The sequence below is a fragment of the Paenibacillus sp. J22R160 genome (assembly GCF_059692135.1).
Map to the genome: position 1 here is coordinate 57,672 of NZ_JCAUAU010000023.1, position 52,153 is coordinate 109,824.

At 47.3% G+C, this 52,153-nt stretch carries 35 protein-coding genes (1 of these 35 running past the window's edge); 8 read left to right on the plus strand and 27 right to left on the minus strand.

The genetic code is table 11. The features are described from left to right. Window positions 1-610, minus strand: the 5' portion of a protein-coding gene (locus tag AC58UW_RS28655; RefSeq protein ID WP_497423967.1) for a glycerophosphodiester phosphodiesterase. The gene continues 218 nt to the left of window position 1, outside the view; only the first 610 of its 828 coding nucleotides appear in the window; its start codon is at window positions 608-610; its stop codon lies beyond the left edge, outside the window. Window positions 611-913: 303 nt separating this feature from the next. On the opposite strand from AC58UW_RS28655, the gene AC58UW_RS28660 reads away from it, so the two are divergent. Then, the gene (locus AC58UW_RS28660; protein WP_497423968.1) at window positions 914-2,398 is read left to right on the plus strand and encodes an oligosaccharide flippase family protein; all 1,485 of its coding nucleotides are present in this window, start codon (window positions 914-916) and stop codon (window positions 2,396-2,398) included. Between the two features lie 40 nt (window positions 2,399-2,438). Here the strand turns inward: AC58UW_RS28660 and AC58UW_RS28665 are convergent, their stop codons facing one another. Next, window positions 2,439-4,982, minus strand: coding sequence for an asparaginase domain-containing protein (locus tag AC58UW_RS28665; protein WP_497423969.1), 2,544 nt, complete (start codon window positions 4,980-4,982; stop codon window positions 2,439-2,441). 21 nt (window positions 4,983-5,003) lie between these two features. Continuing rightward, on the minus strand, window positions 5,004-6,173 hold the full coding sequence (locus AC58UW_RS28670) for an asparaginase (RefSeq protein ID WP_497423970.1): 1,170 nt from the start codon (window positions 6,171-6,173) through the stop codon (window positions 5,004-5,006). 373 nt (window positions 6,174-6,546) lie between these two features. Between AC58UW_RS28670 and AC58UW_RS28675 the strand changes: the two genes are divergently transcribed. Next, window positions 6,547-7,239 carry an MBL fold metallo-hydrolase gene (locus AC58UW_RS28675; RefSeq protein WP_497423971.1) on the plus strand — a complete coding sequence of 231 codons (693 nt, stop codon included), beginning with the start codon at window positions 6,547-6,549 and terminating at the stop codon, window positions 7,237-7,239. A gap of 84 nt (window positions 7,240-7,323) precedes the next feature. Here the strand turns inward: AC58UW_RS28675 and AC58UW_RS28680 are convergent, their stop codons facing one another. The 11 genes from AC58UW_RS28680 to AC58UW_RS28730 all read right to left on the minus strand — a co-directional run bounded on the left by AC58UW_RS28680 (window position 7,324) and on the right by AC58UW_RS28730 (window position 20,096). Then, window positions 7,324-8,148 carry a carbohydrate ABC transporter permease gene (locus AC58UW_RS28680; protein ID WP_497423972.1) on the minus strand — a complete coding sequence of 275 codons (825 nt, stop codon included), beginning with the start codon at window positions 8,146-8,148 and terminating at the stop codon, window positions 7,324-7,326. 15 nt (window positions 8,149-8,163) lie between these two features. Next, window positions 8,164-9,093, minus strand: coding sequence for a carbohydrate ABC transporter permease (locus AC58UW_RS28685; protein ID WP_497423973.1), 930 nt, complete (start codon window positions 9,091-9,093; stop codon window positions 8,164-8,166). A gap of 22 nt (window positions 9,094-9,115) precedes the next feature. Beyond that, window positions 9,116-10,438, minus strand: a complete 1,323-nt coding sequence (locus AC58UW_RS28690; protein WP_497423974.1) for an ABC transporter substrate-binding protein — start codon at window positions 10,436-10,438, stop codon at window positions 9,116-9,118. Between the two features lie 34 nt (window positions 10,439-10,472). After that, on the minus strand, window positions 10,473-11,516 hold the full coding sequence (locus AC58UW_RS28695; RefSeq protein ID WP_497423975.1) for a serine hydrolase domain-containing protein: 1,044 nt from the start codon (window positions 11,514-11,516) through the stop codon (window positions 10,473-10,475). After that, window positions 11,494-12,351, minus strand: a complete 858-nt coding sequence (locus AC58UW_RS28700) for a MurR/RpiR family transcriptional regulator (protein ID WP_497423976.1) — start codon at window positions 12,349-12,351, stop codon at window positions 11,494-11,496. The genes AC58UW_RS28695 and AC58UW_RS28700 overlap by 23 nt, the downstream gene beginning before the upstream one ends. A 251-nt stretch (window positions 12,352-12,602) precedes the next feature. Further along, window positions 12,603-13,757 (minus strand): glycoside hydrolase family 88 protein, encoded by a 1,155-nt coding sequence (locus AC58UW_RS28705; protein ID WP_497423977.1) that lies wholly within the window; start codon window positions 13,755-13,757, stop codon window positions 12,603-12,605. After that, entirely contained in the window at window positions 13,751-14,878 is a 1,128-nt protein-coding gene (locus tag AC58UW_RS28710) for a glycoside hydrolase family 88 protein (RefSeq protein WP_497424002.1), read from the minus strand. Before AC58UW_RS28710 ends, AC58UW_RS28705 begins: the two co-directional genes overlap by 7 nt. Window positions 14,879-14,922: 44 nt before the next feature. Then, entirely contained in the window at window positions 14,923-16,695 is a 1,773-nt protein-coding gene (locus tag AC58UW_RS28715) for a hypothetical protein (RefSeq protein ID WP_497423978.1), read from the minus strand. A gap of 26 nt (window positions 16,696-16,721) precedes the next feature. Then, a complete protein-coding gene (locus AC58UW_RS28720) occupies window positions 16,722-18,242 on the minus strand; it encodes a type 2 periplasmic-binding domain-containing protein (protein WP_497423979.1) in 1,521 nt (506 codons plus the stop codon). 41 nt (window positions 18,243-18,283) lie between these two features. Then, window positions 18,284-19,162, minus strand: coding sequence for a carbohydrate ABC transporter permease (locus AC58UW_RS28725; protein WP_497423980.1), 879 nt, complete (start codon window positions 19,160-19,162; stop codon window positions 18,284-18,286). A 28-nt stretch (window positions 19,163-19,190) separates the two neighbouring features. Further along, window positions 19,191-20,096, minus strand: a complete 906-nt coding sequence (locus AC58UW_RS28730) for an ABC transporter permease (RefSeq protein ID WP_497424003.1) — start codon at window positions 20,094-20,096, stop codon at window positions 19,191-19,193. A gap of 309 nt (window positions 20,097-20,405) precedes the next feature. On the opposite strand from AC58UW_RS28730, the gene AC58UW_RS28735 reads away from it, so the two are divergent. Further along, complete coding sequence (locus tag AC58UW_RS28735; protein ID WP_497423981.1) at window positions 20,406-22,733, plus strand: AraC family transcriptional regulator; 2,328 nt, start codon at window positions 20,406-20,408, stop codon at window positions 22,731-22,733. Between the two features lie 102 nt (window positions 22,734-22,835). Here AC58UW_RS28735 and AC58UW_RS28740 read toward each other — a convergent pair whose 3' ends face one another. Then, window positions 22,836-23,411: a TetR/AcrR family transcriptional regulator gene (locus AC58UW_RS28740; protein ID WP_497423982.1), complete on the minus strand. Its 576-nt coding sequence runs from the start codon at window positions 23,409-23,411 to the stop codon at window positions 22,836-22,838. Between the two features lie 150 nt (window positions 23,412-23,561). On the opposite strand from AC58UW_RS28740, the gene AC58UW_RS28745 reads away from it, so the two are divergent. After that, entirely contained in the window at window positions 23,562-24,755 is a 1,194-nt protein-coding gene (locus AC58UW_RS28745; protein WP_497423983.1) for an MFS transporter, read from the plus strand. Window positions 24,756-25,227: 472 nt separating this feature from the next. Here AC58UW_RS28745 and AC58UW_RS28750 read toward each other — a convergent pair whose 3' ends face one another. Further along, on the minus strand, window positions 25,228-26,808 hold the full coding sequence (locus tag AC58UW_RS28750; RefSeq protein WP_497423984.1) for a phytoene desaturase family protein: 1,581 nt from the start codon (window positions 26,806-26,808) through the stop codon (window positions 25,228-25,230). 541 nt (window positions 26,809-27,349) lie between these two features. Here AC58UW_RS28750 and AC58UW_RS28755 point away from each other — a divergent pair. Next, entirely contained in the window at window positions 27,350-33,298 is a 5,949-nt protein-coding gene (locus AC58UW_RS28755; RefSeq protein ID WP_497423985.1) for a discoidin domain-containing protein, read from the plus strand. Between the two features lie 76 nt (window positions 33,299-33,374). Here the strand turns inward: AC58UW_RS28755 and AC58UW_RS28760 are convergent, their stop codons facing one another. The 8 genes from AC58UW_RS28760 to AC58UW_RS28795 form a co-directional block, all read right to left on the minus strand. After that, window positions 33,375-33,644, minus strand: coding sequence for a hypothetical protein (locus tag AC58UW_RS28760; protein WP_497423986.1), 270 nt, complete (start codon window positions 33,642-33,644; stop codon window positions 33,375-33,377). A 6-nt stretch (window positions 33,645-33,650) separates the two neighbouring features. Continuing rightward, window positions 33,651-34,433 (minus strand): DeoR/GlpR family DNA-binding transcription regulator, encoded by a 783-nt coding sequence (locus AC58UW_RS28765; RefSeq protein ID WP_497423987.1) that lies wholly within the window; start codon window positions 34,431-34,433, stop codon window positions 33,651-33,653. Between the two features lie 94 nt (window positions 34,434-34,527). Next, entirely contained in the window at window positions 34,528-35,895 is a 1,368-nt protein-coding gene (locus tag AC58UW_RS28770) for an ABC transporter substrate-binding protein (RefSeq protein WP_497423988.1), read from the minus strand. Between the two features lie 86 nt (window positions 35,896-35,981). Beyond that, entirely contained in the window at window positions 35,982-37,397 is a 1,416-nt protein-coding gene (locus AC58UW_RS28775; protein WP_497423989.1) for an MBL fold metallo-hydrolase, read from the minus strand. Window positions 37,398-37,411: 14 nt separating this feature from the next. Continuing rightward, entirely contained in the window at window positions 37,412-38,257 is an 846-nt protein-coding gene (locus AC58UW_RS28780; RefSeq protein WP_497423990.1) for an HAD family hydrolase, read from the minus strand. Window positions 38,258-38,295: 38 nt separating this feature from the next. Continuing rightward, complete coding sequence (locus tag AC58UW_RS28785) at window positions 38,296-39,189, minus strand: carbohydrate ABC transporter permease (protein ID WP_497423991.1); 894 nt, start codon at window positions 39,187-39,189, stop codon at window positions 38,296-38,298. A 21-nt stretch (window positions 39,190-39,210) separates the two neighbouring features. After that, a complete protein-coding gene (locus tag AC58UW_RS28790) occupies window positions 39,211-40,287 on the minus strand; it encodes a carbohydrate ABC transporter permease (RefSeq protein ID WP_497423992.1) in 1,077 nt (358 codons plus the stop codon). Between the two features lie 296 nt (window positions 40,288-40,583). Then, entirely contained in the window at window positions 40,584-41,114 is a 531-nt protein-coding gene (locus tag AC58UW_RS28795) for a hypothetical protein (protein ID WP_497423993.1), read from the minus strand. A 232-nt stretch (window positions 41,115-41,346) separates the two neighbouring features. Here AC58UW_RS28795 and AC58UW_RS28800 point away from each other — a divergent pair, with 232 nt between their 5' ends. Continuing rightward, entirely contained in the window at window positions 41,347-43,674 is a 2,328-nt protein-coding gene (locus AC58UW_RS28800; protein WP_497423994.1) for a helix-turn-helix domain-containing protein, read from the plus strand. A 424-nt stretch (window positions 43,675-44,098) separates the two neighbouring features. On the opposite strand, the gene AC58UW_RS28805 is transcribed toward AC58UW_RS28800, so the two are convergent. Genes AC58UW_RS28805 through AC58UW_RS28815 form a run of 3 tightly spaced genes read right to left on the minus strand, consistent with a single transcriptional unit; the run spans window position 44,099 to window position 47,044 of the window. Then, window positions 44,099-45,115, minus strand: coding sequence for a glycoside hydrolase family 130 protein (locus AC58UW_RS28805; RefSeq protein ID WP_497423995.1), 1,017 nt, complete (start codon window positions 45,113-45,115; stop codon window positions 44,099-44,101). Between the two features lie 42 nt (window positions 45,116-45,157). Then, window positions 45,158-46,075 (minus strand): carbohydrate ABC transporter permease, encoded by a 918-nt coding sequence (locus AC58UW_RS28810; protein WP_497423996.1) that lies wholly within the window; start codon window positions 46,073-46,075, stop codon window positions 45,158-45,160. A 24-nt stretch (window positions 46,076-46,099) separates the two neighbouring features. Then, complete coding sequence (locus tag AC58UW_RS28815; RefSeq protein ID WP_497424004.1) at window positions 46,100-47,044, minus strand: ABC transporter permease; 945 nt, start codon at window positions 47,042-47,044, stop codon at window positions 46,100-46,102. Window positions 47,045-47,428: 384 nt separating this feature from the next. On the opposite strand from AC58UW_RS28815, the gene AC58UW_RS28820 reads away from it, so the two are divergent. Together AC58UW_RS28820 and AC58UW_RS28825 are read left to right on the plus strand one after the other, a co-directional pair. Then, window positions 47,429-50,185, plus strand: a complete 2,757-nt coding sequence (locus tag AC58UW_RS28820; protein ID WP_497423997.1) for an alpha-mannosidase — start codon at window positions 47,429-47,431, stop codon at window positions 50,183-50,185. A 34-nt stretch (window positions 50,186-50,219) separates the two neighbouring features. Continuing rightward, the gene (locus AC58UW_RS28825; protein WP_497423998.1) at window positions 50,220-51,500 is read left to right on the plus strand and encodes a glycoside hydrolase family 125 protein; all 1,281 of its coding nucleotides are present in this window, start codon (window positions 50,220-50,222) and stop codon (window positions 51,498-51,500) included. Window positions 51,501-52,153: the final 653 nt, after the last annotated feature.

The following is a 52,153-nucleotide window of genomic DNA, read 5'->3' on the forward strand; positions in this document are numbered from 1 at the left end:
GCAGATGAAGCTGAACAATATCAAGGGAATCAAACCCAGTTTGACGTACATCGGTGAATGTTTGCATCGCTGTTTCCGAGGAACGTGCAGGAATCCACAACATCGCTCTAACCTCAGGAACTAACCGCTTAACAGCCTTACAGTTCTCATGACTATTATGGGCAAAAATAATCTGCCGGGCTACGCCGTAATCCCGAATCAGCCCAGCCAGCACCTCCAAATCCACCTGTTTGAAGTCCAGATAGAGCTCGCGATCGGGATGCTCGGACAAAACAGCCAAGACTTGCTCGAGCGAAGGAACCTTCTCCATACGGAACTGCTCCCCAAACTTCACGCCGGCATCCCATTGTTGAATCTGATCAAAAGTGAGTTCAGAGATCATCTTGTCTTGATCCGCTTCAGGAACGGACAGTGTTCGCTTCGGTGTTGCGTCATGCAACCCGATAATAATGCCATCTGCGGTTTGCCTGATATCGATTTCCGGAATTCCCCCTAGCTCCCAAGCATAATTCATCGCTGCCATCGTGTTCTCCGGCACTTCAGAATTCGAGTTTTGGTGGGCCTGCCATTGAATAAGCTGACTTCCTAAGTTCTTGTCATTGATGAACATTGTACGTCATTCCTCCAAATTAACTTATTTCGACTCCAAAATTCGCTACCGCCAATTATCCTCTAACATTGTGTGACAACACCCGGATGTTATTTCAAGTATACAAGATTCTCAATTTCATTATATTGTCGTTTACACAATACTCATATTACTCTTACAGGAATTAACAACCCCTCAAAAACATCGAATATCTTTGTTTTTCTCCGTTTTCCTTCAAATCCTTCGTTTGTCATACACGGATGTGTTTGATACGCTTTGAATATCTCAACGTTAGACCTAATCCACGGAGAAGGGGACGTCCCCATGCGAACACAGCGATTCCAATTAACAGAAACACAACGTTTTTTACTTCGAAATGTGTCTATCATCGGACTCGGACTTTTTATCAATCAAATGCTGCAAACCGTGGGCAGCATCGTACTCGCCCGGGAGCTAGGCGACCCAGATCGGTTTGGCGAGGTTAACCTGTTGCTGCAAATCTTCGGGATGTTGTCGCTATTTCTCAATTTTGGCTTCAACTCTTCCTTAATCTATGCGTTTTCGCGCAAACCACTGGAAGCGGTTCAAACGAATTTCCGTGTCGCCTTGACAGGCAGTACGATTTTCAGCCTTCTCATCGGATTGCTGCTCACCGCATTAGCTCCGCTGTTAGCGAACTACTACCACTTGCCAGAGCTTCGAGGCGCTTTGCTGCTGAGCGCTATTATGTTTATTTTCAACTCGATTCTAAATATTGGCGTTGCTTCCTTCTCAGGAAACCGCGATTTCGGAACGCAAGCCTTCTTTATGGTTATTACGACAGCGCTGTCAACGCTCGGTACGGTACTTGGCGTGCTTCTACCGCGTGGCAGTATGAATTTACTGGAAAGCATTTCACTTTGGATGGGCGTAGGAGCACTCCTGACTGCCTTTATTATTTGTATCAAAGTTGAACGTGTGCATAAACCTCTATGGTTCGGTCCTCTTCCGATTAAGGAGGTTAAAAGCATGCTGGCGTACGGACTGCCAACCTGGGCCGGCAATATTGCGAAGGCTTTCCAGCAGCCTTTTCTCGTCATGATGGTCGGTTCAAGCTCTGTATTGGCCGTAGGTTATTTAGCAAACGGTTTCCGAATTACCGGCTTTATTGGCATCATCACATGGGCGTTCATGATCGTCACACTGCCCTTTGTCGCAGAGAAGGCTCAGGATGTTGAGGAAAGCAAGCTTCGCGGGACGAGTTGTATCCGTTACAATAACCTCTTGCTTTATCCGTTAACCGCAATCATTTGTTTATATCCAAGTCAAATAAATGGATTTTTGTTTGGTTCGGAATATTCAACAGGTGATTCTGCTACATACATCCGTCTAATGGCGCTAGGGGTTCTCTTCTCTTCCGTTGGCCGTCTTGGCGGTAGTATTATGGCAGGTATTGGCAAGACGAAATCCACCTTCTGGGTTATGATTGCCGCCGGGATTTTCGTTGTTATTTTCGTCCCAATGGTTGCTGCCAGCAGCCCTGTGCTTGCTGTTTGGATTTATACCGGAGGCTGGGCTGTGTCTGCCCTGACAATGATCGGATTTTATTACTATGAAAAGTTTGCCCTTAACTGGTGGAAAGCTTACGGCGAGCCATTGCTGCCAACACTTGTGATGCTGGCGATTATGGAGGCGGGTCGATTTGCAAAAATCTGGTTCCCTCTCTTCATTTGCGTGGGACTTCTTGCTCTCCTTGGTTGCACGATATGGATTGAGAGAAATCGCAAACCTAAGCCAAACGCTGCTAAGCGTGTAATAGTTGTGGAATAAAAGATAGAAAAGCCACCCCGAAGGGTGGCTTTTTCATCTCTTATTTCCGCTGCAGCATTTTCATAAGCACCTTAACAGCTTCTGCCCGTGTAGCCGTATCCGCAGGCTCGAACTTATTACCGCTGCGTCCGTCGATAATGCCCAATAAGCGAATACTTTCTACCTTGCCTTTCGCCCATGCTGGGATATCTTCGTCATCGGCAAAGCCGGTTGTCGCTTGCGATGCTGGCGTCGAACCCAGAGCCGCCGAAATCATAGACACCATTTCCACGCGGGAAATCAAGCTGTCCGGCCGGAAAGTCTGATCCTCGTACCCTTGGATGATTCCCAAATCTACCGCTTGAGCCACCGCAGCTTCTGCCCACAAAGGGATCTGCTGCTTATCTGTGAATTCGAGCACTTTACCCTTTTTGTCCACCTTCAGCGCGTTCATCAGCATGACGGCAAACTCGGCTCTCGTAACCTGATTGTCAGGTTTGAACGTTCCGTCTGCATAACCGCTGATGATTTTCAGCGTTACAGCTTGCTTGATGTCAAGTATCGCCCAATGTCCAGCTGTATCCGTGAAGGAAAATTCCGTACTCACTGGACTCTTCGGTTTGTCCACAGCAAATACAGCAAACTTCGTAAAGTGTTCAACTTCCACTGTTATTTTGTTATCCACTACGGTTCCGCCAATTTCAATCCATGACTTTTTGGTTTCATCGTAATAAAAAACAGACGGCTGCTGATTTTGACCAAGCTTAGCAGGATCGAACAAGAGCGAGATGCTCACTGGCTTGTCGAAGTTCTGCGTGAAATTCTTCAATATCTCAAAAACGGAGCTGAGCAGCTTACTGCTATCGCTAACGAATCCACTTACATTTTGCAAGGCCTCAACTGTTAATCGAAGCTCTTGACCTGTCGCTCCTTCAGGTATCGTAATCCAAATGGCATCCTTCCAACTTACGCTGCGAGTGCTGCCTGCTGGAACCGTTACATCTAGCTTGTCGGATTCGGCAGCCGAGCCTGAACTCGAACCTGATGAGTCTGATGAACTTCTTGGTGAAGTCTGAATCGTTTTGCTAAGTCCGATACTCTCATTACCTGCCGCATCTATCGCTGTAACACTAAACGTATAGGCGGTACCTGCCGTAAGTGAACTGAGATTAAACGAATAAACATTTCCTGTAACTGAGGAATAAACAACGTTAGAAACGGATGAATATACGCCATTAGTTACCGAAGCATAGACATTCCCAACCACCGTGCCGCTTCCCGTATCATAAATACGATATTGCTTCACGCCAATATTATCCGATGCTTCCGGCCAACTTAATGTCAGGCTGTTCTGTGCAACATTCGTAGCCTGAAGCGTACTGTCTTGCGGCCACACGGGAGCCTCGATATCAGGCGCTTGTGTCTTGAGTTGAATTGCTTGAGTCCCGACAGTGCCAAACCAATTCTTGATTGTATTAAAATCGTTAGAAAAAGCTAATGACAACAGAAGCATGATTCTGGCATGCTGCGGATTTAAGCTGTCTCCGGCAATAATACCGTTGCCACCGCTTGGGTACATCGTGCCCGATCCGGTTCTTGTTGTGGTGACGAAAATAACGCCTTGTTTGATGGCATTACTACGGGCCGTGCTCATCTTGGACGAAATTCCTCCTGCGCCCGTGCCAGCGGTCACAATCCCCTTCGCTCCTTCCCCCACAAACCCTTTAATAGCACCAGTTGAACTGTCTTGGTAGCCATAAACGATTTCTACTGCCGGAAGTTTATCCTTAGTAATTTTTTTCAAGTCAAACGGGGTTGCCCAATCGGCTCGACCTGCTTTAAATCTTTTCGCAGTGGTGCGATATATACGTATGTTAGTCTCATCAATATAACCAAGTGCACCTAGAATCGGTGTTTCGAACGTATCCATGCGCTGCGCATTTGTTTTGGTTACATCCCTTGCCGCTTGAATGATGTCATTCAGCATGACAACGGTGCCGAATGATTTCGTTTTACCGCTGCCCGCAAGCTTAATTGCATTATACAAATTCGCTGGACCATCTGTTCCGATGACGTCCCAGGGTCTCATAGCACCAGTGACAACGACCGGCTTTTCACTTCTTACCGTGAGGTCAAGAAAATAAGCAATCTCCTCCATGGTGTCTGTTCCAGTGGTAACGACCACGCCGTCATATGCTTCTAATGCCTGATCTACCGCAAGTGAAAGGTCGTATAAATCGCCCATCGAGTAGCTGCCAGAACCTTTATTCCCGAATTGATATGTATTCACATTCGCAACTTTGTTTTTATTCGGCAGTTGATTTACAAGGTCAGACATTAGATACGTTCCTGCCTGATAGGTTTGAAAACTCGTTGCATCCCTTGCTTTACCTGCCAATGTTCCACCGGTTGCGATCACAACAACGTTAGGCAGCTGAATGTCTCTGTTATCGGAAAGCGGGGGAATCGGAAAAACAGTTCCCGAAGCTTCCGCCGCACCCGCTTTTAACGGATGGATCAACATAACAGACAGCAGCAGTACCAGAGACAAGAAATAGAGCGGGATCAGGCTTCTTTTGAGATTCGGATGATACATATCATTCATTAAACCTTACCTCCCGCTGAATTATGATGCCTCTTCCACATCTTGGGTACCATAAGTGCCAAACCAACCTTTTATCACATTAAAATCACTTGAAAATGCCATAGAAAGTAAAAGCATAATTCTAGCATGCTGCGCGTTCAAGCTGTCTCCGGCGATGATGCCGTTACTTGAGCTAGGATACATGGTACCTGAACCTGTGCGTGTCGTTGTCACGAAAATAACGCCTTGCTTAATAGCATTGTTGCGCGCTGCGCTCATCTTCGATGAAATACCGCCCGCACCTGTTCCAGCCGTCACAATACCCTTGACGCCGTCGGCTACCAGACCGTTAATTGCACCGCCTCCAGCATCTTGATAGGCAAAAGCAATTTCTACGGCAGGCAGCTTGTCCTTGGTAATGCTCTTCAAGTCGAATGGAGTCGCCCAATCAGCTTCACCAGCTTTAAGTGCTCTAGCCGTTGCACGATAGATACTAATATTCGTTTCATCGATATAACCAAGCGCACCAAGGATTGGCGTTTCAAAAGTATCCATACGGTGAGCATTCGTTTTGGTCACTTCTCTGGCTGCCTGAATGGTGTCATTCAGCATAAGGACGGTACCAAACGATTTTGTTTTTCCACTGCCTGCAAGCTTAATGGCGTTGTACAGGTTCGCCGGACCGTCAGTTCCGATGACGTCCCAAGGCCTCATAGCTCCAGTGACGACAACCGGCTTTTCACTTCTAACCGTGAGGTCAAGGAAATACGCGATTTCTTCCATCGTATCTGTCCCGGAGGTAACAACCACGCCATCATAGACTTCCAATGCCTGATCCACAGCAAGTGATAGATCGTACAAGTCGCCTATGGAGTAACTGCCTGACCCTTTATTTCCAAATTGATAGGTGTTCACATTAGCAATTTTATCTTTATTCGGCAATTGATTTACCAAGTCAGACATCAGATACGTTCCTGCTTGATAGGTTTGAAAGCTGGTTGCATCCGTTGCTTTACCTGCAAGCGTTCCACCGGTTGCGATGACGATAACGTTAGGCAATTGAGGATTTCTGCTGTCGGATAGCGGAGGAATCGCCGCAGCCGCACTCGCAGAGGTCGGATTCATAAATACCAACATCATACTAAAGAGAGCCAAGACAAGTAACGGGATGAGGACCTTTTTGCTGAGTTTACTTTCATGAATAAATGTCACGTAAGAAAACCTCCATGTTAGGTATTTTTGAATTTAAACGTTTAAACTCAACTCAATTTTATTTTATGTTATATTATTTATCAAACACATAACATATCAGTTTAAACGCTTACAATTAAGTTTATCGCTATTTTACGTGAAGATTCGCTAGATTTTCTATCTATTTAATATCTAGATTACATAGGAAAATCTGGAATTTTAGCGTTACTTTTCTCATATATAACATATACATATCACAAATGTGACATTTAAGTGTTTACATCCAAATACTAGTCCCCACCTCCTCGCCCCCTCCCTTTTATCCCAATACGCAGAACTTGTTTTTCTACAGTAATAAAGGAATAATAAGAGAGTATCCAATCTTAATTAGGCGGTGTTCGAATTGGTTCAATTGGGCTCAGGCATTACAACTATTCAGCTAGGCGCAGCAAACAGCAGCAACCCCTTCATCCCAACCATCCTGTGGGACGATCAAGACGTCATTCTCATCGATACCGGTATCCCCGGCCAACTGGATCTGATTCGTGCCGCGTTCGAGGAATTGTCGATTCCTTTCGAGAAGTTGACCAAAATTATCATTACTCACCAAGACATGGATCATATCGGCAGCTTGCCAGCGCTGGTACAAGCCTTAGGAAACCAGGTTCAAGTGCTTGCCCACGAAACGGCCGTACCTTATCTGGCTGGTGAAATCCCGCTCGTTAAGAGCAAAAAGCACGCCACGCCTGTCAAGGTCGACGTCGCGCTGCATGATGGCGATATTCTACCTTTTGCTGGCGGCATTCGAGTCATCTATTCGCCAGGCCACACGCCGGATCATACCTCTTACTATCATATCCCGAGCAAAACCCTGATGGCAGGCGATGCTCTAACAGCGAAGGACGGCGTTCTGCAATCCTATAATCCAGCCTACACACCGGATCAAGAAACAGCACTAGCATCCATCGCCAAGTTCCAAGAACTGGAGCTTGAAGCGATCATTGCCTTCCATGGCGGTGTTTGCACCGACAATCTGCAGGAGCGCCTGCAGGAAATCGTTACAGCCGGACCCGTCGTGAACAGCTAATTAACGTTATAAATAAAAGAACCTCCAGTTCCACTACTTTCGCGGACTTGGAGGTTCTTTTTTTGCCTTTTTTTCAAAACTGAATTATTTTACCGCCCCTGCCGTCATACCTTCCATGAACTGCTTGGAAGCCAAGAAGAAAATAATCATCATAGGCACAGAAGCTAAGGTTAGTCCAGCGAACAGCATGCTTAAGTCTGTCGAGTACTGCCCGAACAAGGATAACATGCCGACCGGAATGGTCTTCTTCGTATCTTCTTGTATGAAAATAAGCGGGAAAAAGAAATCATTCCATGCCATGATAAAATTCATAATCATCACAGTCCCAAGCGCAGGCCGGATTAAAGGCAGTAAAACATGCCACATAACACCAAAATCAGAGGAACCATCGATGCGTGCCGCTTCTTCCAACTCTTTTGGGAGTGTTCGGAAGAAGCCTGTTAAGATTAGAATCGCGAGTGGCATTCCGATCGCCGTATACACACTAACCAACGACCAAATACTATTTAACATCGAGAGTTTCTTCATTAAAAGAAACAAAGGTACGATCCCGAGTTTAATAGGTATCATCATGCCCAAGAGAAAGAAAAAGAACAAGGCTCCATTCCAGCGGAACGGATATCTGGCAATATAGAAGGAAGCCATAACACCAAATAGCAAAATGAGAACCACTGACACAACACTAACTACAAGGCTATTCCAGAAATAAGAGAAGAATGGTATTTGATGCACTAATTTACTGTAGGCCGCAAATGATATGGAAGTTGGCAGTGACATCGGATTCTTCAAAATTTGGATATTCGTTTTCAACGAGGAGGTCAGCATCAGAAAAATCGGATACAAACTGACCAGTGCCCCCAGATACGCCGCAGCGTATTGGAGTCCCCGAACTGATTTGTTGGTTTTCATGGTCCGCCTCCTGTTTTAATGCTGAGCCGATTGGTTCCTAGTGAAGTACAGGAACAAAGCGGAAATCGTTGCAATAATGAAAAATAATACAACAGCTAGTGCAGAGCCAAGACCAAGTGCAACCGAATCTCCGCCAGACGAGCCGCCAAATGCAATGCGATAAAAGAATACAGCCAACGTATCTGTCGAGTTATAAGGCTCACCTTGCGAGCCTTCCATTGCATAGATCAACTCGAAGGCTTCGAAAGCATGGATAAACGTAAATACAGTTATAATAATCAGAGACTGACTCATCATAGGCAGGATGATTGAGCGAATTAATCGAAAACCTTTAACGCCATCCAACCTAGCTGCTTCAATCACTTCCGTAGAAATCGCATGTAAACCGGCAAGAAAGATTAGCATCGAGAAACCAACGCCAAACCAACTATTGACGATTGTTATCGAGGTTAACGCCGTAGCCGGGTCCCCCAGCCAAGGCTTGGCCCATGAAACAAGACCTATTTTTTTGAGCATGACATTCACGACACCATTATTCGGGTTCAACATGAGCTTCCACAAGAAACCTACCACGATGACAGATAGCAACCTCGGTAAGAAATAAGCCATTTTCAAGAAATTAGAACCTTTAAGTTTACTATAAACAAGATAAGCAAGCACAAAAGCAAGTACATTTTGCACAGCCATCTCTACGGCAAAATAATAAAGATTATGGCCAAATGCGTTCCAAAACAGGTGATTGAACGGCTCTTTCGTAAACAAGCTTACAAAATTGCCTACACCAACGAACTCTCCACGGACGAGACCTTTCCAATCATAGAAGCTGTAACCAAACGCGGAAAGAATCGGGTAAATAACGAACATTATATACACTGCGAGGGCAGGGACAGGGAACAGATGAACTGCTCCCTTTTTCCACCCGGACGTTTTGGCCAAGTTATTCATGTCCCCAACACCTTTTCTTTACTTATTTCTTTGGTTTAAACCAGGTATCTGCACTCTTTTGAACTTCCTCTGTCACTTGCTCCGGTGTTAATTTGTTCAAGTACATACCTTGGATTGAATTTTCCAATGTCGCTTTCGTCGTCGGGTTACCTGCATTAAAATAAACGACTGCTGCGTAAGGCGTGGCGATCGTATCAGCATTTTTGGCAATTTTGGCTACCAATGGATCATTTGCTGCTACGCCTGGAATCGTGCTTGGTTTTTGCAATTCATTCACAGCAAGCGATCCGAATTCTTTCGTCGTCAAAAACTCCATGAATTTCAGAGCTTCTTGTTTATGAGCGGATTTGGCATTCACGGAGAATGAACCATCTACCCAAGTGGTTACTGTTTGCTTGCCATCTGCCTTCACTGGCGGAACTGGGAATACGTCCATTTGTAAATCTGGATTGGTTTTCTTCATGACCGCATACTCCCAATCTCCCATTACCATCATAGCCGCTTGCTCAGTAACAAACATATTTCTCATGTCGTCCATGCCGATTCCTACATAATTATCTGGGAAATAGGGTGTCAATTCTTTCAGCATTTTAATCGAACCCACATACTCCGGATTTTTGAAATTCGCAGCACCGCTAAGTATTTTCTTCATGAAATCAGTCCCATAAACAGATGGCCCAAGCGTCCCTTCTGTCAGCGATAGAATCCAACCTTCTTTTGAACCAAACGCGAAAGGCGTTACCTTATTTTTCTTCAATGTATCCGCTGTTTTTAGGAGCTCGTCCCAAGTCTTAGGCTCTTGAAGATTGTACTTTTGGAAGATTTTCTTGTTATAAAATACTTGCGTTGAGCTGAAAACGGTTGGAACACCGTATACTTTACCGTCGGAACCCGTAGCAGCAAGCAAGGTATCTTTCGAGAATACATCCATGCCTTTAACATTAGTCAGCGGCTCCAAGTAGCCGGCATCCGCCAAAGCAGCACCTGCCGCATAAGGGCGAAGATGAATAATATCAGGACCGTTACCACTTTGCAGACCTGTATTCAGAGCTGTGTTATACTCCGTATTCTTGGTCGGTTTAAACTCGATATCAATATTCGGATTTTTCTTTTTGAACTCAGCAATGATCTTTGTGTAAGCTTCTGTATCTTCTGTACGCCAGCTACCCATTGTCAACTTTACTTTATCCTGTGGTGCTGCTGTTGTTGGTGCAGTACTTGCTGTACTTGCTGTACTTGCTGCACCAGAGGTTGCACTTGGCGTTGCGGTGTTACTGCTGCATGCTACAAGCATGGAGGATGCTGCGACCATCGTTAATACTGCCCCACTGAATAAACGTTTCATAGAAAAAGCCTCCCTTTAATTTTCATATCTATGTTTAACCTCCAGAATAACAAGAGGACCAAACCGCTTCATGCAAAATCGGACGCAATTCTCGAATCTTATTACTTCTTCCAAGATGAACGGCATTTGTTAAAAATACCACGCTTATCCCTTGTTCCGGCTCTATCCATAAGCTTGTTCCCGTGAAGCCTGTATGACCAAAACTTCGTGAAGGCCAACTCACACCGCAACTAGGTACAAAAGCGGGATCATGGCTAACCTCCCAGCCTAGTCCGCGACCTCGAACCGGATGCCTTATTGCTTCTTGCATTAGCCATGGAGGCAGTATGTCTAGGCTTTCCGGTGCTAACCACCATCTAGCATAACGTGCCAGATCATCTGCCGTAGCGAACAATCCCGCACTTCCGGACACGCCGCCAAGCTGGAAACTCTTCTCATCGTGAACTTTGCCTATAATGAACGATCCATTTACAAATTCCGTAGCAGCCACTCGTTCTATCAGCTTATCTTCCGGATTATAAACGGTATCACGCATCCCAAGTGGATTAAATACATGCTTCTTAACGAAGCGATCGAGCTGTTCTCCAGTTACACGTTCTACGATGATCCCAAGCAGGATCATGCCAAGATCGCTATACCGCATATCTTCACCCGGCAAATATTGCAGCTCCTGCGCGTAAATTTCCGCAAGAAGTTCTGGCCGCTTTTCCTCACGCGGGCGAACAGGCAAATCCGAAGGTAGCCCGGATGCGTGCTGTAAGAGATGACGTATGCTTACTAACGGATGACGGAATGCAGGCAAGTACTTTTGTACAGGGCTATCTAGGGAAATCTCGCCCTTCGCTACCAAGATGAGAATCGCCGGCAGTGTTGCTGTTACCTTCGTCAAGGAGGCAATGTCAAACAGTGTATTTAAGCAGATCGGGCATTCCTCGCTGCCATTGGAGAAAGAACCATAAGACTTTTGGAATCGAACACGGTTCGATAACGTGATATCCAGAACAACACCAGGCAAAAGACCCTCTTGCAACCAACTATTTACCAAGCGATCCACTTTATCCAATGCGCTTACCCACACTAACCGCTTGTCGGGTCATATCCAGCGATTTCACACTTTCCTCGTAATGAAAACCAGCGATTCCAACATACAAAATATCTATGACATTCAGTTGGGCAATTCTTGATGCCATCGCCCCGCTGCGAATGCTTTTCTCCAGGGTACTAATAAACAGCTGAATATCAGCAAGCTCGGCTACCGGATTAGATCCGAATCTAGTCAACGTAATGACCACTGCGCCATTCTTCTTAGCAACAGCGAGCGAACGAATCATATCTTCTGTTTGACCTGTGTATGAAATCCCAAAAACTACATCACCAGGAAGCATGTTAGCAGCAATCGTAGCTTGTGAATCGAACCCCGTACCAATCTCGCACCAACGGTTGATCCGCGTTAGTTTTTGCTTGAAATCCTCCGCAATGACTCCCGAGGCTCCGACGCCGAAAACACCAATTTTCCTTGCAGCACTTAGCGATTTTATAGCTTTCTCTACATTTTCCGGCGAGAGCACGGTTAGCGTATCTTGAATCGAAACTATATTGTTAGTCGTAACGGATCTAATGAGTTCCCCAATTGAACTATTTGCATTAATTTCCTGATACGTCTCTGTCGGCAATGACGGCTGGGATAAATCGCCAGCAATTCGCATCTTAAGTTCCTGATATCCTTTGAAATGAAGCGAACGTGAAAGTCGTATAATTGTCGCTTCACTAACACAGGCAAACTCTGCCAGCTTCTGTACCGAAAGACTAACCACCTCTTGCGGATGTTCCAAAATATATTGTGCAACTTTGCGCTCACTCGGCTTCAAGCTTGCCATAGCAGCTTCTATGCTCACTAATCCACCTTTTAACATAGTCAACATCCTCAATGGTTATTTCTATAAATATTTCGATGTCAATTAAGTTCACTTATAGTCCTCATTATAATAAATTTTATTTCATTTTGTAAAGGCTTTTATGAAATTTTATTTCTATTATGTCACGTAACCTATCATGTTTTTTATCTCAGTTAACATCACCTTATATCGACCCGCATTATCGTCAATTCGCAGTAACCCGCAACAAAAAATCCCGATATGAATCGGGATTAATCAAGCAATTCTTTTTACCAGAACAACTGCTCCTGGCCTCTGAGTTTGGCAAGAGCTTCAACAAAGAAATAATCCCCATAGATAAGCGGCAGATTGACATACCTTCCCGAATTGAAATTGACTGTTCCCATTCGGATTAAGCCTTCTTCCCCGTCGTCATCCCAAGTTCCATAATTCTCATAAAGCGATTTGACGATTCGCGAAGCCGATTGCAGGAATCGTTCCTGCTCAGACGAATCGACCGCTTTGGCGATTTCGAGCAAACCGCTTGCTGCACAAGCTGCAGCTGAAGTATCGAGACCTAGCGGGCTGGCTTCAGGTGCTCGGAAGTCCCAATGCGGCACATGATCTTCGCGCAGGCCCGCGATAAAGAAATGAGCAACCCGCTTAGCCCCAACCAAATACCTCGGCTCTTTCGTATAGTTGTAGGTCAGAATCATCCCATGCAGCGCCCATGCCGCTCCGCGAGACCAAGCCGAAACAGGGGAGTAACCCTGTCCTCCTTTGACCTCTACGACCTCGCCTGTTTCCGGATCGAAATGTACAATATGACGCACAGCTCCATCCGGGTCAATGAAATGCTCCAGAACCGTATCCGCATGTGCCATTGCAACATGTGCAAACCTAGGGTCATTCAACGTCTTCGATGCCCAAAATAGAAGCGGAAGGTTCATCATTGTATCAATGATGGACCAGCCGGTCCGAATGGAGGTCGGCTTATCATTCCAGGCCCGAATGAATCCCCCTCGCAGGTTAAACCTGCCTGCCAAATGGCTGGCAGCAACAAGCCCTCGCCGTTTGGATTGCTCGTTGCCTACTAGCTTATATTGTGCAACGCTAGTCAAGCTCCATAGGAATCCAGCGTCATGGTCGATTTTATCAAATTGCTGCAAGGTTTCGTCCATTAACTCTTCGGCTTCTTCCGCAATCCTTCGCAGCGAGCTATCCCCGGTTTCCCTGTATAGCAGCCACAGCAGTCCAGGCCAGAAGCCGCCTGTCCACCAAGCAACAGGCATCGCGTCATACGTGCCTTCTTTGGAAGCATGCGGGAAGCTGACACCGATGCGCTTACTTGTCTTTCCAATTTTCAGAATGACCTGTTCCCAAGCTTCGTCCAGCCACTCTGTGTGATCAGTTCCCATCTGATCTGCTTTCATCCTGCCTACCATAGAACTTCCTTCTGGCCTTTGAGCTTGGTCAATGCCTCTACGAAGAAGAAGTCACCGTAAATGATTGGAACATGATTGGGATAACGTTCGGATTTATAATAGATCGTCCCTTTGGTAATGAGACCTTCTTCCTCGCTGTCCCAAGCGCCGTAGTTTTCGTAGAGCGATTGTATGATACGTTCACCCGCTTTTCTATAGAGCGCGGCTTCGAGTTCGGGAACCCAATTCGCAATTTCGAGCAGTCCGCTAGCTGCACACGCTGCTGCTGATGTATCTACACAGTCCTGCTCTTCCTTCGGAGCGCGGAAGTCCCAATAAGGAACATGATCCTCAGGAAGCGCTGAAATGAAAAAGTGGGCAATACGTTTCACGGCATCCAGATAGCGCTGCTCTTTCGTATAGCGGTAAGTTAGCGCAAGACCATGCAGCGCCCAAGCATTTCCTCGGGACCATGCAGAGTCCTGAGAATAGCCTTGTCCTGCACGAACCTCCACCTGATCTCCTGTATGTGGATCAAAGCAGACGATATGACGCACAGACCCATCCTCGCGAACGAACTCTCGCAGCACCGTGTCGGCATGCGCCACCGCGATGTATGTAAATCGCGGATCGTTCAGAGTCTCCGATGCCCAGTACAGAATAGGCAAATTCATGGTACAGTCGATAATCGCCCAGCCGGCGCGACTTTCTATCGCACTGTCCGACCAAGCACGGATGAAGCTGCCCTTCAAGTTGAAGCGACCAGCCAAGTGACTTGCCGCAATCAGCCCGCGCCTCTTCGACTGTTCATTTCCTGTTAACTTATATTGAGCAACGGCTGACAAACTCCACATGAACCCTATATCATGACTCAATTGGTAAAAATTTTCCAGAACAGCGTCCAGTTGTTCCTCGCAAGAAGCGGCGTATTCCCTGAATTGTTCGTCGCCGGTTTCCCGGTACATCAACCAAAGCAATCCTGGCCAGAAACCGCTTGTCCACCACTCTGCTTTGGTACTGTCATACTTCCCATTCACTGAAATGTGAGGAAAGGTTGCTCCAATCCGCCGGCTTGTTTGACTGACCTTCTCAACCGTACGCTCCCATGCTTCATCCATCCAAGTCCTTGTTTGTGTACTCATCTGTGTCATTGCCAATTCACTCCTTATCCCTAGATTCATTCAATTTACAATTTGCTTAATGTTACTCGGTACGATGTCTTTTTCCCTTTCGTTGCATACATAAGCGAGCCCAGCTTGCCATTCCGAGACAGCCCATTACGATCGGTCAGCGTCAATCCTTCATCCGCAGGTTCAAGAATTTCTACCTGCTGCATTTCATCTCGCAGCCTCACCTGAGACTGACGGCCTTCGAGGGTAACCTCCGACTCATCCCTACCGTCGAATAATAGAACGGGAATTTCCTCATGGAAGTTCATCGAGCCTTCATCTTCAACCGTCACACCGTTTTTATCCAAAGTAATCGTACGTTTCCAAATATTCACGGATAATCCGCCAATATACGTAAGCTGAGCCACAACTCGATCCGGATGCTCTTCCATAATATCCACCTGCACCTCATCGAGCTCACCACGCGTCATATCAGCAGTTCGCTGCCATTTGTCACGGTAGTACGTGCTGATCGCATAAGAAATTGCGCCTTGATCCGGGTTTTTCTCCAGTGCAACCATATCCGCAGGTCCAATCGGCAGTGTTAATCCGCGTTTTTGAATACGAATGATGCCCGTAGGATTATAGTTCCTTTCTCCCTTTGTTTGGATAACAGCGTAGTACCCGCCACCATTCAGCACTAGCTTTCGAAAATGCGGTTCTATCCAGAGAGCGAACCCGCCTGTTTCGGCGGGGCACTCTTCTTCAACAATCGTGTCGTCAGCTTGCGCGTAACAGGCCGCCAGCATGAAGCCACACAATAAGTTGTACTGAGAGTGATACGAATATCCCTCATAGCCCACACGTTCGCTAGGATCATACCAGTTGCGCACAATGTTCAGCTCACCGCTTGGTCTCACCCAGCGGGTGATAGAAGCAAGCGACAGCTTGGCTGCCCGTTTGAAAGCACCTGCCATTGTTTGATTGCCCAGCGATTGATAATGTTTCGCATACGTTTCAAACACGTAGCACTGCTCTGCTTCGTTCCATTGATGCTGAGCACTGCGGCCGCCCAACAGAATTTCCCCTGTCGGGCTCTGCATAAACAAGGATGTGAGGGCTCCTTTTAACGATGCATCGCTTAGAAATTCCTTGTGCCGCCCGTTATACCCGTGATTCAGCATCATTTGAAAGAATAAACGAGAGAATAAGTCATAGGATAACGGTCCATTCGGATCTACATACATGCCGAGCTCTGTCACTAGAGGCACCTGAATATCGAGATTTTCATCAATCTCTGCCAGATTGCCGCCAAGCCCCTGCTCCAAACGCATGACTTCTCCCGCATAAGCGACCACCGACCAGTTATGAAAAGCTTGCCGATAGGCAATCTCAGACTTCACTTGGGCGAACATATCCTGCCATTTCGCCACTAACGCCGGATCGACAATATCCTTCAGCCAGATATAGGCATGGACGATTTGCGTTGTATAGAAATTCCCATGATTGTTGCATTTCGCATTACCTTCGATGAGACACTCGAGACTGAACGTCATGGCCCTGCACGATGGCTCCAGTAAATCCGTTCTTCCTCTGAATTTCACCAAAGCCGCTGTCGTCGCTGCAAAACAGGGCGTAGAATACTGCCTCTCCCCGCCGATAATAGGGTCTAAGATCGCCCCTCTCTCATCCTGATGTTCTCGGAAATAGTCCACGATCCCCTGAACCAAGTCCAAATATGTCTCACGGTTCACACCCGTATCGCTGCTAACTGCCGATGTATCTTGCCTGATAAGAAACGCCGCCAATTTCAATTCAATGTCGCCAAATGTAGTCATCGTGGAAGCCACCGCCTCTATCCCCTTCCCCAAACTCGTTATTTTTTGCCCATTCTAACGTTGTAAGCTTCGTTAATCTCCGTCTCAATTTTCTTAAAGTTGGCATCGTTCTTCAATTGATCCACATAGGCGTCCCAAGCCCCGATTGGCTCTTTGCCCATAATGACTTTCACTTTCAGAGCAATAAGCTTCTTGGTATAATCCGCTCCCAGCTTCTCATCTGTTACCGAGTACAGACCTTTGCCGTAATCGGGGATACTCACCTTTGCCCGCTCATCAATAATTTTCTTGTTACGCTCAAAAGTTACAGCATCCATACCGACACGATACGCCCGGAAATATTTATCATAACTTTGATAGATTTGTCCAAAAGACTGTGAAGATACCACATCTTTCGTTGCTTGCGGCGTTGCGATTTTAATCCCATTTTCTTCTTTGTAATGGGTATCCTTAATACCATAATTCCCTAGCGTAGACCCTTCGTCAGATGCACCGTAATCCATAAATTTCAATATTTTCTTCAACTTCGCCTCTGGCACCGTTTTCGGGATTGCGTACATGCCGAAAAAGCCTGCATCTCGGAATGTTACGCCATTAAGTGAGATTAGCGGCAATGTATCCGCTTCTTTCACGCCTAATTTCCTTAGATCTTCGACATCTGGCCAAGCAGCTTCAGGCGGACCGTAATACATACCGCCTTTATTGGATTTCATCATAGACGAAGCCTGTGCCGATTTTAATACAGCAAAGTCTTGAGGAATCAGCTTCTCTTTATACGCCTTATTGAGCCAGACAAGCGCCTCGCGTGTTCCAGGTAAAATGTTTTTATTGATCAGCTTTCCATCCACCATGGCATATTCGCCATTCGCCTTATTGAAAATGTTCTCGACCCAAGCAAGCGTGTTCATGCTTGTTTCACTTGCAAGTCCGACCATTCCGACAGTGTCCGCCTTGCCATTGCCATCGGGGTCTTTTTCTACAAAGGCTTTGATCACCTCATAAACTTCATCCATATTCGTTGGTGTCTTCAAACCGAGCTTATCCAGCCAGTCCTTACGAACATAAGGAAAGCTGCCGCCTTCCGTTGGCCGCACACGGGGAATTCCAAAGTTCTTCCCATTGATTCGCGTGTAAATCCACGTATCTTCAGGGAACTTCATTAAATTTGGATAATCCTTCAAATAAGGTGTTACATCCCAAAAGGCGCCTTGATTGACCATGGACGTAAACTGCGACGAATTAATATTGCTGATAAACATCAAATCTGGAATATCTCCCGATGCGAGCATCACATTCGCTTTTTGCTCAGCCTCCGTACTAATCCAGGAAATATTCAATTTCGTATTGGTACGCTTCTCAATCTCTTTCGTAATCACATTATCCTCACCAGGAGGCTCCGTACCGAAGAACGTAGTAAAAATGCTAATGTCTGTCGGTGTCGTGTCTTCTGCCTTACTTGTCTTTGAATCCTCGCTCGCAGTGCCCCCGCATGCAGTAAGTAAAGTCGATAAAACAAGCGTCGGAGCCAACATGGAAAGAATTGTTTTTTTCATCTTCATTTCATGACCACCTCTATACAAATTGGATTAAACTTAGGAATTCACTCCTTGACTGAACCAACCATTGCCCCTTTGGCAAAATGCTTTTGTAAGAACGGGTACACGCACATGATCGGTAAAGTGGCTATAACAACTGCTGCCATCTTCAGCGTCTCTGCCGGGAGTCTGACATCCTGCATCGCCGCTTGCCCCATCTCACCTCCCCCGGCAGTCGAAGGATCAAGCAGCATGTTTCGCAAAAGCACCTGTAGGGGCAGCTTTTTGAAATCGTTGATATACATGACCGCATTAAAATACGTGTTCCAATAATGGACAGCATAGAACAAGCCGAAAGCGGCCAATGCCGGCAAAGAAAGCGGAAGAATGATTCGCCACCACACCCCGATATCTGAATTACCATCAATGATAGCAGCCTCTTCCAGGGAAACCGGGATGCTGTCAAAAAAACCTTTCATCAAAATCACATACCAACCAGTCGTCAGGCTCGGAATGATCAGTGACCAAATACTATTGATAAGACCAAGCTCTCTGACCAGTAAATAGTGAGGAATTAATCCAGGACTAAATAACATCGTAATTAGAATCATAAGCATCATCCATTTACGACCCATTAACCTCTTTCTTGACAGCCCATATGCCATTGCTGATGTGATGATCAGTGAAAGGCATGTGCCAACAGTTGCAAGAAACATGCTGACACCCAAAGCCCGCGGAAACGCTTTCGTAGAAAGCAAATATTGATAAGATTTAAGACTCCACTCTGTTGGAAATAATATCAGGCCGCCTCTGTAATATTCGGTTGGTTCCGTAAAAGATAGAACGAAAACGTAATAGATCGGGAACAGACATATCAGTCCTATTAGGCCTAATAGCATGACATTTAGGTTATCAAACCACTTATCACCTAGACTTCGTTTCATAGTGATGCGCTCCTTTCCGGCTTAATCATTAATAGACGCCTTCTTCGCCAGCTTTTTTGGCTAATTTGTTTGCAAGAATAACAAGTACGAGTCCTACGATCGATTTGAAAAATCCTATGGCTGTACTGTAACTAAATTGTCCATGCTGGACACCTGCCCGGTACACATACGTGTCAAATACATCCGCTACAGCGTTCACTGCTCCGTTCATCATCAAATAGATATGTTCGAAGCCTACATCCATAATATCACCCAGTCTGAGAATCAGCAGGATCACGATGACATTCTTGATTGCAGGAAGAGTGACATGCCACATTTGACGAAACCGGTTTGCTCCATCCATTTTGGCTGCTTCATATAATTGTGGATCTACACCAGCAATCGCTGCCAGGAAGAGGATGGTCCCCCAACCGCATTCCTTCCATATTGTTTGACCAACAATTAATCCCCAGAAGATGTCTGGATTCGTCAGAAAATCAAATTTGGCTAAGCCTAACGCCTCGAACACTTTATTGACTATTCCCTCAGACTGGGACAGCATCAAGAACGTAATGCCGGAAATAATAACCCACGACAGGAAGTGGGGCAAATAGACAACAGATTGAATGATCTTTTTGTACCCCGTGTGACGAAGTTCATTTAATAATAGTGACAGCATAATAGGCAATGGGAAAAAGAAGAACAACTTCAAGAACGAAATGGCCATTGTATTGCGAAATAAAATCCAAAAATCTGGCGTCGAGAAGAAGCGCTCGAAGTGTTCGAATCCCACCCATTTACTTTTTAGCACTCCCAAAAATGGCGTGTATTCTTGAAAAGCAATAAAAATACCATACATAGGGATGTATTTGAACACTAGGAAGTAAAGAAGACCTGGTAATACTAATACATACAAATATCTATCACGCCGCAAATTATTCCAGAACAATGACATCTTCCTGCGCTTTGGTTCCTGACGTATGGCCGATATCAAAGTGGTTTGCCTCTGACCCGTTGTTTGGCTCAAACTTGGTTGCCTCCTTAACTGTGTGTGCTTCTTGATGAAATAAGCGTACAGGCAGGCGTTATTTCCAACAACCTCATTTTTTTGCCGTGTTTTATCAGGCAAATCCCAATCTCTTACTGGTCAATAGTACTTTTTTGCCCTTATCACTTTTTTGCCGAGACGATTTAATGATTGACTCACTCATTTGTGTGCTAGATACTTAAAATGTCTATCTTATTTCTCAGTTAAGGAGAATATATGCGAACCTTCATCAAGAGCAAAAAATACCGATTTCATAGTACTCTCTACCGCAAGAACTTGCTTCTGGTCTTATTGATAACCTGCCTGCCCGCTCTCCTTATCGGTATTGGCATTTATTATTTTGGTGTTTCGCGAATTGAACAAGAAGTGAATCACACCAATCAAATGCAAGTTACGCAAGCAACCAAAATCTTGGATACTTACTTTGCTCAATTGGAAACCCTTACAGTAAAATGGGCGTTCAATCCTGCCTTTGATATTAGTATCAACGAATTTAATTTACATCAGCAATATGAAGAAGTTTGGGAGCTTTACAAAGCTCTATCTACAATTAAAAGTTCTACCCCCATCATTGAGAAAGTCATTCTATTTCTCCCTGATAATAACATCCTCATTTCGAATGAGGATGGCGTGACTTCACTGACGGGCACTGAGGAGCAGTCCGCTTACTCTGCCTTGATGCAAGCCGAGCAGAGCCTGTTCTGGACGGATGAATTACCGCCGCTTTCCGGACATGACTTGGGGGTGGCGCTCGTGCAGAAGCTTCCGCATGCACCTGGAAAGCCCGAGGGTTCTCTGGTCATTTACTTGGATCAAAACCGGCTTGCCGAGCTCATGAACGGAGTCAGCAGTGAAAACCAAGTGGATTCCTTCCTCTATCATCAAGGAGGAGATTGGGTTTTATCGCTCAAAAACGGGAAATGGCATGATTCCACGCCAACACAGAAAACCTTGTTAATTGAAGCCTTGAAAGACCAAAAGAAGATGGATGCTTTTACATTTCGGATGAATGGCAAGAGTTATTCGCTATCCTATAAAAAGTTTAGCCGAACGAACTCGCCTTGGATCTATGTGACAGCTACATCCCTTTCCCAGCTGACAAAGCCGGTTACATACCTATACCATCTGATCCTAGGAGTCAGCCTCTTTGCTTTGACGCTGGCTGCCATTCTATCTCTGGTTGCGTCCCGTCAGCTTTACAAGCCCATCCAGAGACTCGTTAGGGTTTTCGGAGGCGTGCGCGATCTTACACCAGATGATCATGACGAAGTTCATGTGATCGAAAACCGCTGGCTGCACTTGACCGCAGAGTCTCAATCTCTCAAGAAACGGATTGACGAACAGCTTCCTTATTTGCGCGAGGGGTTTCTGCTTCAATTGCTTCAGGGACATCTACATGCCTTATCCGAAAAACAGCTGCAAGACCGCATGATTCGACTTGGTTGGCATCCGGAAGACAAACGTTACAGCGTTTTACTCGTTCGCTTACTAGGCCTAACCGAAAACAATCGATTTCGAGAGGGTGACGAACATCTCGTTTCGTTCTCGGCAACCAACATTATCATTGAATTGTTTGAGCACAGAGAAGGTTTAGAAGGTTGTGTCATTAACTTTCAGAACATGACAGTTGGACTGCTCGTCCTTGTTCCGGACAATTGGGAGTCACAGCAGCTTCGTGGCGAACTCTACAGCTTAGCCGAAGAAATCAAATTGAAGATGACACAATTGCTTAAAATAAACATCACTCAAGTCATTGGAAAGTCCACGCTTTCCGCTCAAGAAGTCCACGAAGTTTTTGAAGAAGCGCATTATGCACTTGGCTACAGGGATCTGAATGATCCGAATCAAATCATGGATATGGAAGATATTCTTCCTCCAAGTAAACAAGCCTTCTCTTATCCATTCGAGCTGGAGAAAGAACTATTGCAAGCGATACGAATTGGAGATGAAGGTGAGACGGAACATTTAATCAAACATTTTATCCATAAATTGGAAATTGAAGGAAAGGAGATGTACGTGCGTCAAGGCATGATGCAGTTCTTGGGTGTTCTGCTGCATGCTTTATTGAAATGGGGGTATGGTTCTTATGAAATCAACGTGCTCTATGAGCAATGGGCCCAGCTTCGTGAGACCAAGGTCATGCAGAAATGGATGGTTGCCACGATCATTCGCCCATACTGGGTGGAAATTGCTGAGATTCGCAGCACCCAAGAGAAGAGAATCGAATACTCCGTTGAACGGGTATTGAACTTGCTTCAGGAACACTATGCCAATGACAGCTTATCTCTGGAATGGTGCTCCGATACCATTGGGGTCAATCCTTATACCTTAAGCAAGGCGTTTAAGCAGCAGACCGGGGTTAATTTCATCGACTATTTGACTGATTTACGCTTAGACAAATCATGCCTGCTGCTGACTGATACAGATATGAAAATTAATGATGTCGCCAGCCAGGTCGGCTATCAACCTTCCTATTTCAATCGTATATTCAAAAAACGGGAAGGGATTACTCCGAGCCAATATCGTAAAAGCTTAGAAAGCTAGCACCTACGCTAATGAACCCCCTTGTACAGAGGGTCAACACCGCGGATGCAAATCCGGAAATAAGATTTCATGACTACAAACCATAATGAAAATTATGGTTTTTTATTTTGAGATTAATCCATTGAAAACGGTAAAGATCATCCGCTTAACTCTCTCCGCAGTTAATGGCTCTCCGGTAACCAGCAAGCGGTAAAACAAGGGGCCGTAGATCAGATCGATACTGGACTGTACATCCAGTTCTTTGCCTAACTCATCGCGATCGATCCCTCTTCTTAGAATCATGGCGGATTCCGCGCGGCGAGGCTTAATATAGTATTCTCGGAAAACTTGGATTAAGGCAGAATCCATCTGCCCTTGACCGATTAACTCAGCGATCACTCTTCCTTCCTTGCTTTCCATAAACAAAGATAAGTTTACAGCATGTATCGTAACATCATTCAGGACAGAACCTGTATCAGGGACAGGCAGCCGACTTGCCGCAGCTTCAAAAAAACCTTCTGCTACGACAGCGGCTTTATTCGGCCACCATTTATAGATGGTCGCTTTGCTTACGCCTGCTTTCTCAGCAATTTTGTCGATGGTTACCTCTTCAAAGCCGGTTTCCAATAGCAGCTCATATGCTACTGTCAATATCACATGTTGAAGCTTCACATCTCTCGGGCGACCTTTTTGAGCCATTCACTTGACCCCTTTCTATCCTTTGCCATCAGTATATCTGAAATTTAGCGTATTTACAAAACGCTACGTTCAGTATATAGTGATACTACCGATTAAGTAAACGCGACGTTCACTTAATGCGAAATCATCCTGTAGAGGGGGAGCATTGCTATGAGCCAGTCCATTTCAAAAGCGCAAAACGAGATCTCAACAACAATGATGGTTGTCCTGGCTGCGGCATGCGGCCTTATTGTAGCTAACCTTTACTATTCTCAAACCCTTGTGGGTCCTATCAGCACAGCGCTCGGTCTGCCTTCAGGAGCTGCCGGGTTGATCGTAACCTTCACGCAAATCGGCTATGTAGCTGGCTTGCTGTTTATCGTTCCGCTGAGCGATAAGATAGAGAATCGCCGACTGATCGTGACTTCTCTGGCCATCGTGGTCTTGGCCTTAATCCTGGCCGCTGTCTCCTCGGGATCCGTCCTGTTTTTGACAGCTGCCTTATTGATCGGGTCCGGCTCAGTCGTCGCGCAAATCCTTGTCCCCCTTGCCGCATTTCTGTCAAGCGAACAGCAGCGCGGCCGAGTCGTTGGTAACGTTATGAGCGGCCTTTTGCTTGGCATCATGCTCGCCAGGCCGATTTCCAGTCTAGTCGCTGGCATTTGGGGATGGCGGACGATATTTGTGCTATCTGCCGTTGGCATGGCTCTTTTGGCTCTTATACTGGCGAAAGTACTCCCAAAAAGGAACCCCGAAAACACCTTAACCTATACGCAGCTTGTGGCATCCTTGGTGGAACTGTTCAAAAAGAATCAGATATTGAGACGGCGCGCTTTTTACCAAGCTCTTCTGTTCGGTTCGTTCAGTCTCTTTTGGACGACCGTGCCCCTCAGATTGGCGGATGAGTATGGTATGTCCCAACAAGGCATCGCTTTATTCGCCCTTGTTGGCGTGGCCGGAGCTATCGCAGCTCCTATTGCGGGAAGATTGGCGGACAAAGGCCTCACCAAGACGATCACCATTGGCGCCATCGTGACTGCGGTCTTGTCCTTTCTGCTCATTGCCTTGATCCATGACAATTCACTTTTATCACTCGTGCTGCTTTTCGTTGTCGCGGTGACGCTTGATATGGCGGTTTCGGGTAATTTGGTCGCCAGCCAAAGAATTATTTATTCGCTCGGGAATGAAGCCAGAGGTAGACTGAATGGCTTATTCATGGCTATTTTCTTCATCGGGGGAGCGGTGGGTTCATTTTTAGGAGGGTTAACCTATGCACATGGCGGTTGGATATCGAGTACTTGGATCGGGGTGGCATTGCCTTTCGTCGCTTTCCTGTATTTCTTGACGGAGCGCAAGTCCCGTTAAGATCAATAAGACTCGATTTCAGAGGAATAATTTTCCCCTTCATATAAGCCTCTTAGATTTATTAGGAATTTTCTATTGCGCTGCATAGCATCTGAACGAAATTCAAAAAATAGACTGAGATGCACTTTCCCCAACTCCCAAAGTCTATACTGCACTTTGTCTGTTTGATTTAACAACTCGGGCATGCAAGACAAAAGGAACTACAGGACGCTATTTGTGCGATATCAGAAGATTTGAGGGTCGCAGCGGAACTACAGTGCTCTATTTGTCCAAATAACCTTACATTTGGTAAAAATAGGCGAAATAGCGGATGATAGTTCCCTCTCACGGAGGAAATCGCTCCATTCCTATGGAATAGCGGACCACAGTTCCCTTTCCCTCAGCTCAACAGTTATGGAATCGGATTATATAAAATAAGAGGCTATCTCCTAGGTCATTTCTGACTTCGAGATAGCCTCCTTGTATATCAAGCCTATGACCGCGACAAGAGTTGTTGAGCCACTATATAGCCCGATCCGCCGTTCACCCCGTGACCAGGCCAGGTCGCAGCGCCTAGCATATACACATTCGGAATAACTGACTGGTGGCTTGGCTGCCCCGGCAATGGGCGGAACAGATAGCTTTGGGCCAGATCGTGCGCGCCGCCGTATGGATCTCCCGGTCCAGCGTTCGGATTGAAGCGAGCGATTGTGTTCGGCGTTACGACATATTTGCCAATAATCGCGCTTGGTATATTCGGAATATGTTTGCTCACCACATGCAATACGCGTTCTGTAAAACGCTCCGTGAGATCCTGTGTCCAACTGCCATCTCCCACATCGATCTGGCCGGCGGCATCCCCACGCGGTCGGGTAGGTACTTCAAGCACTTGAACGCGCATGATTGCTTTGCCTGCGGGCGCACGTGCGGGATCGAGATTCGTGGAACAATCGACGGTAAAGGTTGGGTTCACAGGAAGCAGACCTGCCATCCCCTGTGCAATCGCTAGCGTAAATCCATCCAGCCCATCTGTCAAATGAGGCTGTCCTACGCGGTCAAAGCGTGCATCCGGCCAACGCGGCGGCTCGCTTAGAGCCAGATGAATCTGTACGCATCCGCGGCCATATCGAAACTGTTTCGCTTGGGTGCGCAGCGCCAAAGGCGTATCACTCTCAGCTAGCAGCGAGAGATATAATTGATCCGGCGTGGTCGATGCCACGACTGCTTGCTTCGCTATGTATGTTCTGCCTTCCGCTGTTCGCACGCCAACAGCTCGGCCATTCTCTACTAAGATACGTTCGGCCAGCGTGTTCGTAAGAATCTCTCCGCCTTGATCCTTAATCAGCCTCACCAATGCCTGAACCAATTGTTCGCTGCCGCCTGCCGGAGTTGGCATACCGCCGCCCATCAATGCCATGGCCGTGAGCGGGACCCAAATGCCGCTTCCGACTTCATCCGGGGTGCGGCCGAGGTGAGTAACCCAAGAGGCCAGCATTGCGCGCATCACAGGAGATTTCAGGGAATTTACCGCATGACGAGCAGTCCCGAACAACTGCCCAGCAAATGCGGAATAGCCAGAGCTATGTTCATCATGTAGCAGCCGTTTCAGGATAGGCGCAGCCTCTTGGCTGGAAAGATCCATACTGAACAAGCCGAACACATCGTTGACATGGGGATTTAACTGTTCAAAAATGCCTGCCAAAGCAGCGCCGTCGCCAGGAGCCAGACGCTCCGCTTCAGCGATGAGCTCCTCGAACGAGCGCGGCAATACGGCTGTCCGACCATCTTCCATGGAAACCCCGGTCGGCAGATCTGTATTCACATAATGTAACCCCCGAGCTTCCAAATCCTCCCTCAGCTCAGCATAAGCAGGCCCTGTTGTAAAAAGGGGATGCGCCGCCGCATACACATCATGCTTGAATCCTGGCAGCGTGAGTTCCTCAGTCCGCACAAAGCCGCCCGGGCGATCATTTTTCTCTAAAACTAGTACGCTGCGGCCAGCACGAGTTAAGTAAGCAGCCGTTATTAAAGCATTGTGCCCGCTGCCGATTATTACAATGTCAAAGCTTTCCATTCTATCACTCCTTTTTTGATTTGAAGCCTAGTAGAAACTTATTCGAACAATTGCTATATCATTACTTCACCAACATTGAAATATGTGAAAGCCATCTTTACTACTCACTAATTCAAGTGGGAATAGTAGAATTTGTTTTTGAGGTGAATAAATTATTAAGATTTTATTAAGATGTCCGCTGAGACCTATTACAATTGTCACATATTCACAAGGTCCTTCGGCCTATAGGTTACAGAAAAAGGAAAACCGGAAAGAGCCTTTCCCGATTGAGTCCAAAGTTGACATTGACAAATCCTAATACGAACCATTAATCAACCAGTGGATAAAAAATGACACAATTTTGTTTTTCGAACATAGGCATACAGGCCTAATCACCGGGAATGACTAGGATAATACGCTCATTGTAAACAGGATTCGACACCAGATATAATCGCGTTGGAAATTAAATTTCCAGAAAAATGAAGAACGGTGTTTTTTTTTGTCAAGAAACGCCGTACACGAACAAGCCCATCGGGCGAAAAAAGAGGAGGAAAATAAAGGAATGAGTTCACGTGACAGAAAGATTCGCAAGAAATTGTCTCAGACAGCATCATCAGCGCTCGCTCTTTCAGTACTTCTTGGGTCTTGGAGCGGTTTTCCTGCGCCAGCAGCGGCAGCAAATGCAGCCGAAGCTTCCCACCTTCTGACTTATGAGGGTGCGGCCTATGCCTCGTCAACCGAAGGAGGCTTGACGCCGGACAAAGCGTTTGACGGCAATACCGACTCCCGTTGGGGTAGCTCGTTTAACGCCGGCGAGCAGTGGATCTACGTAGACCTTGGTTCCAAAGCCAAGCTCGAGAAAGCTGTCCTTCGCTGGGAAAATGCCTACTCGAAGTCGTACAAGATTCAAGTATCTGACGACGAAACGAATTGGAAAGACATCTACACAGACACCAAAGGAAACGGTGGCGTAGATACCATCACCCTATCAGGTGAAGGACGTTACGTCCGTATGCTGTCGCTTGAGCGCAGCGGAGGCTACGGTGTTTCCCTCTATGAATTTGAAGTATACGGTACAGGTGGCAGCAATCCGCTCCCTGTCGTACTAGGCGAAGATGTAGCTTTGAATAAACCGGTAACGGCTTCTTCAACGGCTACGCCTGACAAAGATAAGCCCTTGTTGCTGCCTGAATATGCTGTTGATGACAATGCGACAACAAGATGGTCCTCAGCGCACACAAGTGATGAGTGGATTTATGTTGACCTTGGCAGCGAGCACAACATCGGCCGTATCCGCCTGAACTGGGAAAATGCCGCTGGTCGCATCTACGATCTGCAAGTATCCAACGATGCTCAGAACTGGACGACGATTTACCGTGAAATCAACGGTCATGACGGTTGGATGGATACACAAGTTTTTGCAAGTGGACGTTACGTTCGTATGAAAGGGATCTCCCGCACGACGAGCTACGGCTACTCCTTGTTCAATTTCAACGTGTACGATTATGTTGAAGGCGATCCGAAACCAACTTACACAATTCCTGCACTTCCTACAGCATCGACAGTTGACGTTGGTAAAGGCAGCTATTTGAGCAGCGATATCAACATGCCGCAGCCCCGTCCTCCTGTTAATAAAACAGATGATGTGAAAGGTCCAATTCCTTCAAATGACTGGTGGCAGTCCGTTCTTATTAAAAACTTGAGTGATAGCCTTATCACACTACCGCTCAAATCCAAATATACGACGATGGGTCTCGGTATTCTGAACCCAGGTGCCGGTTGGGTGAATGATACAGGCAACTCCCAAGCAGCAGACGGAGCACCTGACTTCTACTTGAACGCAGGCAACATCTCACCATCGCGCATCAAGAACAAAGTAGCCGGCTATGGCGACTGGTCCGCAACCGTTCAACTAAGTGACAACGATCAGGAGAAAATGAAAACGACGTTCGTCAAAGGCTCGCCGTACCTGTATTCGGAATTCAGCGATCCGACGACACCAGAATTGAACTTCCCGGTTTCCACAAGCTTCTATGACGACAACGGCAATCAGGTTCTCTTGGGTGAAGGCGCTACTTTGACGGCGGACCACATCGGCTTTACCGTCAACAATGTGGATGGTTCGCCGCAATCGAAACCTGTGACTCGCCACTATGGCTTGTTCGCACCGCAAGGCTCTGTCTTCATGAAAGTCGGCAACAAAATCAAAGTTCGACTCGGCAGTGGTCAAAACTACATGTCTCTAGCCTCCATGCCGGCTGCAAGCGATTTGAACTATTTTTATAAGCACGGCTATGCCTTCATTAAAAATACGACGGTAACTCCGGGCTATGATGAAAACACGTCCGAAGTCACGACCCGTTTCGATGTCGAGATCGATCAGAAGCGCGCGGACATGGAGCCAACGACGTTGATGGCGCTGCTCCCGCATCAATGGAAGCAAACGTCTTCTCAACTGACTTCGCTTTCTTATGAGTCCATTCGCGGCACATTGAAGCTTCATGAGGGCAACTCATTTACGACGGTTGATCGTTTTAACGGTATCGTCCCTCAATTCACAGAGCCGGGAGATCCGACTTACTCACGTGAAATCCTGCTCAAGCAACTAAGCTATCTGGACGAATCTACATCGAAGAACATCATGTCAGGTGATGCTTATTGGCAAGGTAAAGTGCTTCATCCGCTGGCAATGGGCGTCTTGATCGCCGACCAAATCGGGGACCAAGCGTACAAAAATGTGTTCTTGGAGCGACTCAGAACGATCTTGACTGACTGGTACACTTACACTAAGGGAGAGCCGGACTACTTCATGTACTACGACCCAACTTGGGGTACTATGTACTACAAAAACAGCGAATTCGGCGCTAACACTGGCTTGACCGACCATCATTTTACCTATGGTTATTACGTCTTCGCTTCCGCAGTACTTGCAACTTACGATCAAGACTTCAAAAACAATTACGGCGAGATGGTTGAGCACCTCATCAGAGACTACGCGAACCCGTCGAAAAGCGATCCGCAATATCCGTTCCTGCGTAACTTCGATCCGTACGAGGGCCATTCATGGGCTGGCGGTTATGGGGATAACAACAATGGGAACAATCAGGAAGCAGCGGGCGAGTCATTGTTCGGCTGGGTCGGCGAATACATGTGGAGCTTGATGTCCGGCGACAAGCAGTTCCGTGATATCTCCATCTACGGCTTCACAACAGAGCTGAAAGCCGTTGAACAATACTGGTTCAACTATGACAACGACAACTGGCTGCCTGGGTTTGCTCACAAATCCGTTGGCCAAGTGTACGGCAGCGCGTATAACTTCGGTACGTTCTTCAGCGGCGACCCTGTCAACATTTACGGCATTCACTGGTTGCCGACAGGCGAGTATCTGACAAGCTATGGTTTCGATCCTGCGAAAGCTGCAGACCTGTACAATGGTCTCGTCAAGGATAACAAAGGCCCGGAAAACGCATGGTACCACATCGTTTGGCCAATTGAAGCCTTAAGCGAGCCGGAGAAGGTACTGAATAAATTTACGACCGAGAATACGCAAAAGAATGAAATTTTCAACACCTACTGGTTCGTTCACAGCATGGCAACTCTTGGAACGCGCACCAGAGACATCTGGGCAAGCGGCTGGTCCGGAGCTACCGTCTACAAGAAAGATTCGGTTTACTCCGCAATGATCTGGAATCCGAAGAACGAAGCGGTTACGGTGACTTTCCACAATGCAGCCGGCGTAACAGGATCCGCAAAAGTTGGACCGAAATCACTTGTGAAAGTAGATCCGACGAAAGTGACAGATCTAGATGGCAACAAACCTCCGCAGCTTGCGGCAGATACAACGCAAAACACGATTGGACAACCGATCGACATTACTTTTGCCGACCATCTGAAATGGCGCGAGTCCATCAGCTCAGTCCTTGTAAACGGAGCAGCAATTGATGCCTCGCAGTATAGCGTGCAAGGCGGCAAAATTACCTTGAACAGCAATGTATTCCCTGTGGAAGGCAGCTACGCAATCACTGTTCAATCGGCTGGTTACCCAGATACGAATGCACAGCAAGTCGTCATCACGAACTCGACGGTAAATCTAGCGCTGAACAAACCGACCTTTACGTCGGATAAAGCGAATAACCCAGGCTCCTACGCAGTTGACGGTAAGCTGGATACGCGTTGGGAATCAGCCTTCAGCGATCCACAGTTTATTGGTGTCAACCTGAACTCGGAGTATAAAATCAGTCATGTTCGCTTGAACTGGGAGAATGCAGCTGGTAAAAGCTACACGGTGCAAACTTCTGTAGACGGTCAAACTTGGCAAACAGTGTACACGACCACGCGTGGTCATGAAGGCATCGACGACATCAAATTCCCTGCTGTGAATGCCAGATATGTCAAAGTAGAAGGCACAGAACGGACGACAAACTATGGTTACTCCCTCTGGGAAATGGAAGTGTTCGGTACGCCAGCAGGCGATCTTGACGCTCCGAAGCTGACTGCTGACACGACAATGAACCGTGTAGGACAACCGATCGACATCAGCTTTGATGACTTCGCGGATTGGAGAAACGCTGTCCTTGGTGTGAAAGTAAATGGTGTGGCGGCATCTGCTGCACAATACGTAGTATCACCAGGTAAAATCACACTGAATGCCGCTTTGTTCCCTGAAGCAGGCAGCTACGAGATTTCTGTTGAAGCAAAAGGTTTTGCCAATGCATCGATTCAGCAAGCCATCATTACAAACTCGAACGTCAACCTTGCTTTGCGCAAGCCGACGCTCACATCTGCGAATCCGAAACAAGCTGGCAAAAATGCCGTTGACGGGAACATCGGAACAAGATGGGAGTCCGATTTCAGCGACCCGCAATACCTAACGGTCGATCTTGGAGCAGACAATACCATTTCCCGAGTGCTTCTGAACTGGGAGAACGCAGCCGGCAAGAGCTACACGGTTGAAGTCTCTTCAGACGGTAAAGACTGGAAAACGGTCTATGCGACAACAACAGGTAAACCAGGCATCAACGATATCGGATTCTTGCCAACTCAAGCAAGATACGTGAAAGTAAACGGTACGGAGCGGACTACAGCCTATGGCTTCTCGCTATTGGAATTTGAAGTATACGGCAATGGTTCCACCAACTTGCCGAGCGCACCGGAACTGTCAGCCGATACGACGGACGCAAAAGTTGGTCAACCGATCGACATCACCTTCGATGAAGATGCAACATGGAGAGGTAAGATCGAAGTTGTCAAAATTGACGATACAGTGGTAAGCTCCAACCAATTCAAATTGGCCGCAGGTAAAATCACCTTAGACGCTTCTCTGTTCAAGGATGCAAAAACGTACCAAATTTCCGTGCAAGCGACAGGTTACACCGAAGCTTCCGTGCAGCAAACAGTCGCAGCGAAAGATATTCCGGGTAATCCGAATACAGGTCCAGGTAACCCAGGAACTGATCCAGGTACAAACCCGAATCCGCTAAATCTCGCGTTCGGTAAACCGACAGCTTCCTCGCCGGACTACCACCGTTCAAGCGCTGATGCAGTCGACGGACGATTCGATCGCCGCTGGGAGTCTGCTTTTGATGACAACCAATGGATGAGCGTTGATCTCGGAGCTCCAAAAACGATTAATCACGTCGTTCTGGCTTGGGAGAACGCCTATGGTAAAGCTTATACCATCGATGTCTCCTTGGATGGACAAACATGGACAACGGTATACGCTACCGAGAATGGCAACGGCGACATTGACGATCTTACCTTTGCTCCTGTGAGTGCAAGATACGTGAAGATGAACGGAATCAAACGTGGAACACCATACGGCTTCTCGCTGTGGGAATTCGAAGTCTATGCTGGTAATCAAGCTCCGCTTACAGGACCTGCATTGTCAGTGGATACGACGGATAATATTCTTGGCCAAGCAATCGACATCACGTTTACCGACGATACCGCTTGGAGAAACGCGATCAACGCAGTTGAACTGAACGGCGCTACCCTTCGCGCTGACCAATACAAGGTATCGGCAGGCACGATTACGCTTAATGCTGCTTTGTTCACGGAAGCTCGCCCTTACGAAGTGAAGGTGCGTGCAACTGGCTATGACGACGTTACAGTTGTGCAAGCCATAATACCTGCAACTAATCTTGCGCTTTTCAAACAAGTCACCACTTCGGACCAACCGCTTCAAAGTGGTATGCTAGCCGTGGATGGAAATAAGAGCACACGCTGGGAATCAGCGTTCAGCGATCCACAATGGATCTGTGTTGATCTTGGGCAATCCTTCAAAATCGGACGCGTCCTTCTGAACTGGGAGAATGCTTCAGCGAAAGCTTATACGGTTGAAGTGTCCACGAACGGCGAGAACTGGACGACCGTTTCCTCGACGACGTACGGAGACGGCGGCAAGGACAACATTCTCTTCACCCCTGTTGATGCCCGTTACGTCAAAGTTGCTGGCACACAGCGCAATACGCAATACGGCTACTCCTTATTTGAATTAGAAGTATACGAATAATGACAGAAGAGGCTGCCCTAAAGGTCATCAAATGACCGCGGGACAGCCTCTTGTTTTGACTAGGGGAGTGGATGGATTACTTGTAAGCAACGCCGATTACTCCTGTTATTTTCAACGATTGATCCACTTTTCCCCAAATAACTGGAGTTTCTACCACTAATTTCGCTAGATCTAGCCGATTTCGTGCAGCTTCTGATGATTTAGCTGGAGTTTCTACCTCTATTTCATTTCCTGCCACAAAGCAGCAAAGATTAACGGTAGTTTTTCCATCTATACCTGCTACGGCAGCTAAATGGGTCGTCCCCTTGGAATTGTAAGGCTGAGTGGATGGATTACTTGTAAGCAACGCCGCCTATCTTTCACTCTGATCATCACTGCTGGTAACGATCAGATTACGGACCGTTTCCCGCAGACTCTCGCGCATATCGTGCGGTGTCCCGTCATCGGTCACTAACGTCTGAATCCGATTAAGCTCCATACCAAACAGAAAACCACTGCGATTGGCTTTGGACGAATCCGCCATGAGAATGAGGTGATTACTCTGCTCTACCATCATCTGAGCAATTTGCAGAGGCTCCCATTTGGAATAGTAAATACCTTGTGTGCCAAACCCCATACAGGAAAACAGCGCTTTGTCGAAGCGATATTGACGAAGCTCGCAGTGCAGCTTATAGCCGAATGTCATACCATCTTCCCCCACCTCGCCACCGACCATATAGACATTCAGCTTTCCTTTCTTCTGAACAAGATTCAAAGCGACCATCGCCGAATTTGTCACGATCGTCAGGTTTTTATCGCCAGGAATCAAGCGCGATAGCACAAGCCCCGTCGTGTTGCCATCTACAAAAACACTATCGCCTTCCTCCAATAAGAGCATCACTTCGCGAGCGATGGCCTCCTTACGCTCGAGATTCAGCTGCATGCGATCATAATACGGCATGTCCCAGGTTGTCTGCTCTCTTTTAACAGCACCGCCGTATGTTCTGCGAACTATGCCTTTTTCGTCCAAAATACGCAAATCCCGGCGGATGGTTTCCACCGAGACACCATAGGTCACTATTAATTCATCGACAGATACGCTGCCGGCACGCCGCACTTCCATGATAATTTCATTTCTTCGACGAACGGAGTTCAACGTTGTAACCTCCCCTGTTGCGAGTAAAACAAGGCTTCCCCATAAGCCTTAAATGCGCTTACGTAGGAAGCCTGTTACCTGTCTGTTCCTGAGCTTACTTAAATTCTTTGAGCGCTTTCGTGGAGTCAGCCTGCGCCTTCTTCAGCGCATCAGCCGGAGATAATTTACCAGCCGTCAACGCTTGCAAAGCCTCTCCAACCGCAGTATCCATCTTGTTGCGTGCAGCACTGGATACATCGATTCGTGCATAAGGGAACACTTCATCGAATGCCTGCTTCTTCTGCGGGTTATCTGTATAGTTCTTCTTCAATAAATCCGTATTCTGTGCAGATAGCGTTGCTGGGAAATAACCTGTTTTGGCTGCATAAATCGATTGCGCATTAGATTCAGCGAAGTATTTCATGAATAACCAGCCTGCCAGCTGTTTCTCTGGTGTCGTTTTGAACAGGACTTGATTACCGCCGTACAATTCCGTTACTTTATTTCCGCTTTTCCCTTGCGGGATTAGCGTAATGCCCCACTTGAACTTATCTTTCACCAAATCAAGCTTTGAGCTTGTACGAGCCGTCGTACCGATCTCCATCGCTGCTCTGCCGTTCGTGAATTCCTGTTCCGTGTCTTGAGCGAATAGAATCGCTTTCTTATCCACTAGATTCTTGATGATCCCAGCTAGTTCCAATGCCTGCGGATTGTCGTAATTAACGCCGCTTTGATCCAAATTAATCGGATCAATGCCGTAAGTGCGCAGCCATGTGCGGAACGTTCCGCCATTATTGGCATTCCCCATGACCAAAGCAGGAATTCCCGTTTTATCCGTAATATCTAACGCCATCTTCTCAAATTCCTGCCATGTTGCTGCTGGCTTCTCATAGCCTGCTTTCTTAAGCAGATCCATGTTGTAATATACGCCCATGGAGGAGTTGCCATGCGGCCAGCTCATTGTCTTACCATTATACTCCGGGATACGCTGACGAGCCAATACACCTGGCATGATGTCGTCGAGATCTGCTTTTTTCAACCCGTTAACAGGATCGTTGATGTAATCGTCGAGCGCCACGATTTTGTCAGCTTTCATATATTCCAGTGTATCACTCTCATAAGACATGGCTACTGCCGGCAGACCCCCGCCTTGCAGGGAAGCACGCACTTTTTTATTCAAATCGTCATACGAGCCTTGGAACACTTCTTTGACAATAATTTTACCTTCATATTCCTTATTGAATGCTGCGACCATCTCTTTGATTGCATCGCCATAGATCGTTGCTTGAATATGCCAGAAATCGATCGTAATCGGTCCGTTTTTCCCAAGCTCAATACCTTGTGCTACTTTCGACTCTTCTTTGTTATCCGTTTGCGTGCTGGCAGGCGCTGCTTGCTGCGGTGTTCCACAACCGATGGTCGCGAGAAGCAAAAGGCTCGCCACTGAAGCTTTCCAAGCGGGAAAACGTTTCGATATATTCATGGTTATCACTCCCTTGATTTGTATGTTGCATGAAGCATCAGTACGATTAACAGGCAATGAGATGAGGTAGGTTTAGCGTTTGTGATCTATTTACCAACGAGTTCTGAAAGCTCAAAGCTTTCCCCAGGAGCCGGACAATACTTCCTTATGCCTCCGCTATTGAACAACGTCGGGTGTACGCTATGCAAAGGAACGACTAGTTTCGGAGCAATCCGTGTGGTTAATTCGGATATCTCCTGCGGTGACGCATGTCCTCCCGTTGCACAATAGCGATATTGAACACCAAATTCAGTGAGCCACTTCAGCAGCGTTTCGTCGGAAGGTGTCAACGGATTACCGTCAGCATGAACGTAAATCGAAACCGATTCGCGTGAACCGAAGGTTTCCAATTCCGCTAAAAGAGGTGTGTGTGGATAAATGAGATAGACGGCATACGACGATTTATTGCCTGTAATTTCATTGAGCGTTATGGACTCATAAGGAAGCTCCACTTCCTTGGAAGGGCGCGGTCCCTTGGACCATTGCGGCGTGCTCAGTAGTCGAATGACATCCTGATCGACATCAAGTGCTTGATGACCGGCAAGTACGGTTAGTCTCGTGGAGGCCTCCCTCCACAGAACGGCTGTACTTTCGTCCATCACAAGCTGACGACCCGCTTCTTTGGTGCGGATAATTAAATCAGCGACGCGCTCCACGTTGCGAGCGAGAATGTTAACATACACCAAGCCATCCGTGTCTTCCATTGCACGGCGGCATTCGACTGCCACCTCAACTTCAAGCCGATCCTTCGGCTTGCGGAACAACGTGTCCGGACGCATTCTCGTGCCTTCGGTAATCAGCAGATCAACCCCTTCGCTTTGACAGCGTTCAATGAACCGATCCAAGCGATGCGAATTCCGTCCATGTCGACGCCAATCAGCTGTGAAAGCTATCTTGTGCTGCGGTCCATGAATAATGAAGCCCGTAACCCCAGGACTATCATGATCCACCTCGATGAATTCGATGCGGAAAGTGCCAAAGTCGACGATCTGACCGTCATCAATGAGGCGAATATCTGCTTGCGTGCCTTCATACTCGCCTGAAGCAACGACACCTTCATATACCGCGTAAGCGTCACGGTGCATCCAGACGGGCAGTCCTTCTCGCAGTGAAGGAAGCAAAGCCATGTGATCTTGATGGATGTGGCTCACGAAGCCATGCAGGTTGTTCACTTGCGGGAAGAGATCTTTGCCCCACACTTGCGATAGCTCTGCTTCCCCAACATCGCCCAATAAGGCAGGATCGTATAGACCCAACACGGGAGGTGCCATCCGTGTCAGCAGACTACTACGAATCCCAAAGTCTGAACGGACGCTGACTTCGCCTTTGAAAAATGCGCGTGCCATACCAAGATCAAACACAATTCCCGTATCTCCACAGCTGTATAAGATGTGAACACCGCCAATCGTGGTCAACCCACCATAAAACGTAATGCGCTCCTCCAACTGTTGACTCTGATTCATACGTATTACCTCCTCTAAATGTGTTTATGTTTGCTATGTTGAATATCCACCAATAGGGATGCTAGCTCGTCGAGTGTTGTCAGTCTTACATCCCACGGTGACGGGTCGGACGAAGAATATGCGGATATCCATGCCGTGCGTCCGCCTAACTTACGCACCGGATACAGATCGTTCCAAGCATGATCGCCGATCGAGAGAATTTGTTCTGGCCGCAGCCCCTCCCGCTTCATCAGCTCATACATGAAATGTTCTAAACCAACCGGCTTCCCAGCACCGTATAGGATATCCGTAAACAAGTCGCCACCGCCAAGCGCAGCAATAAACTCACGACCTGTATTTTCCGGCGAATTCGTGAGCAGCAGCTTCAATCGCACCCCGCTCAATTGGCGAATAGCCTCATATAACCCTGTGTGGCGTTCAAAACTCGACGAGCCCAGAAGCATTTCCTTGCGAACCTGCTGAAATGACTCCTGACGCTTCGCCTCATCGATCCCGTGTTTGACAGTGAAAATACTGACCAAGCTCCATGCATCGCCGGCATAAATAGCTGGAGTATTTGAGGATTGATTAGGCTCAATCTTCACTTCTACCCCGTTCCAATCATAGTGCAGCAATTCCAATTGGTTCTCAATCGTTTCCCGTGACCACGTATCCGTGCTCGGGTGGTACCAATCCCCAATGCTGCTAGTGTGCCGACCTTCAAGTAAACGATCCATTTCTTCCAGAATCTCGTCCAAGCTTGCTGCATGATGTCCTTCTGTAAATAGCAATTCCAAATATCGTTTGTAAAAAGTGCCATCCTGATAAAGCGTACCGTCTAAGTCGAATAAGACGACTTCAATTTCCTGCAGCCAATCCATGTGTTGTTCCTCCGGCATGTTTCTTTGTTGTTTTTTCTCTATCCTTTAAGCCCAGCTGAGGTAATACCTTGATGAAACCAATGCTGCGCGACCAAATACAACACGACAATAGGAGCGATTGTAAAAGTAGCCGCCGCCATCAAATGATGATAATTAGGCCCTTCTTCACTAACAAAATACAACAAACCTACTTGCAGTGGCCTGAGCGATTCACTCGAAGTAATTAACAATGGCCAAAGTACACCGTTCCATTTTCCAATAAAGGCAAGTAAGGCGGTCGTAATTAAGGAAGGCAGCACGAGTGGCAGCAGTACGGACCACAGATATCGACCACTTGACATACCATCCACTTGAGCTGCTTCCCAATACTCTTTTTGCACAGATAGAAAAGCCTGTCTTAATAAAAATATCGTGAAAGCTTCCGCCAGAAACGGCAGCATCATCCCCATGTAGCTGTCATAGAAACCCTGTCCCCCGTTACCCGCCCAATCGTTACCGCCAGCAAAAGGAATATGCCGCATAGTTACGAAGTTAGGGACCAATGTAACATCATAGGGAATGAGCATGGTGATCACCACGAGCATAAAGATGAGATTACGACCGCGAAATGTAAAATGGGTAATGGCAAAAGCGATCGGCACACACACGAGTAATTGGAGTGCCGTACCAACACCAGCGATAATCACCGAATTGACAAAATAGCGCTGAAAGGTGGATTCCGGTTTTAACCAAGCTTCCGCATAGTTCTTTAGGTGCCATACATCGGGCAGCCACGTTGGCGGCATGCGATTAATTTCCTCCGCGCTTTTTAGCGAGGTTAGAATCATCCATACGAAGGGGAACACCACGCAGCAGGCTAACAATACCGTGCATATCCACACGATCAACCACGTTATTTGGGAAGAACGGCTTGATCCTACTGAGCCAAACATGCTTTCATCCTCCATCCTGCATTAATGCATATAGTGAACCTTTTTCTCGCCGTAACGCAGCTGCAGCCAGGTTAATCCAAGCAAGAGTAAGAATAGTACCATCGAGACGGCCGATGCATACCCAACTTGACCGTACACATAGAAGCTTCTGAAAATATACAAGGGCAGTGACATCGTGGAACCTAATGGCCCACCTTCTCCACCAGAGAAAACATAGAAAGCATTAAACGATTCGAAAGCGCCAATTACGGATACAATAATGAGTAAAAACCAAGTCGGCGACAGCAGTGGCAGCGTGATATGACGGATCGTATGCCAAGTCCTAGCCCCATCAATTCGAGCTGACTCCGTTAGATCATGCGGAATTTGCGTCAACCCCGATAAGAACACTACAATCTGAAAGCCCAGGCTGCCCCATATCGTGAACAACATAATCACACCAAGCGCCCAAGTAGGACCTGCGAATGCCGTTGGGATCGAAGAAGGCCAGTGTCCGCCAAAGGACTGAATCAGCTTGATTAGAATTGGATCAGGGTCTGTCAGCCATTGTTGCGGCGTTCCCCCCATGTTGCTTACAGCCCAATTCGCCAGCCCCACGCTCGGATGGAAAATCCATTTGAATACAATTGCTGCTGCAACCTGTGAAGTAATGTACGGAAGGAAAAAAAGCACACGCAGCACGGTTCTACCTTTCGTTATATGAAACAAGACATAGGCAACAAAAAATGAAAGCAACAGTGACAAGGGAATCGTGCCTATCGCGTAAAATATGGTGACAATGAAGCCTTGTCCAACTGGACCGAGCTGTAAGCCGGAGACTGGATCTTGGACAAGGAGGTCCTCTGTAAAAATACGAATGTAATTATCGAATCCTACGAATTGCTCCGGTACATAGCCCCACTTCCACAAACTCATCCACATGCCGAACAGAAGCGGCCAATAACGAAACAACAATAACAGAGCCAGCGCCGGAAGGGCATAGCACAATCCCGTCCACGCTTCTAGTGCTTTTCTCCGAGAGCGCGACTTGACGGTTATACGCTCCCGCAATCTTGGATTAGGTTTGTTGTCATAAGCAGCAGCTTCTTTCGTTATCACTTAGAATCTCCTCTCTTATCTGCCTTTTTGTTCGCCTTACTTCATTCATTGTAGCTGGCAAATGTTTGGTGGTAATCATAGATGCTTTAAGAAATTGTTACCGATGTTACCGATGTTTACACAATTGGTTATTCACTGTTGTCAGAACGGTCATCCTTTTGAGAACAACGGGCATTTGAGGCGTTAAGGAATGCTTGATTTTTCTAATTTATGTAAAAAGCCAATAAAAACCTCGGAAAAATTTCCATGGTCTTTATTGGCTTTTCTTGCAGGTTATTCAGCAGATGGCTGAATGATTAAACGGATAAGAACCGAATCAGTCCAAGCAACGCAAAGCACAAGAGGACGGTGCCTGCGCCAATTCCAGTAATCGCACTGTTTGCTACATTTAGTTTTTTGGACAATACTATCGAAATGAGGACAACCCCAATGAGGAGTACCGCTAACAGGTATAAGCTTGCGTCATTAAAAATACTTTTTAACCAGAAAAAATGAATACCCACAATGAATGCAATCCATGGCGCAACATAATCTTTACGTTTTAGCTTCATCAATAGGAATGACCCGACAGCTGCTAGAAAGAACTCAAGATATACGAATATTAAATAGCTTGTGTATGCACCTGAATCTGCCAGTGCAGAAGGTTCATTCCAATTTTTTACACTTAAATAAATCCCGAGCATTCCCACTAAAAGAGCAATGCCAGAAGCGATCCCGATGTAGATCCGCCAACTTTGTCTAGGCCTCTCCTGCGCCCAGCCAAACCAGCTAAAACTGAATATGCCGAAAATGGCGGTGTACATCACATAATCCCTGATATAGTCCATACCTAACCTCCATTACTTATTCTATTCCCCCTGCTTCCTAACTTGCCCTTTATTGGACTTGCCTATAAGGAAAAACTTGTCTTGGCAAATCCGTCAAAAGCCTATATCCTACTAAAAAGGCCGTCTCTCCTTCCTTTACACCAGATTATTTTTCAGCCATAATGAAGAGATGCATACTATTAAAAACCTCTAGTTTATCTATGTTAGCCTAGAATGGAGAGGAAGCGCATTCATGTCGAAATCATCCCTTAAGTCATCCGTTGTGTCCAGCTTCCGAATGTCTTGGAACAGCTTCAAGTCGAGGCTTCTTCTTAAATATGCGTTATCCTATATTTTAATGTTCCTCATTCCCTTAACTGGCGTTACGATTTTCATCTATGAAAACGCAATCAATGATTTGCGTAGAGAAATTGAACAGACAAACGTAAACCAACTCATTCAAGTCAAATTATCGATAGACGAACGAATGAGTGAACTGCAACAAATTACAAGCCGCATTGCTTATGACAAGCAGCTCTCCTCCTACATGGTGCATCATCCGTACTATGAGTTGGAAGCGATCGACGCCTTGGGGAATTATAAAGTGAACAGCAGCATTCTGGAAGATTTGCTTCTATACTTTCATAATGATGAGAATATTTATTCCTATCGCGGATTAACGAATGTGCATGTAGCATTCGGAGATTTGTACCACTACAGCAACTGGACCAGTGACCAAATCTATATCGATCTGAACAAAATTAAGCAGCCGATGATTCGTCCGGCAGAGAATGTAACCGTTAACTCGCGTAATGATTCCATGCTGACCATGCTTTTCCCAATCAAGCCGAACGATCTCTACCCCACGGCCACTGTCGTTTATATGGTGGATGAGACGAAGCTGACCGGCGTTATGGACACTATACTCAGCAACTTTACTGGTAGCAGCTACATTTTCAATCAAAATGGACAGCTCCTTACCTCCAATAACCATGGAAACGCTCTTCCGGGGAATGTAGTGGGATCCTTAGCCTCTCTAGAACCCGGCATACATAGCATGAAGCTCGACGGCGTAGAACACTCCGTAGTTTCGGTAAGGTCCAAGGAGAACAATTGGAATTATGTAACTGCGATCCCAAGCCATCAATTTTTCAGCAAAGTGGTCCACATCCAGACCTTATTTCTCCTAGTATTCTGTATCACGGTCTTATTCGGCATCATCGTAGCCATGATCCTAGCTAAGCGGCAATATCACCCGATCAGGGATTTGATCGAATTTACGAAGCTAAAGAGTTCCAATTACGACATGACGACGCGAAATGAATGGGACTGGATCAAGCAAACGATCCATGATTACAGCGCCCGCATCGATACCCAGGAGCCATTCGTCCGTAACCAGTGTTTATTGCTACTGTTCAAACACGGCAAGCCGGATGATCCGGAAATTGAGCGCATGGTGGCGAGCGCCGGGCTGGAATACCCGCATGGACAAGCATTATACGTCTCCCTCATCCTCGCCTGGGATGACAACCTCGAAGGCGGGGAGTCCTCGAACATTCGGCAGCATCTGCAGGAGATGTTTAACGAATTGGAGTTTCCGAGTCTTCAAGCCCGCGTTTACGGCGTAGAATTCTCGACGAAGGACCAGTTGGCTCTGCTCGTCTCCGTTCCAGCGGATGCTCATGAACCAGCCCAGAAGCGGATTGAGGATGTTGTCGAAGCGATCAAAGTCATGATCAGCAACAACTTTCAGATTATGCCATATATCGGTGTCGGAATACCCTATCCGGACCTCGCCTCGATCAACCAATCGTTTATCGAAGCGGCCACGGCGATAGATAACCGGATTCTGGGGTCTAACGGTCGGGTGACTTACTTCGAGCAGTTGCAGGACATGATTGCATCGACTTCTTCCGAAGCCTACTGGCTACCGAAGAAGTCGATGCTCAAGCTGGAGCAAAGCTTAAAGCAGGGTAACGAAACGGTAGCCAATCAAGTGATCGTTGATCTGATCGCCGAGATCAAGGAAGCCGCTGTCCCTGCCGCATTACTGCGCTGCATCTGCTTCGATTTATTGAACTCATTGCTGAGAACAGCCCATGAGCTGGGGGTCAGCGAAGTGTTCGCCGGCATTCACAGCTTCTCCGTTTTCGAAACGCTGGAGGAGCTTGAGGATCGATTAACCTCCCTAGCAGTCAGCATCTGCCAGCAGGTCGAACGGAATACGGAAACGGAACAGCCTTCTTTAATTGAAGATATCGTCGCCTATGTGGATCAGAAGTTCGCCGACTACACCCTTAGTCTCGAGCATGTGGCTCTGAAATATTCCATCTCGATCTCCTACCTGAGCCGCAGCTTCAAAGAGAAAATAGGTCATAACTTTACGCAATATATTTGGCAAAGAAGAATGGAAGAAGTCATTCGGCTGTTGGTCAATACAACCGCTCCGCTGAAGGACATTATTGAACAGGTCGGCTACTTGGACGCTCCGAATTTTATCCGCAAATTCAAGAAAGAAACAGGCTATACACCGGGACAATACCGCAAACTATACGCCTCTTCCAAAAAAGAGCAGGAATAACCTGCGTCTAGCGTAAGAAAACAAGAGGCTGTCCCTAATCTCATTAAATGACCGAGGGCAGCTTTACTTTTGAAGTTTTATGGGCTGCCTTCTCAAATTAACGGGAAATACTACCGCTATTTATTGGAGTAACGCAGCTAAAACATGAATAACTGGAATTTCTCCTGTTAATGGGACGACTGAGCTAGGGAGGGACGGCATTCGTGGCTAATTAAAGGTATTTTTTCCAGTTAATTAGCGACATAAGCCAAGATTTGCTTGAAATAACGGGAGGATTTCCCGTTACATGTTAAATCGCGGAAAGAGTGGATAGAAAAACCAAGGAACTAAGCGAGAACAGGCTGCTTAGCTCCTTGGTTTTTTACTGCGGGAATTCCAAAGGTTACTTTTTGGGAAACTATCTTTTGGGGGTTGACCTATCCATTTATTGAGGTTCGTTAAGAATGTAGTCCACCAGCTCATCCAGAGGCACCGTAGCCAAGGCGATAGCCGTGTCTGTCACTCCGTAGTAAATGTAGAGTAACCCGTCTTTCACGACGTTACCTGTAGGGAAAATAACGTTCGGAATTTGGTAGCCGAATTTCTCATAGTACGTTTCCGGCTCCATGATGAAGTTATGCGTACGGGCAATAACCTTCTCCGGGTTTTCCAGGTCCAGCAGCAGCGCTCCCATCCGATATACAATCTCGTCATCCACACCGTGGTAGAGTACCAGCCAGCCCTTATCCGTTCTTACCGGCGGCGTGGAGCCTCCGATTTTCCGCGATTCCCAAGCTGGATTCTCGCCTTTGGCCAGCAGTTTCGGCTCTTCCCAGTGAATCAAGTCATCCGAATACGTAATCCACATGGCAGCCTTTTCGGTGCCGTATTCTTGCCCTACGTATTCCTCAGGACGGCGCAGCATTACGAACTTGCCGTTAATTTTCTCCGGGAACAAAATGTTGTCGCGATCATTGATCTCCAGTGGCGTCGTATCCGCCACAAACTCCCAATCGATCAGATTGGTCGACTTGGCGATCGAAGAGCGCGTCCGCCAATGGACTTCCTGCTCGCCCCAACCATCCGGATACGTCGGGAAAGCTCTCTCCGGAACACCCCGGTTTGTCGGATAGTAGTTCATCGCACACGGACGCAGCGCGTAGTTCATGTAGAACGTGCCGTCTATTTTGACAACACGCGGGTCCTGTACGCTTCCGTAAGGGAACCCGAGCTCATCAGGTGTCAGAACAGGCTCATCCTTCACATGAGTGAAATTCACGCCGTCCTCGCTTTCCAGAAGTCCAAGGAAGTTTTTGCATGGCGTTAAGGAGCCAGCCGTACGCTCAATCATGTAGAACTTGTCATTGTCAATAATTACAGCCGGATTGAACACCGTAACTTTGCGCCATTCATAGCCTCCCGGAACGACAATCGGGTTATTGGGATGTCTTGTAATTTTCATACTTATTGCCTCCTAAATTAGATGGATATACGGTAACTGCAACTAGCCTTTGACGGAACCGATCATGACACCTTGTACGAAATAGCGCTGCAAGAACGGATACACCACGACAATTGGCAAGGTGGACACGATGATGACCACATATTTCACAAGTGCGGCAATCTCTGCCTTGTTATTCATCGCGATGGCCGCATCTCCACTGATCGCAGCGCCAGTAGTCTCAGCCGTCATTTCTTGCAGGACGAGAATTTGGCGCAGCACCATTTGCAGCGGATATTTCGACTCGTCATTCAGGTAAATCAATGCTGGGAAATAACTGTTCCAATGGCTCACGCCATAAAATAAGGCCATCACCGCAATAATTGGCGCGGATAATGGAATAATGATAAGACCGAACAGCTTAAAGTTCGTGCAGCCATCCATATAGGCAGCCTCATGAAGCTCCTTGGGAATGCTGGACTCGAAAAACGTGCGAGCGACGATGATATTCCACACCGAGGCCGCTACTGGCAATATGAGTGCTCCGATAGAGTTCATCAATCCCAGGTTTTTCACCAGCAAATAGGTAGGAATGAGACCGCCATTGAAGAACATCGTGACCAGGAACATACCCATGAAAAACTTGCGGCCAACGAAGTCAGTTCGACTAAGCGCATAGGCGGCTGGCAGCGTAACCACAAGGTTGAGCAAAGTACCGATAAAGGTGTACAGAAGTGTATTGCCATAGCCATTCCAAATCTTCATATTGTCGAACACAAGCCCATATCCTTTGAAATTAAGCCCTTTGGGAAACAGCCACATCTCACCGGTGCTTACATACTTGGGATCGCTCATCGAGGCGCTGATAATATACACCACGGGGTATAACACCACGATCAAAGCTAAGCTTAAAAACACATAGTTCATAATTAGAAAAATCCGGTCACCCTTCGTCTCTTTCACTGCAGTGGCAACAGCCATAGATTACTCCTCCCTTCTTCTTGTCTACCACAAGCTCGTTTGACTTGTGCGCTTGGCAATTTTGTTGACGCTAATCAGCAAAATAGCGTTGACCAGCGAGTTGAACAGGCCTACGGCTGTCGAGAAGCTGTATTGCGCGCTGACAAGCCCCGTACGATAGACAAATGTAGAAATCACGTCGGACGAATTTATGTTCAGCGGATTTTGCAGCAGCAAGACTTTCTCATAACCCACGCCCAGAATATTGCCCACATTCAGAATCAATAAAATGGTAATCGTCGGCACAATTGTCGGAAGGTTAATATGGATAACTCGTTTGAAACGGCTCGCTCCATCCACGATGGCCGCCTCATGCAGCTGCGGGTCTACACCGGACAGGGCCGCCAGATAGATAATAGTCCCCCAACCTGTGTTCTGCCAAACACCCGAAAAGACGTATACGGTCTTGAACCAGCTCGGGTCCGTCAAGAAAGCCGGTGCATGGATACCTAACAGCTCCATCAACTTCACGATAATTCCGCTTGATGGAGACAAGAAGGTAATGACCATCCCTGCCATGACGACCACAGAAATAAAATGCGGTGCATACGTAATCGTTTGCACGCTTTTCTTGAAAAAACCATTCCGCACTTCATTAAAAGCTAGCGCCAATATAATGGGAAGCGGAAAACCGATTGCAAGCTCATAAAGGCTAAGGCTAAATGTATTCCACAATAAATCCCAGAAGTAGTAGGAATGAAAAAACCGCTCAAAATGTGCGAATCCTACCCAGTCACTCCCAAAGATCCCCTTGGATGGCGTGAAATTTTTAAAGGCAATCTGAATTCCGTACATCGGTCCGTATTGAAAGATCAGGAAATACAAAAAGGCCGGGGCGATAAATAAGTACAGTTCCCAGTTTTTCTTCATTCTCGAACGCAGTGAACCGCTGCTTGATACCTTGGTGTTTCTTGCTGTCTGCCCACTCATTGTACTCATTTCCTCCATCCTCTCCTTTCTCTGCTTGTTGGTTGCTGCTAACGCTTTCATTCGTCTTCTAAAGTGTAGAAAAAAACGAGGGCTTTCGTAAATATGTGAAATCTGCATTGTCATTCTTCAGGGCTTCAACGCCTTGATAGTCAAGGAGTTATCAACTCTGACTCCCTAACAGCGAACGACTTTGACTCGTAGTCAAGGCAAATCGAATGGTCATTTTCCCGAGTCATTCTATGTCGTTTTTCTCGCGCTTCTCCATGTGCAAATCATACATATTGTCATTCACAACGATCTGTGTGAATCTGTCTAACGAAGTTAACTAGGAATAGCTGATCTTTTGTCACCATTTCTACTTCATAAAAAGGAGGCTTTTATTCGATGACTAGAAAAGCAGCTCATTTAATCTCACACAGTCACTGGGATCGAGAATGGTATATGCCATATGAACGTCATCACTATCTACTGACCGAACTGATGAACGATCTGCTATACACGCTGGAGCATGACCCTGAGTACCTTTATTTCCATCTGGACGGACAAACCATTATTATCGAGGACTATTTGCAGGTTCATCCTGAAAAAAGGGAGCAGTTGGAAGCCTACATTAAGTCAGGCCGCATCATTATTGGACCTTGGTATGTCCTGCAGGATGAATTCCTGACCAGCTCGGAAGCGAATGTCCGTAATCTGCTAATTGGGCATCAGGATGCTGCGAAGTACGGCGTCATCTCCAAGTTAGGGTACTTCCCTGATTCTTTTGGCAACATGGGGCAGGCACCACAATTGTTGAAGCAAGCTGACATTGATACGGCTGTGTTCGGACGCGGTGTGAAACCAACCGGTTTCGACAATGTCGTCATCGATACGAACGGTTCTGGTTATGAATCACCCTATTCGGAGATGTATTGGTCAGCCCCGGACGGTTCCAAGGTAATCGGAATCCTGTTCGCCAACTGGTACAGCAACGGGAACGAGGTTCCGGTCGAAGCCGAAGCAGCCAAGGCATTCTGGGACAAGCGTCTAGGCGATGCACAGAAGTATGCGTCCACGTCGGAGCTGCTGTTCATGAACGGCTGTGACCATCAGCCGATCCAGCGCGATCTAAGCGAAGCTATCGGCACCGCTAAAGCGCTCTACCCCGATGTGGATTTCATCCATTCCAGCTTCGAGCAGTATATCGATGCGCTCAAAAATCAGTTGCCTGATGACCTCGTGACCATCCAGGGCGAGCTGCGCAGCCAGCACACGGATGGCTGGGGCACGCTGGTCAATACGGCGTCCGCCCGAGTCTATCTCAAGCAGCTGAACCAGCTCGGTCAGACACTGCTAGAGAAGGGCGCTGAGCCTCTGGCAACACTCGCCCATCTGGCGAGCGGCAAAGCCTACCCGCATCAGCTGCTCACCCATGCTTGGAAGACACTGATGCAGAACCACCCGCATGACAGTATATGCGGATGCAGTGTGGACGAGGTTCACCGTGAGATGGTCACGCGCTTTGACAAGAGCCGGCACTTGACCGAGACGATTATCGACGAAAGTTTACAGGCTCTAGCTGGACAAATCGACACAGCAAGCATAGCTTCCTGGCCGAAAGACAGTCTGCCTGTCACGATCTACAACATGACGGGCTGGGAGCGTACAGGCACTGTCCGTATCGAGCTCATCGTCGCCAAATCTTATTTCAAAGAAGGCCCAAACCCGCTAGCCATTGCAGAGAGGCTGTCCCAAATGCCATTGTACTTGGACAATGGCCTGCTGTTAGACGACCAAGGCCAGGCCATCTCAGCCAAGGCTGAAGATCTAGGTGTACACTTCGGCTACGAATTGCCGAAGGACAAATTCCGGCAGCCTTATATGGCGCGCAGAATCGCCCTGACCTTCGAAGCGCAGCAGGTTCCGGCGCTGGGCTTCAAGACGTGGGCCTGGGTTAGCGAACCTTCAGCGCCAGTAGAGGCTCCGTTCAGTCCGCTAATCGTGACGGGCTCCGGCATGGCCAACGCGCATATAGCGGTTAACATCCACGCAGACGGCTCCTACGATATTACCGACAAGGAGACAGGCCATACCTACGAAGGTATGGGCGTGTATGAGAATTGTGGCGATCTAGGCAACGAGTATGTCTTTCGGCAGCCTGATGGCGATGTTGCCTTGACGACCAAAGGTCTCCCAGCTCAAGTGAAGCTGATAGAAGATGAGCCTTACCGGGTGACATATGAGATCAAACATACTTGGCTCATCCCAGCCTCCGCTTCGGAGCTGTTCGAAGAAGAGAAGCGGAAAATGGTTCCTTTCCGCAAGCGTACGGCTTCGCGCTCAAGAAAACTGGTGCCGTTCGAGTTGACCACCCGCATCAGCCTCGAGCAGTCCGGCAAAGGCGTGCAGGTATCGGCGTCTTTCACGAACCAAGCCAAAGACCACCGTCTGCGGGTCCTGTTCCCTACCGGGCTGACAGCGTCGACGCATCTGGCCGATTCGATTTTCGAAGCTGCTGAGCGTGATACGACACCAGCCAAGGAGTGGATCAATCCGAGCAATGCACAACATCAACAGGCTTTCGTCAGCGTATCGGATGGCACACAAGGCTTGATGATCGCGAACAAAGGGCTGAACGAATACGAGGTCTTGCAAGATGGCAAGAACACAATTGCAGTTACGTTGCTCCGCAGCGTATCGGAGTTGGGAGATTGGGGCGTATTCCCGACACCGGAAGCGCAATGTCTTGGCGATCATACCGTCGAGTTCGCGATTTATCCGCATACTGGCACAGCGATCCAATCCGGCACATTCGCCTCGGCGTACCAATTCCAATCACCGTGGTTCCACACGACTACGGTGGGGCAGCAACAAGGCGCGCTACCGACAACCTATCAAGCGCTGGCATGGAGTGGTCCATCCCTCGCTCTGTCAGCATTCAAGATGTCCATGGACCATGACGATGTCATTGTCCGATTGTACAATCTCGCTCACGAGGCTGAGCAGGTGACGCTGAAGCCTTCCTTCCCGGTCGGTTCGGCCTATCAGAGCGACATTCTGGAACGCCGGCACGATCAGGCTGAGCTCGCAGACGGGCTAATCCGGTCCACGGCAGGCAAGTGTGAGATTATCACCTACGCTTTTCAGCTCAAGCCGTATTAAAAGTACCCTATACCACAGGAGGAATACATCCATCATGAATTTACCTGCTTCCATTACCGAATTTCTGAACGAAGCCGAGCACAAGCTGGCACACAACCCGAAGCTGCAAAAGCTTTTCAGAAACTGCTTCCCGAACACGCTGGAAACAACGACAAAGCTGCTTGACGACGGCACCACCTTCGTATTCACTGGAGATATTCCAGCTATGTGGCTGCGCGACTCCACGGAGCAAGTTCGTCATTACATCCCTTTCGCGAAGCAGGATAAGGACCTGCAGCGCATCATCAGCGGGCTAATCGCGCGTCAGATGTTCTATATCAACATTGACCCTTACACCAATGCTTTCAACGAAACGGCAAGCGATAGGCACTACCGTGACACAGATGATTGCGACCTGAATCCGTGGATGTGGGAGCGGAAGTATGAGATCGACTCTCTCTGCTTCCCTGTACAGCTGCTGTACTCTTATTGGAAGGAAACGGGGATTACCGACATCTTCACCCATTCGGTTTATCAGGCGTTGACTTCCATCGTGAACGTTCTGATCACCGAACAGCATCATGACCAAAAGTCACTGTACCATTTTACTCGCCAAACAAAGCAGCATACGGAAACACTCCAAAACAACGGACGTGGTCTTCCGTCCAACTACACCGGTATGACATGGTCCGCATTCCGTCCAAGCGACGATGCCAACCTGTACGGCTACAACATTCCCGGCAACATGTTTGCCGTCGTGATCCTCGGTCACATCAACGAGATAGCAACGGACATTTACCACGATACGCGACTCGCCGCACGCGCTGAGAAGCTGCGCAAGGAGATCGACTTTGGCATTCAAACCTACGGCATCGTCGACCATCCGAAATACGGCAAAATTTATGCCTACGAAACGGACGGTTACGGCAATTACTGCCTGATGGACGATGCCGGCACACCAGGCTTGATCACGATCCCTTACATCGGCTACACGGGCATCGACGATCCGATCTACCAGAATACGCGTAAGTTTGCGCTTAGCTTCGATAATCCGTATTATTTCGAAGGCAAATACGCCAAAGGCATCGGCAGCCCGCATACGCCGGGCGGCTACGTCTGGCATATGGCCTTGTCCGTGCAAGCGTTGACTTCCAACAACGACGACGAGATCAAGGAGCTAATCCAGACACTGATCGATACAGATGCGGATACCGGCTACATGCACGAAGGGTTCCATCCAGATGATCCTTCCAACTTCTCAAGACCATGGTTCGCTTGGTCCAACAGCCTGTTTGCCTCCCTGATTTGCAAGGCTATGGACGAAGGGCTCGTCTAACCACTTTTCAATGAAAAACTCCCCGTTAGCCTTTCATTACCGGCTGCGGGGAGTTTTCATTTGCTCTGGCTGGGCCAATAAGCATCCTGCAGGAGCTTGCGAATGCTCTAATGATTCCATGTACCCTTGAGCGTGCATCGACCTCCTCTGGGCATTCTACCGCCTCCTATGCTCCTACATATCTCATACTCATACTCATACTCATACTCATACTCATACTCATACTCATACTCATACTCATACTCATACTCAGGCTCATACTCATCCCTTGGCCACGCTCACTCACCTGCACAAGTTCCCACATTCACATCTGAATAACGCATGTGCGCCAACCCATCAAACTATTCACCATACAGATAACTCCGCCGCACAAACCAATAACAAATTTCATTAACAAGCTGCGGAAATACCGACACGCCAAAGCCGCAAAGGCTTTACTTTAAGGAACTGAGGTCCCCTATTTAGCGAAAAATGAACGATTTCCCCCCTGAGCAGAACTACAGGGTCTTATTTGACCGCCATCCTGTTTAGCCCCCTAATTAAATTGGAGAGTACCTAGGGAAATAAGGTACTATTAAATAAAGGGGGCTGAACGGAATGAGACAACGAAACAACGCATTCAAAGATGTTCGTAACAAAGTGGCGCAAGAAGC

Coding starts and splice junctions, on each gene's coding strand:
- AC58UW_RS28660 (WP_497423968.1), top strand. CDS start 914: ATGCGAACACAGCGATTCCAATTAACAGAAACACAACGTTTTTTACTT.
- AC58UW_RS28665 (WP_497423969.1), bottom strand. CDS start 4,982: ATGAATGATATGTATCATCCGAATCTCAAAAGAAGCCTGATCCCGCTC.
- AC58UW_RS28680 (WP_497423972.1), bottom strand. CDS start 8,148: ATGAAAACCAACAAATCAGTTCGGGGACTCCAATACGCTGCGGCGTAT.
- AC58UW_RS28685 (WP_497423973.1), bottom strand. CDS start 9,093: ATGAATAACTTGGCCAAAACGTCCGGGTGGAAAAAGGGAGCAGTTCAT.
- AC58UW_RS28690 (WP_497423974.1), bottom strand. CDS start 10,438: ATGAAACGTTTATTCAGTGGGGCAGTATTAACGATGGTCGCAGCATCC.
- AC58UW_RS28700 (WP_497423976.1), bottom strand. CDS start 12,351: ATGTTAAAAGGTGGATTAGTGAGCATAGAAGCTGCTATGGCAAGCTTG.
- AC58UW_RS28705 (WP_497423977.1), bottom strand. CDS start 13,757: ATGGTAGGCAGGATGAAAGCAGATCAGATGGGAACTGATCACACAGAG.
- AC58UW_RS28710 (WP_497424002.1), bottom strand. CDS start 14,878: ATGAGTACACAAACAAGGACTTGGATGGATGAAGCATGGGAGCGTACG.
- AC58UW_RS28720 (WP_497423979.1), bottom strand. CDS start 18,242: ATGAAGATGAAAAAAACAATTCTTTCCATGTTGGCTCCGACGCTTGTT.
- AC58UW_RS28725 (WP_497423980.1), bottom strand. CDS start 19,162: ATGAAACGAAGTCTAGGTGATAAGTGGTTTGATAACCTAAATGTCATG.
- AC58UW_RS28730 (WP_497424003.1), bottom strand. CDS start 20,096: ATGTCATTGTTCTGGAATAATTTGCGGCGTGATAGATATTTGTATGTA.
- AC58UW_RS28735 (WP_497423981.1), top strand. CDS start 20,406: ATGCGAACCTTCATCAAGAGCAAAAAATACCGATTTCATAGTACTCTC.
- AC58UW_RS28740 (WP_497423982.1), bottom strand. CDS start 23,411: ATGGCTCAAAAAGGTCGCCCGAGAGATGTGAAGCTTCAACATGTGATA.
- AC58UW_RS28745 (WP_497423983.1), top strand. CDS start 23,562: ATGAGCCAGTCCATTTCAAAAGCGCAAAACGAGATCTCAACAACAATG.
- AC58UW_RS28750 (WP_497423984.1), bottom strand. CDS start 26,808: ATGGAAAGCTTTGACATTGTAATAATCGGCAGCGGGCACAATGCTTTA.
- AC58UW_RS28755 (WP_497423985.1), top strand. CDS start 27,350: ATGAGTTCACGTGACAGAAAGATTCGCAAGAAATTGTCTCAGACAGCA.
- AC58UW_RS28770 (WP_497423988.1), bottom strand. CDS start 35,895: ATGAATATATCGAAACGTTTTCCCGCTTGGAAAGCTTCAGTGGCGAGC.
- AC58UW_RS28775 (WP_497423989.1), bottom strand. CDS start 37,397: ATGAATCAGAGTCAACAGTTGGAGGAGCGCATTACGTTTTATGGTGGG.
- AC58UW_RS28780 (WP_497423990.1), bottom strand. CDS start 38,257: ATGGATTGGCTGCAGGAAATTGAAGTCGTCTTATTCGACTTAGACGGT.
- AC58UW_RS28785 (WP_497423991.1), bottom strand. CDS start 39,189: ATGTTTGGCTCAGTAGGATCAAGCCGTTCTTCCCAAATAACGTGGTTG.
- AC58UW_RS28795 (WP_497423993.1), bottom strand. CDS start 41,114: ATGGACTATATCAGGGATTATGTGATGTACACCGCCATTTTCGGCATA.
- AC58UW_RS28800 (WP_497423994.1), top strand. CDS start 41,347: ATGTCGAAATCATCCCTTAAGTCATCCGTTGTGTCCAGCTTCCGAATG.
- AC58UW_RS28805 (WP_497423995.1), bottom strand. CDS start 45,115: ATGAAAATTACAAGACATCCCAATAACCCGATTGTCGTTCCGGGAGGC.
- AC58UW_RS28810 (WP_497423996.1), bottom strand. CDS start 46,075: ATGGCTGTTGCCACTGCAGTGAAAGAGACGAAGGGTGACCGGATTTTT.
- AC58UW_RS28815 (WP_497424004.1), bottom strand. CDS start 47,044: ATGAGTGGGCAGACAGCAAGAAACACCAAGGTATCAAGCAGCGGTTCA.
- AC58UW_RS28820 (WP_497423997.1), top strand. CDS start 47,429: ATGACTAGAAAAGCAGCTCATTTAATCTCACACAGTCACTGGGATCGA.
- AC58UW_RS28825 (WP_497423998.1), top strand. CDS start 50,220: ATGAATTTACCTGCTTCCATTACCGAATTTCTGAACGAAGCCGAGCAC.